Source organism: Zooshikella harenae (assembly GCF_018837975.1).
Lineage (GTDB): Bacteria > Pseudomonadota > Gammaproteobacteria > Pseudomonadales > Zooshikellaceae > Zooshikella > Zooshikella harenae.
Genome location: NZ_JAGSOY010000002.1, coordinates 1 through 57,671 on the forward strand (window position 1 = coordinate 1; position 57,671 = coordinate 57,671).

Consider the following 57,671-nt stretch of genomic DNA (forward strand, 5'->3'; position numbering starts at 1 on the left):
CTTTCTTCGGTTCTTCCCACTGAGACTAAAATGGTGTTTTTATGGTCAAGTCCCATTTTGTAGGCTCTAGCCCATGAAAATGTTAGCATTTTAAAATGAAAATCTGCATTTCCTATGACCTCACAAGCAATATCAGCAGCATATCCTTCTATAAAGTCACCTTTTTTTACCCAGTAAGGAGGATATTTTGTACTAACGACCGTTAAATAAAAGCTTACTTTGGGATGAGTGCTTGTTAAACGATGTCTGAAATTTTTATTGCAGGTTTGCCCGTGGCTAACCAAACTAATAAAGGATAGTGCTACTAAGAGTATTTTATAAAACACTAGTTTGTACATTGAATAACATTGCCAAAATGATCGAAATTCAATTGAGTTTTTAATGAGTAATAGTTAACTATTTTATATTATGTTCCTTTAGTATCTTGTCAAAGGTACTATCTTCTTTAATAGTGTTTAAACCTTTATTAAATGCTTCAATAATCTCTTTGTGATTTTCGTTTTTTAAACCTGAAGTGACATGTACTTTTTTTGTGGAAAGCATGTTTTTGGTGAACTCTATTTGTTCCATTATTTTAGGAGCATTAGCCATTATTAGGGCTCGTGCAACAATTTCATCTTCTAGCGTTAGGTCTATGCGGTTAGCAATAAGTTTTTTAAATTTTTTATTAGGTTACTGGTTTCATGGTGGGTAAAATTAGTGGCATTCATAAAATCATCGCCATAACCATACCCTCTAACAATACCGACTTTTTTGCCATCTAAACTTGCCAAACCATTATATTCAAAATTATCACCTTTACGCTTAATAAACTTAATCTGATTTTCTAGGTAAGGATCACTATAAAGTAAAAATTTAGTCCGTTCTTCCGTCCACCATGTGCTGACTAATATATCGTAACTACCTTTTTTTACACCATCGATAGCCCTAGCCCAGGGTACAAAATTCATTGATAAGTCATACCCTTCTCGTTTGAATGCTTCTGTAACGATTGCTACAGATAGGCCCTGATCAGGTAAATCTGGTGAAAGAAAAGGAGGCCATGGATCACCAGCGGCGGTAATTTTTTCGTCAAAACAAACACTTGTTAGCAACGAAAGCTATAGCGTTAATATGAGTTTCATCATTATTATCCTTTCATTGAATGGGCGGTAACTAATGAGTAACAGTATAGACCACATGAAAGGCAGGTTCTTTGTATTAACTTGTAGATTTTAGGGGGAAAATGAAAAAATAACAGGAAAGATAAAGTTATACATTTATTAATTGAAATTTACTTATTATTTCTGGATCACTGCTTCCAAGATCGAAGTGGTAGTTCTAAATATTTAATTATTAGATCATCGATGAATTGATCTTTTTGGAGCTTTGCAATTGTGCTATTGATGGATTTTGTGAGTTGGGGATTTTGTTGGGCTAAGTTTTTATTCAAGGTTATAAAGCTATCTCGATCAGCTAATTCTTGAAGAAGAAATACTTGATCTGCTTTTTTCATTAATTTAGCTTGATAAATAAAAGAGATATCCTCAGCAATGACACAGTCAACTTGATCTTGTACAAGTAAATTAACTAATTGAGGGAGTCGTTGTACAAGTCGAACATCGAGGTAGTCAGATTGCGTCAGCCCAACAGATTTTGGGGATGTACTGCTTAAGAACCCAATACTCACACAAAACTTGCTATGTGAAAGCCGTTGATTGAGCGCTGGCTTATGCTGACGGTTAATAAAAATTGATACTGTTGCTGTATAGAGAGTATCTGATCGCCATAAACTCTCAGATAACTTGTCCGTCATATAAGGTGTTGTTGTTACCATACCATCAAGTGATTGTTTTTCTACTAAGTATTGAGCCCGTTGTACAGGATAAGGTTTTATTGAATAAGCTTTATTTATTTGCTTAAAAAGCTCGGTGATTATTTCAATATCAATACCTGAGAGGCCATTTTCTTTTGTGTTAAAACTATAGGGGGGGAATTCGTGTACAGTCGCGAGTCTTATCTCTTTGCCTAGTAATATAGTTGAACATATTATACTCAATAATGTGCTCAACCTTATTATTTGTTTAAAGAATAGCTGTTTATTATTTCGCTTAATAGTAGGCATAGAGTACTACGAGCTTGGTGTGTAAGTGAAACCTCGTTACAGAGTATAGCTGAAAATACTCGCTTTTTATTTTTGTGTTATAAAAGTGAGTTATAAAAATATACTATAAGCTTGTATTTTGTATAAGTTTTTTTGTATGGGTTTTTTTATGTTCTTTGGGATAAATAAAAAATAAATTCTTTTCGATATTTGAGCTTTTTGAAAATTGTTTTTAAGAGGTGCGTATGCAATAATCTACTTATGTTTATGAAGAAGGGATTTTAGGCATGGCTGTCAAGTGATGAACCTCTAAGGTAAGTCCACTAATGTATGACATCCATGTCATTATACATAAAATGGCGCTCCTAACATCCTTATTAATCAAGAATGTGAACAAATAAACGCTATTTTAATTAGTTATAGCACCTGTTGATGCTCGACGTCCTCCACGCTGTTTTGACCAATTAAATTCTAGCTTTCCTTCTAAGCTTTCATCAAAGTTGATGCCTGCTTTTGAATAAATTTCTGCAAGTTTTTTACGTAGCTGATCATCAGTCTTTAACTCATTTTTAGTTTTTTCAAATTTATCTAAAAATTGTTCTTTTATAATGTTTTCAATCAATCGAACTGAGTTTAGATTTGCTAAATGACTGATTATTCTATTATCTCTTTCCTGAGTATTCGACAATGGACTAGGCAAAGATGTAGCGTTATTCGCTGTATCAAAGACAAACCCCCTTATTTGTTGCAAAAGAGTAGCATATGGATCATTATTTTTTACTGAAATCGACTGCGATTGCAGTATTTTTTCCCGTAGTATTCCTTCGCTACTCGATCTTTTACCATCAAACACTGCATTAAACGCCTCAACTGCTCTTTTTTCGCTTGTAGTAAGTTCTTCTACTTCTGAAGGTTGTCCTTCAGCGACTTTTTTTGCATTTGATTTCATTTTATTTAAAGAGCTGATTATAAATTCGATTGAAAATTTTCTAGTGATTTGTGTTAGATAACTTTCAATAAATGGATGTCCTCTTTGGGCTCCAATAAGGTGAACATCAAGTATTAGCCCCTGGCTTAGTCTTTCACCAAAAAACACGCCAGGTAGTCCCTCAGAATTTCCTGATTGAGAGAAAAGTTTTGTATAATCGCCTTGATCTTTTGGCGTAACATCAAAGTCAGCATATATTCCACCATACCGATATAATGCACAAAAGCGCATGATATCAGCAGCCGTTGCATAACTTCGGTATGGACCATTTATCTCTCTTTGGATTGCTGACTCAAGCCGTGTAGCTGCATTATTACCAATATGTGTTTTCAACTCTGTGAAAAACTCACTTAAATCTATGACTCTTATATTTCTTACAATATCGTTAGAATAGCCCTTTTCTTCGGCTACCTGTTTGATTTTCGCTATGGACCTATTTTTGTTATTTGTATACAAAATAACTTTGATATCATTAGCAAGGGCTTGCCGCATGTGATTTGAATCATTTAAAAGTAATTCAGCTTGTTCGGATGATAAGGGTTTACCAAACCAAATGCGGTGAAGATTTCTGGGAATTGGTTTATTTCTAAGCTGACTGGGATACCCTTCAAAAATGGAATTGGTATCAATAGTGAGATTTTTTGTTTCTCCTGCAAGTACTGGACTATTTTCCAAAAGGTCATTTGTTCTATTCCAGTTAACTTGATTACCATCGTTTAAATTAAAGTGAGATGCTACTTTCTGATCAATAGTTTGTGCTACAAAGATATCTTTAATTCTCTGAGCACTGTAAAATAGCTGCCATTTATGATTAACATATTTGACAGGTAAACTTAGCCCTTGACCACCGTTTGCTACGATAATTTCCCACGCCCATTCACTACCTTCAGGACTTGCTTTTACTTCATAAAGTTTATTATTTACTTGGATTAGTTTTTTTGTCTCATATGAAATTATTCCATTTGCTTCCGGTTGATTTAGATTATCCGTATTTAACTTGACTTCATGATAAGAACGAAGTAAGGAAGAGGCTTCAATTGATAACGACGTATCATCGTTTCTTGAGTTATGATTGTTCACCGTTGTTTCTGGGTGAACCTGCTGTTTAGTTTTTGGCATATCGAACTTGAAATCAAACCAATATCCATTAGGGAAGCGACCATAAGCTTTGCCTTGGTAGAGTATGGTTTCCAATTGATTATTTTCTTTAGTAACATTAAGCTTTTTAGCGTTGTAAGTCGTTTCTACTTGAGGAGTGTCCCAAATTTGATTAAGCTCGCTTTGTAAGTTTTCTGATACTTTGCTTGGTAAAACAATAGGGATAGGCTGACTTAGATTTTTATTCATGCTAATGCGTTGACGGACTGTTGATGAAGTTCCCTTAAATAAATTACCTATAGCTGTAGTTTTACGGGATAATCGATCACCAACACTGGTTGCTTCTAAGGTATCAGCTGTTGCTTCAATGATAGCACCAATGCCTTCAAGTTTTTCACTTGGATTATCGGCATTAGCAATCGTAACGCCACCCACACCTACACCGCCTAAGATAACTGTAAAATCTAATACTTTCGCTAATTTACCTGAAGTACCAACGCCAATAATGCCTGTAAAAGAGGAAACAAAATCAAACCAATACCTTAAGTCTTCGGCAAACTGCTCATTACGTTGTTTAAACTGACTATCAATGTCAGCACGTGCGGCTTTAAAAAACTGGTCTGACATTTCACGGCCATATTTTTTACCATTACGAAGAGTATGCAACTTTAACTTTTGAACAGTTTCTGTAAGCTTTTGTTTTATCCACCCATTATTAGCTCCAGGAAAAGGCTCATTTGGATGCATAAAGTCTGAAACACTAAACACAAATGACTTATCAAAATTGGCGTCATAATAGTGGTAAACTTCCCCTTTATTATGAGCACTTTGTCTTATTCCCTTATTGATAACCCATTCTTTATACCAGGATAAGGCATCGTTTTTACTCGTAAAACCACCACGAACACCTTGTTTAGGGCCGTTGGCAAAGTGCCAAATATACACACCTGTTTGTTTATCCGTGATGAGTAAATGATTTTTTGAAGTTAAGGCTGGAACATTAGTTCGTGATGGCAAATGAGGAATGAAGGCTTCAATAGCTTTATCACCATTAAGAAAACGTTCTATAGTTGATACGTCTCTTTGTGTTAATTCACCTTGTTCATAATTCACATGGGTTGAACGGTAAGCAAGTTGTGCCGAATAAAGTAATTGATCGCTAAAATACTGACTAAACGTTTGAGTATTTTCCCCTCGAATTTGAGCCGTAATCATGTGCGCCCAATCTGAGGCATCCAGCTTCTTATTTTTTAAAGCCCTGAGAAAGGCGTTTGTGGCTTCTGTACTAAAAATAACGGAGGGATTAGCAATATGCCATACTTTAAAGTCGCTGGTATCACCAACAAGCTTTCCATTCCCTTTTCTTTTTTGACGTCGCTCTTCTTCAACAGAACCATTAACAGTCTTCCAATCGATATATGTATTTGGTGGTAAGCCTTTTGGTAACCCGTAGCGTTGCAGCCACTGTATCTTTGAAAAGTCGATAAGGTTGTGATCTTCAATCTTAATGTCCATTGTACTTTTTACGGCTTGTTCAATGAGATGGATATCAGGCCACTCAGGATGGCCAACGATCCGTTTACCCTGCTTATCTAACAGTACTGAGGTGGGTCCACCAGAAGGGGTAGGGAATACTGGCTGTCCTATTCGATGTACGCCCGCAAGGTAAGAGCGATTTGCGGGCGCAGAGCTACCAAATGCCTGAACTTTAGCAAAGCTAAGCAATGGCATTTGAGTCCATTCAAAAGTTGTTGGCCGTGTCTGTCGGCTCAGCCAGTCAGCGCTTAACAGTGCTGCATTTGATGGAACATCAATATTAGCTTCCTTCATTATACCCACGGTTACAATAATATTTTCTGGCTCTGTTATGCCGGCAGATTTGAAGTGATCAATGAGAATATGATCTATTTGAGCATTTAGATCTGGTAAAACTAGTGTGTCAGAAGTAGTGTTGTAAACTGAGGACGATAGCGATATAGCTTTTGTATTAACATCTGTTACTATATCCTGGTTTGAATTACTAAAAGCAGTACTGTTGTTTAGTGTTATTATAGAAATTGCCAATACTAATGACTTAATTTTCATGTTTTGCTTTCTCGTGTCTTTTAAAAAATATTAAAATTTAAGCAGTTATATAGAATCACGTAACTAATGTGTTCAGGTGATTATAAGGTTTATACCGTTAGTGAATGATTTATAGAGGCTCCGTCGAAAGATGAAGCGATAAGAGTTAATATCAATAAGTAGCTGTGGAACAGTTAAACGTTCTTATCAAACACCCTTGCGCTCCTCTAATACATGACATGCTAATTACATTTCCACCAGCATTAATGATAAAGAACACAGATAGCATGTCCTAATGATATAATTAAAATATATTTGCATGAATTTACAAAGTAATACAAAAAAAATGCTGTAAAATCAATAAAGAAGCTATATGGCTGAGTTTGAAATAAACTTTGGATAATACAAATTTTATATTTATTTGTGGCTGAATAAGACGTTAGTTTGTTTAGTTATTATGTTTTTGATATATTTTAATACGTTTGAGTAGGTTTAAGATGTTATCAGTAATAAATATTAATTGATGAAGTAAATGATATTTTATTTTTGGAGTTACGTTAAATTATGCTACAATTTGTAATTTTATTGATTGTGATGCAAAAGTTAAGCTAAATTTTTTGTTGCTCAAAAGCAACGTTTTGTTGAGAGTGAAGGAGTGGAAATATGTTTTCATATCATTTAGAGAGAAAGCTTGTTAATCAGTAAAGTTGTTATGAAAAACAACCACTAAAAACTAAAGTGCTAGAGTTTACGTTTTAGTAACCCTAAGTTACAGTTAAGTATAATTTATTTAAAATAAATTAGCTTTCGAGTAGGGTAAGAGGTTTTGTTAAATATTTGAAATATAAACGAATATTGACGTACATCATTATAATGTGAATGATTGTATATTGTGCAGTTAACATTATTAAGGCTTTGTTGTATTGTCTGACATAGAAAAAGAGGTTGTATTAGCTTTAATTGAATAGTTATACCATCCATGAATTATTTTTAGGGTTTGTTGTCGGCGTTCTTGAACTCCAAGGATAGAGTGAATGCAGGAACATTTAACTGCCACTCCAGTCACTTATTTAATATAAGCTCCTGAGGTTTCATCTCTTGACGGCCGTCCCCAAAAAACCTTCGTTATGGGTATATATGATGATTTATATTGTTTTACGAGTAATTTAAGATATATAGACTTCTAGAAAAGTAAGTTGGTAGTACAAGGTAGTTTAGTTCTATCCTAAAAGCATTTTAGTGAATGCTTTGCCAAGTTATTTATCTGGAAAAGTTTAGATATAATGAAAAATATAATTGTTGTTATTCTAGTTTGTTTTTATTGTGGTTTATCTTTTTCTAATGAAATAAGGTGAATGACTGGCTTGTCTGTAAGATAAGTGAAAGTTCAAAGAGAAGTAAAACGAGTCAAATTCAAGGAGGTTGCAAAAGTAATCATAAACTTACCAGTAATTTATATAGAAGGTACTCGTTTGACTGTTATAAAATAACATCAACTAGAATTTATTTAGATGCAATAGTTGAGCTTATTGGTAATGAGTATGCATGGTTGGTGGTGAACAGCTAAAGGGTTAAGAAATACATATACGATATATCTCTATCTTCCTTGTTTATATGTTTATCAATAAAAGTAAAAAAAATAGCCTAAAGCTTTAAAATGAATGTTACCCTTTTTCTTAATTGTTTTAAGAAAGGGTAATACCTTTTTATTGAGTTTTGTTATTTTTGTGTTTGCTGTATGACGGCTTATAGCCAGAGTTGATATTTATTGCAAATATCAACTCTGGTTGATTATTGAAACCCCTTATTTCCTCTGCTTTTTTACAGCTGTCAGTGATTATCTGTTTAGTAATGATTCTTGAAAATTCTATTTTTGATTAATGTGTAATTTATGATGTATTATTTTTAATATATACTTTTATTTTTTATTAAATATATGTATAGTTGTACGCAGTTGAGTGATGTCAACTATTTCCTTATATTCTGCATTACCCTATGTCTGATAGCCCATTTTTTATTGATAGGGTAGTGCATTTTTTTATCATTTAAATACCCTCTCTTTAATAAATCAAGCTATTCAAAAGTTTTGACCATTACGTGACTAATCTGTTCAAAACCATGTTTATGGTAAAGTGCTTGAGCAACTTTATTTTCGCGATATACTTGAAGAGTTATGTGATGATACCCTTGTTTTTTAAGAGATTCAGTAACTGTTTTTAATGTAGTATTCCCGTAACCATTTCCTCTATGAAGTGGATCAATCTCAATACAATCTAACCATACAGAATTATCACTTCTGTTGAATGAGTATACAACAGTACCAATTTTATTTTGTTGATCATTTTCAATAATATAGAATTTATGATCAGGCGTTTCTAAGCCTTGTTTATATTTATATAATGATAGTTGTTGGGTTGCGCTAGAGTGAGCATTTTGTTTTGAAAGGTTATAAGCACGTTGTATCCACTGTGCATACTCATTAATTTCATTTTCAAGAAATATCTCAAACTCATTAGGTGTCATTGTACGTAAAGTAATCATATATTATTCCAAAAAAAAACGGCACAAACGTACCGTATTAAGTGAGGTTAAGAAACGTTTTATTAGTATTGGATTAGTAGCTTGCTTCAACATTGATAATTTGGAAATCACCATAGACAGAAGAGAATACTGAAGCTCTATCACAAGAACCATCTAAGGTGACTTTAGTGATTTGATCAGCTTTTAATTCTACACCTTGCTTTGGATAAGTGCGTAGTTTTTTACCTAACTTTTTAGCATTGCGTTTGCTAAGAGTACATTCGAAGTCTACGGATTGGTAACTGTAAGCATCAGCAGCACGCAGCCAGAAAGTAAAGAGTGCTGGTTGGCTTTTGTGAGCACCTTCAACACGGTGGCTACGGAAAGTTACTTTGTTGCCATCATAACCAGAGCCACTTACTTGGTAATACTGCTTGCCAGTACACTCTGATGAAGTAGCAGGTGTTAGTTCAGACTGAGTGTAGTCACCGAAGAAGTCATATTCTGTAAGCATCCAGCCATTGAGCTTGCTGTTAGCATCTGCAAAAGCTGAACAGTCTGCGGCGTTATAAGCTGTTGAGGCCTTATCTTGTGTCTGAGACTTGTTCGTAGCTGATGTTAGCTCAGTAGTGGAAACAGATGTAGATGTAGAGCAACTACCAGAACCCTTACATGAAGATGTGCGAGTAATAGAGGTAGGTGTTTTAGTTTCAGTAAAGGTTTTAGTAGTTTTTGGTGTAGAAGTGTTTGATTCTTCAGTTTTATTATTAGTATTGCTATTTGACCAAGAATTCCATTGATTACTAAAGTTTGAATTTGTTTTTTCGGTAAAGCGTGTTCTAGTAGTCCATGAATTATTCTCGTTACCGTCATTAAACCAAGAACTCCACTTGGTATTTAAGTTTAAAGTATTATTTTCTGTAAAGCGAGTCCCAAAAGTACGTTTCTTAGCAGAAGATGTTGAATTTAGTTCTGTGGAAGAGACAGAAGTAGATGTTGAACAGCTTCCTGAGCCAGAACAGGATGAAGTGCGAGTGATAGAAGTTGGTGTTCTAGTCTCAGTTTCAACATTTTGAACTTTTTCTGCTGCAAGGACTATACTGGAACTTGCCATAGAAAATAAAAAAGCAGTGCTAGAAAAAAAAACTGTAGAAAGTTTCATGAGGGTTCCTTTTTAGTGTTGGTGACAATTATCCAATATCAGTTTTTTGTTAAATTTATTCTTGTGTTTGTTGTTGGTATGAATTTTATACAGCTGGGTAAAAAGCGGAAGTGAGCTAACAAAAAAAACAGACATGACTCACAATAAATAGTGTAACAGTGTTGATACAAATGTATTAAGGTGTCAGATACTCGTTTCTAAGCCATAAAAATAAAGGTTTGAGCATTAATAATGCTTTAAATTTTTGTAAAATATTTTGTTTTATTGCTTGTTGTTAAAATGTTACAAAATTAATAAAGGAAATATTTATTTTTGACGATAATATTGGCAGCATTTGGGAGGATGCGTGCTGTTTTAGTACTTTAGTGTAAAAAATATTTTTAGAGGTGCCCATAACGGCTTGTAAGCATGTCATTGCGGTGTGGATGTGTTTGTGAGTTTGAAGCCTTCATCAAATAACCGCCTAATCTGTTCTCCTCGAGCTCTTTGGGGGAAGAGAACATAATAATTAAACTGCTTAACTGGCTGATCTGAAATAGTAATCAAGGACTTTTGTTCAGAAGTTAAATATTGATCAATGGCTTTTTGACCAACAATTAAGTTAGCTTCAAATACATCTGCTCTGTTTGACAGTATCATATTGAGTGCTTGCTTTTCATTTTTGACATAATAAATTTTGATTCCCTCAGCTACTAAATAGTCATAGTTATAACCAATAAAACCTACAAAACGGTAAGCAATTAAGTCTTTAAGGTTTTTCCATTGAATAGGATTATCTTTTTTGTGGAATAGGTGAGCATATTGTCTAAGCACAATGCTCTCAGAGAACAAACTGTATTTAGCCCTCTCTACATTCTTAGACCAACCAGGAGTAGCGTCAATTTCACCTGTTTTAATCATATGAAATACTCTTTTCCAAGGTAACCAACGATATATAACTTTAATGCCTACGGCTGCAAAAGATTGGCTAACTTGTTGAGCGAGTGTTCCATGTTGTGGTAATGATTTGCTTATATAAGGAGGCCATTCACCTACGCCTACTGTGACCTCCATTATTTGATTAGCGTAAATATCACTTATTGTCAAAATAATCAGGTATAAATATGATTTTTTTAAAAAAATTTTAAAAATTAACATACAAGGTATGGTTGTCACTCTATGGAACATAAAAATAAGTATAGAAGTACTGAGAATTCATAGAATATAAATAATTCAACCTTAAAATTAGAGTATGAGGATTTACTAAAAAACGTTAGATGTGTGTATAGTAAACTTGAAATAGTTGTTGTTTAGTGAATTTACTAAGTACATTACTTAACAAAAATTTGTTTTAAATTTTTAAAACCTTTAAATTCAATAGGGTTGCCAGCAGGATCAGAGAAAAACATGGTATGTTGTTCACCTGGTTGACCTTTAAACCTAACCGAGGGTGGGATAATAAAGTCTATATTAGCCAGGCACAGACGCTTAGCGATTTTTTGCCATTCGTTTAGCTCTAAAATGAGTCCTATGTGTGGCATAGGGACTTGGTGTTCATCAACGAGTCCTGTTAAAGTTGTGGAAAACGGCTTGCCGAGGTGAAGTGATATTTGGTGATTAAAGAAGTTGAAATCAACCCATGTATCAGTGCTTCTACCTTCTTTACAACCTAAAATATTACCATAAAATGCTTTAGCTGCAGATAAGTCATTGACATGGTAGGCTAGATGAAAAAATGATTGCATAATGGTTTTTCCTTAGTTTTAAATTATCAATTTCATCCTAACTGATTCAATAGACATTAGAAACTGACAAAAGCTGAAAATTAATGTTGCTAACCACAGGGAAAACTTATGGATGTACGTTTTTTAAAAAGTTTACTGGCTGTAATAGATAAAGGTTCAATTGCTGATGCTGCCAGGCATGAAAATTTAACGTCTTCAGCTATCAGTCAGCGAATCCAAGCGCTGGAGAAAGAGTTAGGCGTAACACTATTCTCTCGTATTGGGCACTCTGCTAAACCAACAGAAAATTGCATGAGGTTAGTTCCCAGGGCCAGAAAAATTGTTCAAGAAATACAAGCGTTAAAAACGGATCTAGACCCATTAGGGTTGACAGGGGAGCTTCGTATTGGGGCAATATCAACGGTATTAACAGGGCTAATACCACCACTCATGAAAAAACTGATGGCTCAAGCACCTGATGTTAAACTAAGTATAATACCAGGTACATCGGCTTCGTTGTATGAGCGACTTATGGCTGAAGAGTTGGATGCTGTTGTCGTTGTTAATCCTCCTTTTGATGTACCAAAAATGGTCAAAAAAGTTACACTATATACTGAGCCTCTCGCGTTTATAAAGCCAAAGTCCGTATCTCTAACTATTAAAGAAGCCATGCAAGCTGTGCCCTATATTCAATATGATCCACACTCATGGGGTGGGCGATTAGTGACAGAATATTTACATGATGAAAAAATAACCATGGATCCTTTATGTGATTTAGATGGCCTTGAAGCTATTGCTATACTCGTATCTGAGGGTGTTGGTGTGAGTTTAGTTCCTTATTGGAAGGGGCTAGAAAAAATTGCAAATAATATCATGGTAAACTATGTGGATATTAAAAAATACCAAAGGGAGATTGTCCTTTTATATCCAGTACAAACGATCAACCATCGTTTAATAAATTTTTTGGTTAGTTTGGTCAATGGTGAGTAGGCTTAATTGACTTTTTTCCATAAATTATTTGAGCTAATAACTTTAAGGTGATATCCATCGTAAATATTAAGTATTGCATCATGGTGAGCTTTATTTCGGTCAGCACAACAGTCTTCGAGAATGTATACCTCATACCCTTTACAGAAAGCAGAGTTAGCCGAAAACATAACACAGGCTTTGGTCAGTACACCACACATAAATAACCGTTTGATATTATTATGTTTCAGATAGGCTTCAAATTCATCACCTACACTATGAAATAAATCATAGGTCCACTTGATAAATACTTTTTCATTATTCAGCTCTTTTGCATAAGGTTCTGGTGTTCCTTCACCTAGTGCAATGTTCCCTGGTGGGTGCAACATGTTCCACCAGGGAAGCCAAACACTTTTTTGGCAGTTATCTTTTTCCCGAACATGAATAACAGGTATTTTATTTTTTCGTGCATTAAACAGTAGTAAATTGACTTTCTCAGAGAATTCGGGAAATTGTTCAAATAGACTAGCCTGCTGCTGGTCTAATAAAGTTGTTGTATCACTAATATAATCAGACTGCACGTCGATAATAACAACGGCGCTATTTGCTAAATCAGGATATTTTTTGATCATGATAACTGTGTTTTCTGCTATTAGTGAAAATAAGATGCCCCATTAATATCAATGGTTGCACCTGTTGCATGATTAGACAAACCAGAAAGTAAAAAGGCTATGATATTAGCAACCTCTTCTGGTGGCGCGGGTCTACCCGTTGGTACCTCATTCAGTAATGCTTCATTACCAGGTTTAGCTATTTTTTTCTGGATACGATCGGTATTTACCCAGCCAGGGGCAATAATAAATGCAAAAATATTGTCTTTTGCATAGGCTTTAGCCACTGAGCGTGTCAGTGAAACAATAGCTCCCTTTGATGCAGCATAATGCATCATATCAGGCAAATCACCTTTAAATGCTGCTCTACTGGCTAAATTAATAATCATTCCGCCAGAATGTTGTTGATAGTGAGCTATGGCATAACGGCATAAATCGGCAACAGCGATAATATTGATATCAAGTGTAGCTTGCCAAACGTCTCTCCACTCTTGTAAGGGGGAGTCAATCGTTATAGAGCTTTCAAAGGCAGCATTATTGACTATTCCATCAATAGAACCTTGCCAGCCAACAGCATGTTGCCATAGGTGATCGACTTCCTGGGGGTTAGCTAAGTTGGCTTGAATTGTCTTGCAGCGATTTGAGCTGTATTCATTTTGTAGAGCATTAATATTTTCTGAAGTGCTATTGTAGTGCAGAATTAGCTTTGCACCTGCTTTTAATAAGCAGCGAGCGGTTGCTAAACCAATGCCTCCTGAGGCACCTGTGAGTAGGATCGTTTTATCTTTAAGCGATATCATGGATTTGGTCTCAATTTAAAGAACATTCATGAAGTATAGAACTGTAACTTAAGATGATTGATTGTTTTAGCTGGAAATACTGATGCTATACATAAGCGTTTCTGTTGAAGTATGAGTGATTAGTTCAAGCAGTATTCCTAACCGCCGTGTAAAATTGATAGCGCCATCCTACGGATATGAGCCGGTAGTTCTGTATTGTAGTTAGTCCAATGTTTATACTTAGGTAGCTTTAATGCTTGAGAGCATTCATTGATACTGTCAAATGCTTTACCAACGCCTTCCGTGGAAATGGTGTTGTTTATGTTAGTATTGACCAAGTTATAAAGATCAGTGACAAACTCAGTATTTTCATTGAGGGCTTTTACTGATGTGGTTGTAGCATGGCTATTTACAGCATGTTTTAGTTGCCAGGATTGCATTTTTTTAAGTGCATTTAAGATACCCAGATAATTATCGTTATCCATCCATATTCCAGGGATTAAATAGCGGTCTGCATATAAGTCTGCGCTAAAAGCAATTGCATTCTCCGGAAGATAAATCACCGTGCTGCTAAACCCATCAGCAGGGCCAAAATGATGTAAATTTATGGTGGTATTACCAAACTTGAAGGATAATTTTTTATCAAATGTAATATGTACTTTTTTAGGGGTTATGTTTCTCGTATCTAGCTGAAAAACTTCTTCGCAACTACTGTGGCAAATGACTTTAGCTTTACTAAATATTTCAGTACCCCCAACGTGATCATAGTGCTCATGAGATAGAACTATCTTTGTTACTGGCTGATCGGTTAAGGTCTTGATCTGCTTCTGTAGCTTTTCGGCTCTTAAGGTGTTTGCTGGGTCAGTAATTAATACACCATTGTTTGATAAGATAACTAAACTTGTGAATCCATCTTCTTCTATGGCATAAATATTTTTTTCTAGCTTAATGACTTCGCTAGCGTTAGTTAATGAGGTGAAAAAACAGCCTAGTATAGAAAGTACAAAGGGGTAAAATAGTGTTTTCAAAATAATATTCCTTATATGAAGTAAGGTAGTTACTGCAAATTTTACCGTTGTGGATTTGTTCTGGTATTTCACAATGGGTTTTAATTTGTGATTAAATACGTTGACCTAACATACGTTTTAGTACAGTGTCACCATCATAAAAATGATGTTTTAAAGCAGCTAAAATATGTAAGCTAATGCAAAACATAACTATATAGTTGGAGATAACATGTATGAAAGATGCTGTTTCTGCTAAAAATGTATTTAATGCAATCACTTTACCAGGTTCAGTGGGATTTATGTTTGATTCAATCAGTACAAAATTAAATAACTGAACGCCATGGCCAGAAAAAGTGGACATTGCAATTCCCGAAATGGGTATGAGTAAGGTCCCAATAATAAGAGAATAATGCACTATCTTTGAGAGAAGCAATTCTAGGGATGTGTATTGCCGTACTGGTTTGGGCAGTTTATTTACAAATCGCCAAACTGTACGAAAGAGTACAATAAATAGGAGGATTACACCAAATGATTTATGTATTGGGTATAAAGTGTATGCGTGATTTTCGGTCATATATATTCCAAGGATAATTAAGCTGATCATCCCAAAAGCTACAACCCAATGTAAAACAACGGTTGTTAATGTAAGTTTTTCTTTAGTATCACGCATTTTTACTACCTTTAACGTGTGGCTTTATGGTGAATAATTTGAACTAACGTAAGACATAAAATTGATACTATGAACCTAATCTTTTAGATTTTTCCTATAAAATAATGACCCCTGATAATATATACGCATTACTAGATAGGTAAGTTTATGTCTTTTTTATTGAAAACAAATATAATGATGAAATCTGACGAGAACCTGACTGTGCTCCAAAAAACATTCTGTCGTTAATGATTAAGTAAATCAGCTAATCATCAGTTTTATACTCGATAATGCTAACTTCATGATTTTATTATGTGATTACAGTGGTTATAACAATGAAAATATTGTTAGTTGAAGATGACTTAATGATTGCTGATGGCATCGTTCGAAGTCTATGTGATGCTGCGTTGCAAGTTGAGCATATAATCTGTCTTAGCGACGCAAGAAAGGCACTAAGTGATAAAGCTATTGGGTTAATTGTACTAGATCTAGGTTTGCCTGATGGCGATGGCTTAACTCTTTTACATGAGGTTCGCCGTCAAGGTTTATCGCTTCCTGTTTTAGTCTTAACCGCTAGAGATGAACCTCGAGATAGAGTGCTTGGGTTGGACAGTGGCGCAGACGACTACTTAATTAAACCTTTTAATATGGATGAGTTGATTGCTCGGGTCAGGGCATTACTTAGACGAAGTATGGGTAGAGCGGCTGCGCTCATTGAATATGAAAATTTGATCTTAGATCCTGGTCAAATGCAAATCTTGTTGAATCAGCAACAAGTCATCATACCCTTACGCCAGTTCCGTTTACTTCAGTATCTTTTAGAGTCACAAGGACGTGTGAAAACAAAGCAGCAGATTATTGATGCTCTTTATCGCTGGGATCAAGATATTGAAGAAAATACTATTGAAGTTTATGTTTCACAGTTGAGAAAACACCTATGGCCCGAACTCATCAAGACAATTCGAGGAATTGGTTATCTGATCCCCAAACGGGAGCAATGTCATTAAAACAGCGGCTCATACTTAGAGTGGGTCTCGTACTTACTATAACCTGGCTTGTTGAGGTTGTTTATTCCAATAGTGTTGTTTGGCATAAAACCCAAGATTTGATTGAGCATCAAACTCAGTTAATGGCTAAAAGTTGGATTACCGTAGTTGAGCAGGGTGGGATTGACGGCTTAACTTTAATAGAAGAACCAAACTTTATGTTATTGGGTTGGCTAAATGATCAACTTGTGATTAAGCAAGGCCATGGTGACTTTGATAAGCCAAATAATAAAAAAACTTATGACACAAAAATAGGACAGGATAAGTGGATTATAAGCTCACTATGTCAGAATAATGCGTGCTTATTGGTAGGTCTTAAGGATACAGAAAGGCGGTGTACGGTTAAAGTTTTAGTTATTTTAATATTTTTACCCTTGCTCATTATTTTTATTTTAACCATGCTTGCGATGAACATTGCAGTTAAATCCGGATTGCGACCTCTTAATACATTAGCTGAAAAAGTATCATGTGCTTCAGTTGATAAACTAACGCCATTTCAGGATGAGTCGAATACAAAAGAGTTGCTTCCTCTCATTCAAGCGCTTAATCAACTAATGTTGAATATGAAAGCACAACTCATAAAAGAGAGGCAATTTTTAGATACATGTACTCATGAGTTAAGAACGCCAGTAACGGCATTTATTGCTCAAATACAAAGCTTGCATATGCCCGATAAGAATTCAGATAGTTTTTTAATGAACATTAATAATGCAGCACTGCGTGTTGTACGCGTAGCAAATCAGTTTTTAAGCTTGGCTAAAAGTCATAATCGTGAGTTACTTAAAGAGCAGCATGAAAGGTTTGACCTCTGTGAACTACTACGTCAGATGGTGATTGAACTTGTGCATGATCACGAACAGTGTGATTGCCAAATGCAAGGTTTAATCACGCTTGAAGTAGAAGCAGACCCTCTTGCGATGGAAATGGTTATTAAAAACTTAATAGAAAATGCATTACGTTACGGTCAATCAACTGAAGACGGCAAAGTGAAGCTAATATTAAGTTGTCATAGATATGATGAAATGGTGATAATTTCTATAGAAGATGGCGGCTCTGGCATTGATGAGCAGTATCGACATAAAGTGCTTCAGCGTTTTTATCGGGTACCAGGGCAGGGCGTAGAAGGGGCTGGCCTTGGTTTAAGTATTGTTAGTGACGTTACCGCTGGGTATGGTGGGGATGTTGTTTTAGCGAAAAGTCAGGAATTAGGCGGGTTACAGGTAACGGTTTCTCTTAAAGGCATTGCCGTTTGAATTTATCTAAACGAGTAAGTAAGAAAAAAATGCCTCTATGAAAGAGGCTATAGAGATCTTAATTATGCTTGCATTAATTTATTAATAGGTATTACTTTTTAGTCATTGCAGGTACTAAGTCTAAAGAAGCATTACAGTCCATTTTATGAACATAAGCATCACTGTCCACAGCTTTTTTAATGTAATTGCCTCCATGCTGTAAATATATTTTTACATCGGCAGGAGATAAGGTTGGATTTTTTTCCAACATTCTTGCAACGCAAGCAGTTACGGCTGGTGTAGCTTGTGATGTGCCAGACATAATGGTTGTATCATTTGATAAATGATTCAGTGAAATAATATCATGACCTGGTGCTGCAATATCTGTAGTTTTACTCACATTAGAAAAGCAAATTATTTCATCTTCAGATAAAGACTCATGTCCGCAATTTTCAATAAGCTTAAAATCAGGAGTAGGGTGAGTGCTATGCGCTGCAACTGAAATGGTTTTATCTAAACAACTAGGTACACCTTCTCCCCCAGTTAACCCGTTATTACCTGCGGCAGCTATAATTATTTTACCTTGAGAGGTTAGTTTTTCTATTACTTTGGGTAAATCACCTTTAACATATTTATCACATGTTCCAGGTAAATTATAAGATGCCCCAAGGCTTAGGTTGACTATTTTTATATCTTGAAGATTAGGATCATTTGCTATGAGTTTTAAAGCATCAATTAAGTCTTCCCCTAAATAAGAATTTTTACTATTGATTACTTTTATACTTACTATCTCAGCTTGAGATGCACCACCTTCTGGAGCAGCATTTGGATCACTTGATTTATTTGCAGCAATAATACCTGTTACATGAGTACCATGACCAAGATCATCCGTAGCAGAATCTTTACCTTGTTGAAATTTTAAGCCATTACTGCAAGCTCCATAATCTTTTCCAAATTTCTTTTCTAGTGCGATGGCTTGACTTAGTGTTATATTATTTGGGTTGATTCTTTGAAAGCAATACTCCTCTACTATTCTGCTTTGAATTTGAGGGTGAGTATTGTAAATGCCGCTATCTAATACCGCAATTTTTACCCCTTTACCCTTATAATCTTCAGGAGGTAAACTGGTGGTAGGTTCATATGCATTCATTGTGTTTGTAGAAAAACCTTTTCCAGTTCCACTTTTTATTGTTTTGGTAAGGTTATTCCTAGAAATTTCTAGCAGCCCTTTAAGTGTTGTAACAACATAAAAACTACTTCCATCGCTATTAATATGCTGATTAAGGATGGGCGCTTTTAAACTGCTAATAACTGATTGAGCATCATCTATACTATTGCTGGACAGTTGTACTTCAAGTGAAAGTAGCCCTTCATTTATATCATTGATAGATTGTGCTGATTCAAATACAGCATTAGATACTTTGCTAGTGTTTTGAATGCCATTAAGAATTTCATCTTTTTCACTGTTGGCAGAAACATAAAAAGAAGACAGCATTCCGATTGTAAAGCATAGTATTTGCTTTCTCATAATTCCTCCAGAGTTTTTGTGAGTAAATATTTAAACATGAAAAGAAATATATATTCTATAAGGAGAGTTGTTATGGTCGGAATTTGAGAGGTGATTTGTATTTATTATATTAAGTGGGGAGGCGTTGTTACGCTGCTGCGAGCTGTATTAATGGTGTGTTTTTTTTGTATTTTATTAAAATGAATAGCGTATCAAAATGTATTATGTTTGATTTTAGGTTTGGTGTGGGGCTGTTTTTAGTTTGAATCTTTTCTTTAAATGGTTTTTTTGTGTTATTTAATTTGCTCTGAGTTGAAATTGTTAGCATCTTTTTTTGTTTGGTACGAATGTTTGTTTTGCCATTTTTGGCCATAATTCATCATTTTTCTTCCCTATACTTTTTTTGGACTCGCTCATAATATTGAATAATACCGATTCCAATAACTAGTTCATAAACTTTATTTGTGCTGTGACCAAAGTAGTTAAATTTATTAACATGTGAGGCATATAATGCGCTTTTTATCGATGTGTTTGATATCAATTTTAGTAGTACCACTGTTTTGCTTTGCAAATGATGATGTAACAATAAAACAACTATTTGAAAAGTACCATGTTAATGGTACGTTGGTTGTATCTTCTTTGGGTAGTGAAAAACAGTATATCTACAATGAACAAAGAAGCCTTCAAGGTTTTGTACCGGCGTCTACATTTAAAATTTTAAATACGTTGATAGCTCTTGATGAAGGTGTAATTACTAAAAAGTCTATTTTTAAATGGGATGGTAAAGATAAAGGTTGGGAGGCATGGAATAAAGATCAGACGCTGAAGTCAGCTTTTGGTTTTTCATGTGTATGGTGTTACCAGCAAGTTGCCAGTCAAGTGGGTAATGCCAAGTATCTTAATCACTTCAAGCGAGTTGGTTACGGTAATGAGAAGACTGGTCCTAATGTGCAACGTTTTTGGCTTGATGGAGACTTAAGAGTTTCTGCACAACAACAAATTGAGTTTATACGGAAAGTATACAAAGAAAATCTTCCTTACTCAGAGGAAGATATTACTACTCTTAAACATATAATGGTTCAGGATAGCAACGATAACTATACACTGTACGCGAAAACTGGTTGGTCTCAGAAAATTGGTTGGTTTGTCGGGTTTGTAGACTCTAAGTCTGGACCATGGTTATTTGCATTGAATATGGATATGCCAGATATCAAGCAAGCGCCTATTCGAAAGAAGATTGTAGTTGAAACACTTAAGTTAAAAGGATTGTTGTGATTTATAAATATAATTGTGAAAGTTTTTTAAACTATATTTAAATTGTTGCCTTTGAAAATAAGTGTTTTTATATTGAAGTTTAAAACGGATATGTTTAACATGTCCGTTTTTTTATGATCATAAATATGATAGTGAAATCTATCTGGTTTCTTCCACGATATCATGGGGGCTAGTTCTTTTAAGAAAAAGTTGGGCTGCAATAAAGCTCAAACACCAAGGGATTTCGGCTAAAACGACAAACAGTACTACGTAGAATAAATGGGTTTCAAAAAACTGTTTGGCAAGCACAATGCTTAAAGCTAAATTTGACCAAGTAGCTAAAATTGCTACCGTTGAACGGTCTTTTAAAGTGTTTTTTTTGAAGTTTAGATACCATCCAGTTAGAAAAGCTAGTAACATAAATCCAAAACTAATTAAGATAGCTTCTATTGTCGTTGATAAATGGTTAGCCATGAAGTCGGTTATCCCGTCAACTGCACCAGTAACTACCATGCAAAGCAATATTACGGAAAGACATTTACAATGATTCTCAATGTGAGGTTTTATTTTAGGTATAAATCGATTTGTTATTATTGCTGCAATAAGTGGTATGATAATTAGTTTTATAAGCGAAAGAGTCATGTTAGCGTAATTTAGATCAATGCTGGTGTTGGCGTATATATAAAATAAAAATGGAATAGTTACAGGTGCAAGAATGGAGGTTGTAACCACTGTGCATAATACTCGCTCAAAGTGGCCACTCAGTAGCATGGCAAGCGTTGGTGCTAAGGCTGGGGCAGGGCTCGCAAATAATAGCAAAATACCTAGTGCCCACTCTACTTTCCATTCAAAAATGTCTTCCAGTAATTTTGCCAGCCAAAAGAATGCGGTAGGTAATAAGATTAAAGTAAAAACAGTTAACCCAACAACAGCTTTCCAATTGAACATTTCTTGCAAAAGTATATGGTAGTTAACCGTTAAAAATGAAATATAGATAACTAACATAAGAATAAAAAAAAGATAGGGGGAAATAAAGGATGATAGAGGTTGGTAAACAATACCCAATATTAGAGAAGCTACCAAAATAATACTAAAGTAACTTGTAATAGTAGCTTCTATTTTAAGCATTAAACTTTTCACAATAAGGAATGATCAGTATGTTGGGTCAGGGCAGATCGTTTCCCTGAAAGTTTGTTTGGGTAGGGGACTGTATAGTAATTCATCACTCGAAAATTGCGATGGTTGATGATAGTTTAAACCAGCCATTTGCCAGCGACGAAGGATCTCATCAATAATGTCAGGATGGCTACCAAGATGTAGGCGGACAAAGGGGGCGGGTGCAGCTTGATTAAATAATGATGCACATATCATCGTTCCTGTAGCATAAAATAAATCATCACGAAATTTATCGATACCACTTGTAGTATTTTGGTAAATTTGGGGTACTTCAAACAACATGTAGGATGTAGAAGGACCAATACATACAGATGTTTTAGGCCAACCCATTTGATTGACTAACTTTTCCTTAACCCGTTCTTTTTGACGGGTATACATTAATCCTGTTTCAACAGTCCAATCGGCAGATTCAGGTTGGGCCAGCCATGAACACATGATTTCTGCATTATGTGTATTACAATGATATCGATTGATCCAGGACTCTCTGGCTAGTTGGCGTAGCAAAATAGGAGATGTAGTGATAGCCGCAACGCCCATCGTGTTACAACTAAATTGTTTACCAAAGGGTCTAGTAGCAACCCATCGATTAAACATACCAGACTGGGTTAAATGGTTAATACCATTATTCTTATTAAACAGGTTTAAAATCGCTTTTAGGGTATTAGTAATTGGAATCCTTGGATCATGAACGTTGTAGTAAGCATCATCAATCAATAGGTAGCTTTTCTCTGAAGCACATAGCTCAAGAAGATACTCGGTAACCTCAATCGGCCATTGCATGCCTGTTGGATTATGTTGAGGGTTGCTGACAGCAAGGGCTATATGTTGCTGGGGATCTTGCTTTATTTCATTAATAATCGCTGACCACTCAACAATGTTTGGTTGCCAGCTATTTTCAGGTCTTATTGGTAAGTAAACTATTTTATATCCTAGCTCTTTAAAAATGCCGCGGTAGTCCCAGGCTGGTGTAGGTACAACGGCGACTGGCGTATGGTTAGGAAAGTGCTCTCGTGAATATTTATAGGCCACTTTCGCCAAATCGTACATAGCCATCCGTGTTGTCATGGCGAGACAGCCAACATCAATATCTAATCTATGTGTAGTATTTTGTTGTTGTAACTGGTGTTCGTTGATGATTAAGTGTCTTAAAAAACTACGATGCCGCTGTATACCATAACCACATTCTGCATACCCCATATATTCTCGTTTAAGTTTAAAGTTATTGATAAAGTCCAAAAATGCAGGACAAATACCATTCCAGTGTTCACCTTTTACAGCATATAAAGCTGGACCATGGGGAGATCCTGCTTGTATATAGTTATGGTATAGCATTTGCTCTGGAGAACACTTTCGTAATTCTGCAGACTCATTATATAAATGTAATTCAGCTCCGCGTATATGGCTGCGCATATATGAGGAAAATTCGGGAATATCCGCAGGGGGCAGGAGTTCATCAGTAAGTAATGACATTGTGGTGTCTCCATTTTTTAAATAAACTGGAAAATAAATTATTTTTATTGTTGGGTGGGTGATTTTATATAATTGTAGGGGTAAACTGTTTGTGAAGAAGAACGAAAGATGTTTAATTATTTTTGATATTATGTTTTAAGGTATATTTCTTCTGTGATACATACTTATTAAGAAGTGTTATTATTATTTTATTCGTTATCAGAAACAGTCATATGCTGATTTTGATAACGTAACTCGCCTATAAAGTTACACGCTGCTGGACCCAGTTTATCTGCATCATTAAAGTTTAAAAAGAATCGAGCGGTACGCTTTAAACCTTGCTCTAGAATTGAGAGGACGTAATAGACCTTCTTCGAGTAATGGTCTAATGCTTGGCTCGGGTAACCAGGCAAAGCCAAAACCTTTGCTCACTAAGTCAATAGAGGTTCGTAAATGGCTGACGGTCCAGCGTTGCTCAGCACCTAACCAGCCTGAGTCGGTATTAGTATTCATGGCTGAGTCACGTATAACGATTTGGCGGTGTGACTTTAGATCTTCATACTTCAGTTTATGTCCAGTTGTATGCAAGGTGTGTTCAGGATAAGCAACAGCAATAAAATTTATCTGGCAAATTTCTTCATTGAGTCCATTGGTCATTGGAAATGTCGATAAGCCAATTTCAGCGAGTCCTTGTGCAATAAGTTCATTAGTGCCAGACAAAGTTGTTTCAATCAGCTCGATGCGAAGCAAAGGGTATTGAGTAGAAACCGTTTCAAGGACTTTATAAAGTTCTTCATGTGGGAACGCAGCATCAACTGCAATATTTATCTTGGTTTCAATTCCGCTACCAAGAGTGCCTGCGATTGCTTCTAATTTGGCGGCTTCTTCAAGTAGATAGTTAGCACGCCTTAGCATAAGTTCACCGGCTTCAGTTAGCGCTGTTTTACGACCTTTAGTGGTTAGTAATGAAACCCCAAGAACTTCCTCTAATTTATGAACGGCATGATGAATCGTCGATTGGCTTTTATGGATAATCACCGCTGCTTGGTTAAAACTGCCATGATCAACGACTGCTTTGAACATACGCCATTGCTCAAGTGTTGTTCTTAACATCGTATGCTATTGCCCTGAGGTAAGAGCCTATGTGGTTAATGGCTTCAGTGTGTCCAAATTCACTACTAAAAATAGTGATTAAGAATTTCTTGGTAGTCTTTTGAGTCTCGTATTTGTGCAATGGCTGTCCAAATCTGATTTGCAAGCGCTTTGTTATTGCTAACAAACTTGTATGAAAATAATAAATAATAATTTTTGCTGATAACAGGAGGGCTGATTTTTATCACTTTGTTAAACATTGACTGATAGCGTTGACGTTGATTCTCAATATTTGTGTCTAAGTCTACTATTGCATCAACGCGACCACTGATAAGCATGTTTAAACTACTCAGAGAACCTTTAGTTTCAGTGAGATTATCAGGCGGAATACCTTTTTGGTACAGTTCGGAGATGACTGAATACCCTAATGTTACACTTACTCTTTTATTATCAAGTAAATCGTCAAAGCGTGTAATATTTGAGTTAGGTGTTGTGAAAATTGAGTATTGTTGTGTGTTATTTCGCCTAGTTTGATCTAATTTATTGTTTTTCATTGGGTATACCCCAATCGTTAGGCGTTCTTCTTTGAAGCTGGCATCAATTGTGCCATCAGCTTTGTTGGTTTTTACTGCGTATAAGCAACGTTTCCAAGGCATTCGAATAAAATTTATTTTTAGGTTAAGTTTACTGGCTACTTTGTTTAATACTTCAAAGGTAGCGCCTGGTTTTTCTAATAAGTGATTGCCCATATTGAAAGGGGGGTTAGGTTCACTATTATAAACTAAAGTAACAGTCTGTGTAGCACTTGCAATGGATGGAAGGCTAATGAGTAACATGTGGGTGATAAGTGAAAATACCACCATAAAATTAACAGGCATAATTGTTTTCCCACATTTTTATACACTCTTACAGAATTAATTAGCCTTTTGTTTTAAAACCTTGAATGAGTTGAACGAGCAAATTATTAGCATTGGAAAGCATCTCTGTAGCCTGTTCATTTTTTGTGTCTTGACTGACAAGGGATTCGACCATTTCTTTAATACTCACCATGCTGTTGTCAATTTGACGGGAAACCATACTTTGTTCTTCAGCAGCCGTGGCTATTTGAGTACTTAAATCCAAGATTTGGTTGACTGCATTTGCCATCTCATCTAGTCCTTGATTCACTGAAGCAGTATGCTCCGCGGTTGTATTGGAACTTTCGCGAGTGTGATCGATAGAATTTACAACCAAGCCTACACTTTCAGTTAATTGGCTTAGGCGAGTACTGATTTCTTCTGTACTATTTTGGGTTCTGGCGGCTAAGGCACGAACTTCATCGGCCACTACGGCAAATCCTCGACCTTGCTCACCAGCTCTGGCAGCTTCAATTGCAGCATTAAGCGCAAGTAGATTAGTTTGTTCTGCAATACCTGCAATCGTTTCTAAAATAGGCGTAATTTGTTGTACGGCATCACGCATTTTGTCCACTTCAGCAGTGGCATTATCGACATTATTTAATAAGGTTTGGACGGCTTGAGCTGCTTTTTGAACGAGTGCTTTAGATTCCTCTGCTTGATCATTCACTTTGTGAATAAAATCAGCGGTACCATTTGCATTGTTTGCAACTTCATCTGATGAAGCACTCATTTCATTAACCGCAGTGACGACTTGATCTGTTTCTTGTACATGTGATTCCAAAATATTGCCACTGTGCTTAGCGCCTGTTTGTAACTGGGTAAGTGATTGGTTTATATCATCACTGGCATCAGTAATTTTTCTAATCATGTTTTGTAGATAGGCAATAAAATTATTGATTGAACCTGCAATATCATCAAGCTCATCGCCCTTACCGATATTTAAACGACGTGTAAGGTCCGCTTCACCTGCAGATAAATCATCAATACTTTTTTTCAAACGAATCAGTCTTGTCATTAACCGGTAAAGTGCAAAGGTGACTGTAGCCAATAACAATAACAATAAGGGAATTTGAAAAGAGAGTAACAAGGTTATGAGTGTGTTACTTTGTTGTTGTAGGGTAGAAGTAGGTACACTGGCGGCCATAATCCAAGGTGTACCACTGATGGGTTCTACTAATAATGTGAGGTTTTCCTGATCATTGCCTTCATATTCTACTTGTGTTGATTGGCTTTCATTAAGAGTAGGTAAACTAGCCAGTTTGGCTGTAATACTGGCTTGTTTGGCTTGGTCTTGAACTTTGGTTAGCACGATGTCATTGGAAATTGCAGAAGTGTTGCTCACTAGCGTGCCATCTTGTTCGAGAATAACAATATGACCGCCAATACGCTTTTCACTGCGTGCAACTAAATTATTAAAAAAACCAAGTGTGACATCGATGGTGGCTACGCCATAAAGTGAGCTTCCTTTGTAAATACCCATTGCGCAGTTTGTTCGTGGTTCTGTACTGGCATTGTCTTTATAAGCATGAGCCCAGGCGCATTCACCTTTTGGTGCATTTCGTCCATTAGTGTACCAGGGCTGTTCATAATAATTAGGGGCTCCTGCTGAGTTCCAGTAAGTATTGATGGTCATGTTGCCAGTCGCATTACGATGGTAAAATGTGCTGTGCTTTTGACGGCCAGGTGTTCTCATGTTCGGTAGTGGCCAAATACCGCCCCCAAAGACCTTTGCCTCACCATATTGATCCAATATACTAGGTAATAGTTGATCTATTTGCTCACTCTCAAGCACGGGGACCAATTGTGTAATTGAGCGCTGTTGCGATTGGACTTGAGATAACTCTCTGCGGATTTCTTCTCCAATTTGGGTGAGTTCATTCCTCACAAGTTTACTTTCGAGTGTAAGTAATTTAGGTGCGAGAAACATACGTAACCCGATAATTGTCAATAACAACATAATCACAATAAATGTGAATAACAAGACACTATAACGGGTTTTAAGTTTGGTTAGCATGTTGATTATCCATACTGCAGCATATATGCCCTTAACAGAGAGTATTATCGTTATTCTCTGAATACTTAAGAATTACGATTGGTATACCCCAGCGAAGGGTATATATTTTATTTTAGTCTAGATGTGAACGTGTTTTCTGTCAGTGATCAGTTTGCATAAGCCTTTAAAAGAAGAGGAATATTTTCAATAGGGAAAGGGGTTTATGAATAATCTGTCAAATTACTTTGTCGTATATTGCTGCAATTATAAATTTTACTATGATTTATTCTTGAATAAATAGAAGATAGCGCTATTGTTGAGGTCGAATAAACATTAAAAGTTGGGTACGAAATGACTGTGGTAAGAGAAGGCTGAAATTGGCTGCCCAGTTATAATGGACATTTAGCCAAAGCTCCCAATAGGTTACATCGGGCTTTGCTGTTTGGTATGAAATAGGCTGCAAGATTACTTCTGTGTTAATTGGGTCTTGTTCAATAATTGTTTTAAAGCGCTGTAAGTGAAGGGGGGTACTCACTAAAAAAACCGTTTTCCACCCTTGTTGAGTAATAATTGATTTGGCATTTTGCCAGTTAGTCTGGCTGTCGTAGGAGTGCGTTTCGGCCAAAATATTGTCTTCATCAATACCTTGACTTGCCAAATATTGCTTCATAAGGATGGCACCATAGATATTATTGGTTGGTCGCGAGCCACCAACACATAAAAAGTTTTTAATAGCCTTTTTTCTTGCTAACGTCAGAGCATAGTTGAGTCTGCGGAGTGTTTGCTTTCCTAGCGCAGTATAATTATTGTTAAAATCTCCCATAAGGATAATTAAGGCATCTGCGTTGGGAGAGTCTGTGAGTTCATTGTGATTAAACGGATAAAGCACGTAGTATAACCAGGCAATTGAACATAATAAGTCGATAATGAGTAAAAACATCAGGGGTTTTATAAGCTTTTTATGAAGTTGACGATACAGTATTAACATGAGAATGGTCTACTCAAAAATTAAGTAATGGTTAAATTTATTGTTAATCTGAACTAAAAACATGTATAAGAACAGGCAATTAATGCACTTGTTTTAGGTCTTCAATCGCTTGATGCTGACTGAGATATATATTGCCATTTAGTTGTTTGGTAAATGTCGTTTTTTGTAATGTATCCATCACTGGGCCTTTCACTTCAGATAAGTGAAAATGAATATTCAATTCTTGTAATCGTTGATTTATAACTTCCAGTGTTTCCAGTGCACTTAAATCAATTTCGTTAATCGCGGTACACATCAGGATAACATGTTGTGCTGATGTGTTTTGAGCAACCAGACTGTAAATTTTATCCTCTAAAAAGCTGGTGTTGGCAAAGTAAAGACTCTCATCCACGCGAATTGAAATAATATGTGGGTAAGTGATGACATTATGTCGTTGGATATTACGAAAGTGTTCAGTACCTGGTATTTCGCCAACCACGGCAATATGTGGGCGCGCTGTTTTAAATAAGTGCAGGCTTATTGAAATGGCAACACCACTTAAAACACCATATTCTACTCCTAAAAATAAGGTAATGATGAGGGTAGTTGTGATACCTGCAAACTCTGCTCGAGAGTATTGCCATGCTTTTCGAATTAAATCGATATCAATGAGAGAAAGGACAGCCATCACAATGGTAACGGCAAGGGCGGCTTTAGGTAGATAATATAACAATGGCGTTAGCCAGAGTGTGGCAATCGCTATACCCAAGGCTGCGAATATACCTGCGGCAGGTGTTGATGCACCTGCATCATAATTAACGACAGACCGTGAAAAACCACCAGTAACAGGAAGCCCCCCTGAAAATGCAGAGGCTAAGTTTGCAGTCCCTAAACCAATAAGCTCTTGATTTGGGTTGATGCGTTGGCGTTTTTTAGCGGCAAGGGTTTTGCCTATGGATACAGATTCAATAAACCCGATAATTGCAATCAATAGTGCAGAACTGGTTAATTGTTGACAGTGTTCAAGTGTGATGGTGGGCCAGGTTAATTGGGGAAAGCCTTTGGGTATTTCGCCTACAATTGCTACACCCGTTAAATCCAACCGAAAAAGATAGGTGGCTAATGTCGCAAGGCTGATAACAAGGACAGGTGCTGTTTTTGATAACAATTGAGCAAAATGTAAAGGTATGCCCCAATGCGGTAAGTAAGTAAAAAAATGGTGACGTAACCACCATAGGCAACCTAAACAACTTATCGCCATCAGGAAGGTGGCGATGTGTATTTGTGAGATAGATTGAGAAAGTGTAGTGCCTAGCGTTATTAAATTATCACCACTCATGGGTATTCCCAGTAAGTGCTTGAGTTGGCTAATGATGATGATAATGCCAGAAGCGCTGATAAAACCGGAAACCACCGGATGAGATAAAAAATTGGCAATAAACCCAAAGCGTAAAATGCCAAGCACAATAAGCATTAATCCAGAAATAAATGCAAGTAAAATAGCCAGAGTGACATAAGTGCCGGACTCTGCTGGGGCCAGCGGCATAATTGCACTGGCCGTCATTAACGAGATAATGGCCACAGGCCCTACAGATAAACTATAGCTGGAACCAAAAATACCGTATAAAACCAGTGGCAAAATACTGGCGTATAAACCCATTTCTGCAGGCAAGCCTGCTAATAGCGCATAAGCCAGTGACTGGGGAATCAGCATAATGGTGACAATAAGCGCTGCAATAAGATCACCATTAAAGTGTTCTGCTTTATAGTTTTTGAGCCATTGTCCAGCAGGGAGCAAACGGTTAATGACTGATAGGAGGCGAGAATTTGGCTGCATAAGTGGTTTCTTTTAATGATGATTTCAAAAGGTAACTATCAGTTAAAAACCATTAATGGGTAATTTAAGGTAAATCGCGCCGTTGTCCGCAGGAGGAGGGAGCTTACCAGCACGAATATTAACCTGTAAGGATGGAATAATAAGCTGCGGCATTGCTAAGGTCGCATCACGTTGTTGACGTAGCGTAATAAAATCCTGTTCAGAGATTTGTGAATTAATATGAATATTTTTTTCTCGCTCTTCTTTTACGGATGATTCGAACTGCAACTGTCGCCCATCGGGGCAGTAGTCGTGACACATAAAAAGACGCATGTTATTGGGTAAACTGAAAATTCGCTGTATCGATTGATAAAGCGTTTTGGCGTCTCCACCAGGAAAATCAGTACGTGCGGTACCGCTGTCAGGCATAAAGAGGGTATCGCCCACAAATGTCGCATTGCCAATGACATAGCTAACACATGCTGGGGTATGACCTGGTGTATGTAAAACATGGCCTGTTAGCTGGCCAATTTGAAAGCTGTCACCATCATTAAAGAGGGTATTAAATTGTGATCCATCACAGGGGAGTGAGTGAATATCATTAAAGAATTTGGCAAAGGTATATTGTACATCAGTGACTGTATTGGCAATAGCCAGCTTACCGCCTATGTGTTGTTGTAGGTAATTTGCGGAGGTAAGATGATCTGCATGAATGTGAGTTTCTAATATCCATTCTAATGATAAATTATGCTCTTCAATATAATGAATGAGCTGATCAGCTTGAGCAAAATGTAAGCTACCTGAGGCATAGTCAAAGTCTGCGACCGGATCAATGATTGCACATGCTGATGAGTCAGGGTCTCTGACAATATAAGACAGGGTTTGTGTATGTTGGTCATAAAAAGGGATGACTTCAGGTTGAACAGCTAAATTGGGGGTGATGGGTAAAACGCAGTCCATGCTTAATTCTCCATTACTCATATACCCTGTGGTTTGGGTATTTAAACATTAGAGGTGTTTATTAGCACGTTATCCTAAAATTCTAACAGAGCCAACACCTGCTGTGCATTCGCATTGGCTTGAACCAACACGGAAATTCCTGCTTGTTGTAGCACTTGGGTTCGGGAAAATGCAGCAGTTTCCGCCGCAAAATCGGCATCAACGATACGAGAATTAGCCGCAGATAAGTTTTCACTAAAAACACTTAAATTATTTACACTGGACTGAAAGCGATTTTGTAGTGCACCTAATGAAGCTTGCAGGCTACTAACTTGATCCAGTGCATTATCAATAGATGTTAATGCATCAGTTGCATTATCAGCTGTTGTGATATCGATATTTTCCAATAATTCTCCATCTTCGACATTGCCAAACTCCCCCACACGAAAGCCTGCCCGGTCAATCGCTGTAAAAGGGTTTTGGGTTGATATATCAATTTGTCCCGCACCTGTTAGCAGAATAGAAGAGCCTGTATCGGCACCAATGGAGGCGACATTAAAACCGGCCTCGGCCACATTAGCACTGTCATTGGCCAGGTTAATGTTCCGGCCATCTTCTGCAATTAAACGAAATGAAGTACCAAAGGTTTCAGCAGTAACCCCAGTTATTCCTTGCTTGTCATTAACGGCAGTAATGACGTTATTAATGATAGTACTTTCAGAGTCACTGGCGTCAAAGCTGATGTTGATGGTTTCACCATTAATATCAATACTTTCATTTCGTGTGTTACCTGTTGTTATACCTGTGCCATGGACTACTGTAGATAAAACAGTTGCCGTAACGCCAGTTTGATCTGAGACTTTATTAATTGCAGCCGCTTTAGCGATAGCACTCCCTTCTTTATTATTAAAAGAGGACGTATCATCGCTGCTAAGTGAGGGGCCAACGGCCACGCCATTAATGACTAAATCCCCAGATTCTAAAGCTTGTGTAACACCGACTCGACGTCCCACAACCCCACTGTTACCACCACTATAAGTACCTTTAAGTAGGCCAGTAAAACGGTCGATATCGGAACGACCAAAATCAATATCAATATCTGCACCGCTTCGAGAGATAAGGGTATAGCTTCCGACAAAGGTTTGAGCTGCACCACTAACGCCTACGGCGACAGCTGCGGATAAGCCTGAGCCATTATCATCATAGACAATATTTCGTCCATCATCGGCAATAAGGGTTATTCCCGTATTAATACTGCCAGTGTTTTCTGCCCGTACTCCCGTTTGTCCTTGAACACCATTAATGGCCGTTACCACAGATTCACGGTTAGCATCTGCGCTGAGCGCATCATTGGTTGCAACTGCGATAGTAGTGCCATTGATTATGATATTGCCGCTAACCGTTGCATTGGTCGCAGCTAAAAAGCCGGCATAGCCTACAACGTTGGTATTCGCTCGGGCAGTGACACCTGTTTGGTCACTTACACTGTTGATCGCTGCAGCAATGGCAATCCCACTTTTTTCATTATCGGCACTGGATAAACTGTCATTGGTGGAAGAGGGGGCTGGCACGGCAATACTGTTTATAACAATATCGCCTGCTAGCAATGAGGTGAGTGAACCAGGCCTGGTAGATGATATGCCGTCTGTGAGTGCACTACCCAGTCGGTCTGTGGTAATGGCACTGATAGATACAGGAATCGTTTCACCAATATTAGTACCCACCTGAAAGTTTGTTTTAGAGAGAGAGCCATTTAAAAGGGATTTTCCGTTAAAGGTCGTATTATTCGCAACGTCTTGAATTTCATCAATGAGTTGTTGCACTTCCTCATCCAGTGAGTCTCTATCCAGTTCGGTATTGCTGCCATTTGAAGACTGCAATGCTAGCTCTCGAATACGTTGTAAGTTCGTAGTAATCGAGGAAAGCGCTCCCTCTGCGGTTTGCGAGAGTGAAATACCATCGTTGGCATTACGTATTGCGGTAGCGGTTGAGCTGATTTGCGTACTAAATCGAATGGAAATGGCTAGTCCTGCCGCATCGTCACTGGCATTGTTAATACGTAGCCCAGAGGACAGCCGTTCAAGGGCTGTTGCTTGCGCTTGTTGAGTTTGATTTAAGTTACGCTGAGCGATCAGTGATAGCAGGTTAGTGTTAATAATTTGGGGCATGGCAAGCCTCCCCATTATGCAATCGATACTCTGTCGCCAGGGTCAGAAAAGGCTGTTGGTGAACAGTCTAGATAACTGATTGAAAGTTCATTTCATCACTCTCTCTCAGTATTGGTGGGATTTGATGAGATGTTAAAGATATTTCGGAATCATTACAATTAATTGTAATGAGTAATAGTTATGATGGTTGCATGAATAAAAAAAGGCGACATAAGTCGCCTAAAGTATAGTACTGCAATGGAACAATGGTTTCTCCAGTAATAGGTCTTCTAGCCGTTAACCATTTTGCTCTTGTGGTAGTAAAGCAGGTTTTTTATATTTCCAGAAGAAGCCAGCGGTAAACACGACTGTGGTAATTGCGCCAATAATAGTGGCAATATTCATGGGCAGGTTAAAACCAATCTCGGCATTAGCCAGGTAAGTGATGGTTACCGAGGTCATAAAAATTGCGGGTATGGTACAGATCCAATGCAGTTTACCTTCTTTAATTAGGTAAGCTGCTGCTGCCCATAGCATAATCATCGCTGTTGTTTGGTTGGCCCAGCCAAAGTAACGCCAGATAACACCAAACTCTGCTTTAGTAATCAGATAACCAATGACAAACATGGGAACCGCAATTAACAAGCGTTTTACCAGCGCTTTTTGTGGAAGTTTAAAGAAGTCAGCAACAATCAGGCGGGCACTACGGAATGCAGTATCACCAGAGGTTATTGGTAAAACAATGACACCTAATATCGCTAACACACCACCTACAGCACCAAGCAGAGAAGTTGAAACTTCATGAACGACAGCAGCAGGGCCTCCAGTCGCTAGGGTTGCATTGAGTGCTTCTGGGCTTTGATAGAAAGACAAGCCTAAGGTACACCAGATCAGGGCAATAACGCCTTCACCAATCATGGCACCGTAGAAAATAAAGCGACCAGATTTCTCATTTTGCATACAGCGCGCCATTAGCGGCGACTGAGTGGCATGAAAGCCAGATACAGCACCACAAGCAATAGTAATAAACAGTAATGGCCAAAGAGGGAGTTCTTTAGGGTGCAGATTGCTGAAGTCTAATCCTGCGGTATAAAAACCTTTATCACTGAATCCTAAACCAACAAGCAAGCCAATGGACATGAATAATAATAGGGCACCAAAAAAGGGGTAAAAACGGCCAATTATTTTATCGACGGGAACAATCGTAGCAATAATATAGTAGCCAAAAATGATGGCTACCCACCAGGCAACATTCATATCGGACAAATTGCCAAGCAGTTTTGCTGGGCCAAGCACAAATACCACGCCAACGAGTAACAACAGTAAAACGGCGAAGATATTCATAAAATGCTTAGCAGCAACGCCTAAGTGCTGGCCTACGACACTGGGTACACTGGCACCTTTAGCTCTTACGGAAAGCATACCAGAAAAATAATCGTGAACAGCTCCGGCAAATATGCAACCAAATACGATCCAGAGCATGGCGACAGGGCCATAAAGTGCTCCTAAGATAGGGCCAAAGATGGGTCCTAATCCGGCTATATTAAGTAGTTGAATAAGGTAGACTTTTTTATCTGACATGGGGACATAATCAACCCCATCGTTCATAGTCAGTGCGGGTGTTTTCTGTTCGGGGCGTGGACTGAAAATTTTCTCAACCAGTCCTCCGTAGACAAAATAGCCGGCAATCAGTGCGCCGACGCAAAGTAAAAACCACATCATGTTGATGGCCCTCCCAATTATAGTACTGTCTTTATCCTGCCATGCCAGTGTATTCCAACTGATATATAGAGAAGGACTCGCAAATAGGTGAGTGGCTGAATAACGATGGGAGTGGCTGGAAAACATGTGGGAGTGGTTGCAGTGGTGTTACTCTCTAATGTAAGTATCATAAATCTTTCAGGACGACTTTAAACTGTGAGTTGAAGGTATTCTCTCGGGTGCAGTACATCCTATGAACTGCATCTATAACAGCTATTTTTCTAAAGCCCTATGCCCACAAAGGCTGCATAACACCCTTCGAACACGCCGTGAATCCTTCCTTGGAGGCTTGATTGCCGCATCCTTGCGGCAAACAGTTCGATGTGCGTTATCCAGCCTTTGTTTGAAATTGGCACACATTGAAATACTACATGTGTAATGCTTAATTGGTGAGTAGTAGAGATCAAGGAGGGTTTTACTCTGCAGGATGAACAAATTAATTCATGTTTTGTTACCTATAACGCTCAAGAACTATTTTTATGGGTAGTCTATCAAGCTGATCCGGGGAATGATCATGACAGTATTTTTAAATAAAGGTGATTACATGCATATGAGCAATATACATTTAGAGATTTATTTAAAAAGATAGTTAAAAAAATACATTTTTACATTCTGTGATCTTATAAATATTAGCTAAAATTATAGTTAATCATATCTATTAAACCGACGAAAAGGACTTGTCGTTTATTGCTCGGTTTACTTGCCTTAACCAACTGGCAAAATTGAGCATTAAAAGTGTTTGCGTTACTTGTGATTGAAGCTGGTTGAGAGTTTCCGACTAAAGTATAGCGTATGTAGTAAATCTACTTGTTTATTAACTGGAGAGGTGAAAATAATATAATTGGTATATATGAGTAATACGTAAGTTATTTATGAACAGTTTATACAATTGGGTATTCTTTCTAAGCGCTCTAATAGTATGTATTAGTTTAGTAAAATAAATTATGAATAATATTAACTTCTTGAATCGTATTGGTAAAGAGTTAGAATGAAAAGAACTAAAATAAGGAAAGAAAAATTATCTATTTATCTTGCAAAAGAGATTGTAGGAGATGATGTTTCCAAGTTGATTTACCTTGAAAAAGCAAAATCTCCAATTGAAATGAATGTGCCTGGGTTAAAGGCAAAACTTTATGTCAAAAATGAGCTTATAAAGCCTCCTCCTCCCTGGACAAAGTTATTTAGCGAGTATCAAGAGCTTCCAAAAGATCTATTTGGTTGTAGAAAATGCGTAGGTGCTGCATTTGTTGTGGAGCTTGAAAAAAAATTATTTGTATTAACCTTTGGGACGGGTTTTCATCTTGTTAATAATCAAGCAATTGAGAGAGATTTTGGTCTCAGAGTAACACTTAATTCTGTTGACCCTGATAAGTTGAGAAGCCTTGATAAAGCCAGTTATGATCATAATCCGTTAAATTCAAGAACACAAAGTTCAATAGAGCTAGGAGTGTTTGATCTTGATGTTGATTCAGAGATGGATATGTTATATGCAGTTACAGGTGTATCCAAAGTTCCTGTCTTTGGGTCTCATGTGACGGGAAGAGATGCATTAACTCTTGTATTAGAAGTTAATCTAGATGGATTAAAAGACGTTCTGCTAGAAGCTTATTCAAGATATAATTATCAATTACCAACAGAGTTTGAGTGGACTGAAAACGTACAGCGAGTTAAAGATAAAGAGATTCTAGATGTTTTAGACCAAGATCTAGATGATGCTCTCAAAGATAATAATTTTAAAAATATGTGGCTAGGAGAACCAGAGATTATTGACTGGGAGTTTCAAATTGGTTACTCATTTGACCTTTACCAAAAAACGGTAAGACATGTTGTTTTAAAAATGGAAGACTTAGTTAATTATTTTAATGCTAATGATAAAGCATTAACTTCAGAAAATCTAAAATCGCAAATTATTCATATTAACGATAATGAGTATAATTCAATAAGAAAATGGCCTGCATACCGATGCTTATACGCCGAATTGGAAGATGGAAATGAGAGATATATCTTGAGAAATGGCCTGTGGTATATTGTTAATAAAGATTTTGTTGATACCATTGACAAATATCTCGAAGGTTTTGACCCATATGAGTTTGAACTTCCCATATACTCACATGAAAGGGAAGAAGACTACAATAAATCTGTAATTGAAAAACATGAAAATATTGAACTAATGGATAAAAAACTTGTAAGAATTGGTGGGCCCTACGATAAGCTTGAATTCTGTGATCTTGTTAAGGATTCATCTGAGTTTATTCATGTCAAGTACTATAGAAATTCATCTAGTTTGAGTCACTTATTTTCCCAAGGTTTTGTAGCGTCAGAAGCATTTATTAGCGATCCAAATTTTAGAGTCCGTTTAAATGAAAAACTACCAAATTCAGCTAAGCTTGATTGTACAAACAAAAGGCCTGATCCAGGCTCATATAGAGTAGTTTATGCTATTGCAACAAATAAGAATGTACCGCAAGAGCTTCCCTTTTTTTCAAAAATAACTTTAAAAAATGCCCTTAAAGCTCTTAAAACATTGAATTACAAAGTTTCAGTTTTGGCTATACAGGTTAGTAAAGAGATTGAGGTAATGAAGAAAATAAAACCAGAAAAAGAAAAAAAGCTTGCGTAAATAATAGTTTATAGCTAAGTCGGATTAATTGGCCATATCAACCTGTGTGAGTTTATTGATCTAAAACTGGTTTCAGTTCTTAACTAAGACATGTGATTTAACTTGTTTTTAGATATATATAGATGTAAGTTTTTGGTCTTCTAGCCAAAAAATGTGGAAATGTCTATTAATGAAGTGCAACCAAGTCCGTATAATCATATATTTGCGAGCTACACTGCTGGCATTCGTTGCTTTGTATTTCTTTTTAATACCAGCGGGAATATTAGTGTACGATCTTGGTGATCCAGGTTTGCAAGTAGACCAAGTTCCGAGATTTGCATATCGTTGGCACACTGCAATAGCCAACGATTTTGCACCATGGGCCAATGATCGTATCGATTCTCAAAAAGCATCCAAATTAACAACGGATAATGTATCTGGCACTGAGTGGCCCATGTTTAGTGCCGTGTTGTATTTATGGTCCACTGAGGCTCTGCAAGAAAACTGGGAAACTAATCCTCAGTTTTCGAAAAAAGCACCAAAAGATTATGCTAAGGAAGCCATTGACGCTGCAGCTAAATTGATAATTGACCCAAATAATGCTTCGTGGGTAAAGGCGCATTGGGGGAGTGGTTATCTGCATAAGGAGAATCTGTTTTATAGAATGTTACTTATTGCAGGGCTGACAAGTTATCAAAAATTGTCGGGCAATAATCAATATGAGGAAGTGTTGATAGGTCAAGTAACATCTTTGTCAAAAGAGTTAGACGAATCACCCTATGGTTTATTGGATGATTATCCAGGGGAGTGTTATCCCGTTGATATTTTGCCTGCTATCGCGGTGTTAAATCGAGCGGGGGAACTACTTGGTATGGATAAATCTGATTTCGTTGAGCGTTCTCTCCGAGCCTTTGAAGATGACCGTTTGGATAACAGGACTGGTTTGCCTGCCTATATTGCAAACTCAAAAACTGGACATGGTTATGGTCCCGCTAGAGGCGTAGGAATATCGTACATGCTTATATGGGCACCAGAGTTGTGGCCAGAGGTGGCTAGTGCATGGTATGGCAAATATGAAGAGCACTTTTGGAATGAAGGCAGTATTATTTCAGGTTTTTTTGAATTTCCACGAAATAGTGGTATTGATTCGTTCTTCTTTGATGTAGATGCTGGACCGGTGATTAGCCAGTATGGTGTGGCAGCCAGTGCATTTGGTATTGGGGCTGCAAAGGTAAACAACCAACAGCAACAATTTTACCCATTGGCAACTGAGGCATTAGTTGCATCTTGGCCACTACCTGATGGTACTTTGTTACTGCCGAGATTACTTTCAAATTTGGCAGATGCACCATATATAGGTGAATCTGCTTTGCTTTTTACGATGACACGTCAATCTTTATATCCTGGTTCAAATAATCAAGTTGAGCATAAATTACCCTATATTGTTTATTTAGCTTTAGTGTTTTATTGCTGCATAGGTTTAATCATTCTTAGAGGCTCAATTAAGTTAGTGCGGTCTTTGGGTTAATAAATGTACAGGTGATTTTCCTTCCATAACGAACACTTCCAGCTAGAAGGCTTGGCTGTTGCGTCCTATTTTAATTCTATCAATAAGTCAATGACGGCCTTACTTCTGCGCTTGCTTTGTTAATGCTTACTTACTTGTTACTTCAGTAAGTATATCTGATGGGTGAGCTTTGTTTCTTTGAAAGTGCTATCTAGAAGACAGGTGTTTCATATCATTAATAATACTGTTAATATATACAGTACTTATTGCAATGTTTGAAGTGATGGTCGTACTATGGGTGTATATTTTGGGGTAAAGCCTACAAAGTTTGTCATCAAAAAAGAAAATCTTGATCTTGCATTTCAACGTTATAAAGCATTTGAGTCAAAAAAAGAAAATGCAAATTATATTAATTCAGTCAATCGAGATAATTTACAAGCAGCAAAATCATTAATTGAAGTATTTGATATTTGGGGCTACTGGTGCAATATTGAAAATGGAGATATTACCGGGATAGAGTCTAATGGGAATGGTAAACCATTTGATGATAAGAATTTTTCAATAAATCTTACTTCGTTTGCTCAGTACATAGAGAATGGAAGTATTATAGAGTTAAGAAGTGGTCAGCAAGCGTTTTTTGATAGAATATTAGACTCAGGAAAATGGATAACGGTTGTGCCTGAATATGTAGGCCGACATATTGCTTATGATAGCAAGGTTGAATATGGCGTTTTTTATGAACTCATAACTAATGAAGATAATAGGTACTTAATTCCTCTACCTGACTTTAGTGATGAATGTTGTCAATGGGATGGGGTTTATGACTGGTGGGAAGATAAGATTGATGAAGCCATTGCTAAAGGACTTTTTTGATATGAATAGCTGAAGGGTATATATGGGAACTGATGAAAGTACAAGTGATTAAAACACATATATCTAACTATCCCAATCCAATTAAATTCAAGTGTAGTGAAAGTCTCTTATTGGGAGAAATTGATACTGAATATCCTAATTGGATTAAAGTGACGACAACAGAAGGTAATACTGGTTGGGCTCCCTTACAGTATATTTCAGTCAGCTCACAGCTGGAATCAGGTGTTTCTACAGCGGATTATGATGCGAATGAATTAAATACTCATTTAGGTGAAAAACTGGACGTAATTTATGAGCTGAATAAATGGTTTAGGGTGAAGAATTCACAGAATATTGTAGGTTGGGTGCCAGTTCATACGGTTGAAGCTGTATAATAGTGTAAACCCACTTTTTGTTATGCCCCAATCATGATAAAACTTCAATATACCTCAGGGGTAGACAAAGGCTGGATAATGCCCATCGAACTGTTTGCCGCAAGGATGCGGTAATCAAGCCTCCAGGGATGGATTCACGGCGTGTTCGAAGGGCGTTATCCAGCCTTTGGGCACAGCTATATGCAATTGCGCTAATGGATTGTCGATATACCTTAAAGTAAAAAAATGAAATTCTTTTATCCTGAACAATATCAAACGAAGTGTATACAACGCTTCCTTCATTTTCGAGAGAAGATACTAAATCTGCTTCCATTTTCTTCACGAGTAGAGCATATAGGTGCATCGTCTATTCCAGGGGCCATATCCAAAGGTGATCTTGATATTTTCGTAGGTGTAGAACCTTCAGTGATAGAAAACGCAATAATAATGTTGCAATCACTAGGGTTTGAGGAAAAGCTAGATACCTTAAGAACATCGGAACTGTGTATGTTGGAATCACCGTTTGAAAATGTGGCTATTCAAGTTGTGGCTAATGGTTCAAAGTTTGAGTTTTTCCTAACATTTAGAGATCTTCTCAGCTCGTCGCCACAGTTAGTAGAGGAATATAATAATCTTAAAATGTCGTGTGTTGGGCTAACTCATTCTGAATACCGTGAAAAAAAATCGGCTTTTGTAGAGCGAGTTTTAGCTCAGGCATAACAGGGTGTTTGAAAAGGTGTGTAGTCAAGTTAGGTTAAGGAAAAGCTTTTTACGGCATTATGCTAGACAGCGATTTTTGGAGATAACAAATGAAAAAGAAAGATGTATATCTTTTGGTATTTAACAGTTTGTCAGATTGGGAAGCCAGTTATGCTATAGCTGGGATAAACAATCCTCAGTTTCAAAAAAATCCTGGTAGTTATCAAGTACGTAGTGTGGCTTTAAAGAAATCGCCTATTGTGACTATTGGTGGAGTTCATATTCAGCCAGATATGACACTTGCAGAGATTTCTCCGGCAGATAGTGCAATGTTCATTATGTCAGGTGGCATGGCTTGGGATGAAGGTCAGAATATGGAAGCTGTTGACGTTGCACGTGTGTTTCTTGCGGCTGGAACACCGGTAGCAGCCATATGTGGTGCTACTGTAGGCCTTGCTCGTGGTGGGCTACTTGATGATCGTCGGCATACGAGCAATGCTCGAGATTATCTTGCTGCAACGCATTACGGTGGCGCTCAATTATATGAAGATGCACCTGCTGTCACCGACAGAAATCTTGTAACTGCACCTGGAATGGCTCCTGTGGATTTTGCATACCATATTTTCAAGTGTCTTGACATTTATTCTCCACCCGTATTAGAAGCCTGGTATGGTTTATTCAAGACTGGTCGAGCAGAGTATTATGGAGAGCTCATGAAGGCAATTAATGCCTAACAACCTCGTTATCTCTGATGGTCAATTCTGTTGTACTCAATTATGGGGTATTATTAGTGGAATGAGTAGATCAAAAATAAAGAAAAACCAGAAAATCAATTTAACTCTATGACTTCAGATGAAAAGGCACCTTTAATTAAAGATGTAGCAAAAAAGGTTGCTAAAAATACACGAGGTGCTCAGTAAGCCTTGCATTACTGCAAGCCAAAGCGATCTTTAAGCATTTTTAAGTAGCGGCGACTCACGGGTACTTTATGACCATGTTGAGTAATGATTTCTGCCAGGCCATTTTCTAATAGTTGAATTTCCCGTATAGCATTTATATTGATGAGATATTGGCGATGGCAGTGTAATAAAGGTGTTTTGCTTTCCAGGGTTTTAAGGGTGAGTTGGGTGTGACTTGTGCCTTCTTCACTCATTACATGGACACCCGATAGATCGGAAAAGGCAAATTCCACGTCATCAATTTTGATTAACCGTATTCTATTTTGCAGATAACACGGAATAAGTTGTAGATCTGCACTGGCAACAGGGGTGAGTGAAGGTGGATGGTGATAGTTTTTTTTGAGTCTTGCTAAGGTTTTTTGCAAACGAGGTGGCTCAACGGGTTTTAGCAGATAATCAAACGCATTGTCTTCGAAGGCGCGGATAGCATATTCATCATAGGCGGTAACAAACACAACATAGGGGGCGTCATCCATATTCAGCATACTGACTAACTCCAGACCGCTGACGCGAGGCATCTGAATATCCAGAAAGATCACATCTGGGTGCAGGCTGTTAATCATTTGTAAGGCTTCAACGGCATTGCTGGCTTGGCCTATGATAGATATTTCTGGGTCACTACTGAGCAGGTCTGCCAAAGCATCCCGAGCCAGTGGCTCATCATCAACCAGTAAAGCGTTAATCATCACCAGGCTCCTCAATGGGTAATGTTATTGTTATACGTGTCCATTGGTTTGGGTGGCATTGTACCTCAAGCCCATAGCGATTGCCGTAACGTGCTTTGATACGTTTATCAACAATGCCCATTCCGAGTCCATCACTCCTTGGTTTGTCTTCATAAAGTCCTGCGTTATCTTCAACTGTGAGCACTAATAACGATTTTTGTTGTGAAGCACTAATGGTTACTTTGCCCTGATCAAGAGACTGAGCGATACCGTGCTTGATGGCATTTTCGACGATGGGTTGCAGGGTAAATGTAGGTACTTGAATGGTTTTTAGCTGTTCAGGAATATCAATTATCACGGTTAAACGATCAGCAAAGCGGGCATGTTCAATTTTTAGATAAGAGTGGACATGGTCTATTTCGTCTTCTAGTGTGGCGGATTCACAGTCTCGTTTTAGGTTCTTGCGAAAAAAGCGAGAGAGGTGAAGTAGTAATTCTCTGGCGTCTTCTGGTTGCTTGCGAATAATCGCACTGATGGTATTGAGTGCATTAAATAGAAAGTGTGGGTTTATTTGCGCTTGGATTAATTTTAGCTCTGCCTGAATCAGTAAGCGTTTTTGCTGTTCGTGTAAACCGCTCAATATTTGATTCGATATCAAGCGAGCAATACCTTCACCCAGGGTTCGATTTATATTGACGAATAATTTATGTTTGGGTTCGTAAAGCTTAATGGTGCCGATGACTTGCTCATTATCACCTTGTAGGGGAATGACAACAACAGAGCCTAATCCACATTGAGATTGGATGGAGCAACGATAAGGTACTTCAACACCATCGGCAAAAATTACTTGATTATGTTGGATGGCTTTAAAGGTCATTGCTGATGAGATAGGCGTGCCTGGAAGATGGTGATCATCACCATGGCCTATAAATGCTAAAATCTTTTCACAGTCAGTAATCGCTACAGCACCGACACCGGTTTCTTCATAAATAATCTGGGCAATGCGGGCACTGTTTTCTTCGTTAAAACCTGTGGCCAGTATACCTACTGTTCGCTCAGCTATGGTGAGTGCCTTAGCAGAAAAGGCCTGGCTAAATTTTTCATACATAGTTTTTTGATCACGAATAATATTCATGAACAAGGCTGCCCCAGCAGAGTTGGCTAATATCATTGGGGGGGCGATTAACTTTACAAGGGTCCAGGCTTCGGCAAATGGTTTGGCAACAATCAAGATAATCAACATCTGTGCTATTTCAGCCACGAGTGTAGTAAGAAAGGCAATATGTGGTGTAAATAGCGTATCGATCTTACGGTGTTTATTGAGTAAATAAAAATGCACAAGGCCAGCAAACAGACCTTCAAATGTTGTTGAAATGGCACAAGCAATGTCCGTAAAGCCACCTAGAGAGTATCGGTGTAAGCCTCCAGTGAGCCCTACCAGAAAGCCAACCCAAGGTCCACCTAACAGACCACCTAGCACTGCACCTACGGCACGGGTGTTAGCAATAGCATCATGGATCTCTAAACCAAAATAGGTGCCCATAATGCAAAAGCCAGAGAAAACCAGATATATCACAACCTTGTGAGGAAACTGAATGGAAATATTGACTAATGGTTTAAAAATGGGTGTTTTGCTAAATAAATAAGCAATCACAAAAAAAACACTCATTTGTTGCAGTAAAGACAAAATTAACTGCATAGTTATCACACTACTTGATTGTTTAAATGTTGTTGATCGGTTATCGCAGAGACTATTGAGCATTCGTTATTTTAGGTTAGTCATACTACTTCCTAAAATGAGTTGTAAGCCTCAGAAGGAATTATAATGAGTTTTAATAAATGTTCATTGTCTGTTTGGTGCTGGCTAGCGTTCATTAATAGTTTAATAGCCTTTGCTCGCCCATTACCTGCAGAGACACTTATTATGGCTGTAGGCTTGGCAATCCCCCCTTATATTATCAAAGAAGGGGATAAAGGCATGGAATTAGATATTGTTAGAGAAATTTTAGAAAAAGAAGGGTATACCATTCATCTGGTTTACTTACCACTGGTGAGGGTGGTAAAGCATATAGCAGATGGGACAGTTGATGCCGCGATGACGCTTAATCAGAAGGCTGGTTTAAATAATGTATTTCTATCTGATAGTCATATCACTTATCAGAATGCTGCCATCAGCTTGGCTAAGCATAATTATCATATTGATTCGGTTGATGACTTGGCAGATAAATCAATTGTTGCCTTCCAAAATGCCACACTCTATTTAGGTGATGCTTTTGCCAAAATGGCTGTGAATAATAGTCGGTATTCTGAAAAGGCGAGGCAAGCGACCCAGGTAACGATGTTATTTGATAAGCGAGTCGATACGGTTGTGATGGATATTAATATTTTCAAGTATTATCGCGTGGTGGAAAAAAAATACGTTGATACTTCTCTTCCTGTCACTATTCATAAAATCTTTCCACCTAGTCACTATAGTGTCGCTTTTAAAAGTAAAACTGCACGGGATAAGTTTAATAGAGGCTTGAAAGCGTTAAAACGGAGTGGGCGTTATGATGAAATAATTCGTCAATATATACCGTTCGCAGTGAATAATCGCGACATACAGTGATGAATGATGATGGCTATATTAAGCCGTAGCTTGCTTGCTATGGGGATAATAATAGTGGTTAACTGTTGTTTTATGATAAAGATATCAAGCTGTTATGCCTAGAGAATGCTGTTCACGTTGTCACCGACCGGTTCAAGTATGTTTGTGCAAATATATAACCTGCTCCAAGTCTCCAATGAATCTTGTTGTCCTTCAGCATCCATCTGAACAAAAGAAAGCTATTGGTACAGCAAAACTCCTGGGTTTATGTATTAAGAACTGTTCACGAATAGTCGGGGAGTGTTTTAGCAACCATAAGACATTTGAGGAAATCCTCCAACAACCCTGTGTGGTCTTATTTCCAAATGATAGTGCAATAACCTTGCATGAATTTCAGCATGATTATTTGCAAGGTACTGATATTCAGTCATGGAACTTAATTGTTATCGATGGCACATGGAAAAAGGCCAAAAAAATTTGGTACTTGAATCCTCAACTACATACGTTGCCATCCATTGTTTTGAGCCAGAGTGAACCTTCAACTTATCGTATTAGAAAAGTACCCAATGATGCCTACCTTTCTACTGTTGAAGCTGCTGTGATGGCATTACGTGGCTTAGCAAATGATCAAACTATTTTGGAAAGCCCTCTGGTAGCATTTAAGGCAATGATTGACCAGCAAATTCAAATAATGGGGAATGAAACGTATCAAAATAACTATCAAAAGTAGTATTTTGATATGGCCATAAGCTCTGGAGAAAAGTATTGAATTAACGTTAAAGTTTTTATATTCCCTTAATTATGAGTCGCTTAATGAAGCTGAAATAGACCTGCATAATCTATTTCAGCTTTAGAGTGGAACGATTACTCTTCGTCAACGAACAAGTCATTCATTAATGTTTTGTCGGTGGTACGATCATATCGATAGTGTTCGAAATCACTGACACCCTGACTTTTTAGAAAAGGCTCATCTATTAGTGTTTGTCCGTTAAGCTCTTCGTGGGATAGGTTTAGTATTTTAAATGCTGCATCAGCCATGATGTCAGGTGTACGACAGTACTGGAATGTTTCTTCACTACCTACTTCATAGGCAACTGCAGCCGTTGCAATCACTGTTTTAGGCCATAAGGTGTTTACGGCAATATGGTATTTTTTAAACTCTTCAGCCATACCTAATGCTAAAATGGTCATACCATATTTAGAGAGTGTGTAGGGGGCAAAGTTTTTTAACCACTTTGGCTGCAAGCTGATGGGTGGAGAAAGGCTTAAAATATGGGGATTGGATGACTTTTTTAAATAAGGTAGCACGGCTTGAGCGCAAATAAATAGTGCACGGCTATTCACTTGCTGCATTAGGTCGAAGCGTTTGATGGGAAGTGTTTCAACAGGGAGTAGTTTAATGGCGCCTGCATTGTTGATGAGTGCATCAATACCACCAAACCGTTCAACAGTTTGTTCCACCATTTGCTGAACTTGTTGCTCATTGCGGACATCCATTTGTACGGCAAGTGCCTTGCCCCCCGCAGCCTCTACTTCTGCCGCTACACTATGAATAGTGCCGGGCAATTTATTATGGGGCTCGCTGGTTTTTCCTGTAACAACAATATTGGCACCAGCTAATGCACATTTAAGGGCAATAGCACGGCCAATACCTCGACTTGCTCCAGTTATGACAATCGTTTTGTTTTTCATGCTTGTCATATTATTACCTTATAGTCCTTTATTATTGGTTTCGATAATGACTGAAAGTGTACCCTTTTGAGGGTATAAGTATTTCAGCGTTTTGCTTTAATAACTATTTTGCCAGGTGATGACTATGTCAGTGTCACTCAAAGTTATCTCATTTTTATTCATTTTTTTGTTTTTTAGGAATGGTCTCTACGCTGACGATAGATTACACATCATTACCCTTAATAACCAATTGGAATATCCTTGGTCAATGGCTTGGGTTAATCAAGGGAGCCATGTATTAATAACACTTAAGCGTGGGCAGATAGTCATACTGGATAAACAAGGAAAAAAAATATTCCAGTTTCACTTAGATTTGCCAATTGCTTATGTGGGGCAAGGTGGACTACTCGATATCGTTTTGCACCCTCATTACCCACAAAATCACTGGGTTTATTTTTCGTATAGTCGCGAGTTATCGAGTGGTTATACAACCGCTGTAGCACGAGCCAAAATTACCGTTAATCCACCGAAATTAACACAGCTTGAAACAATTTATAGTGCAAAAGCCGTGTCAGATAATACACATCACTTTGGCTCTCGGCTTGCTTTTGATGCGAAGCAGCGATTGTATGTGACGGTGGGGGATCGCGGTGAACGGAGTAATGCTCAGCATCTCACAAATGATTTTGGCAAGGTGTTGCGGCTAACGGATAAAGGTCAACCTGCCATGGGTAATCCATTTAGTGACTCATCAGATAAACGCCATGAAATATTCAGTTATGGTCATCGGAATCCGCAGGGGCTCGTTTATGATAGTAAAACGAATACTATGTGGCTGCATGAACATGGACCTTTAGGTGGAGATGAAGTCAATTTAGTGAAGGCTGGGAATAATTATGGTTGGCCAATGGCGACTTATGGTCGAGAGTATAGCGGTTTATTAATTTCTGAGTTTACATCCCTACCAGGGATGATTGCTCCTGTATGGTATTGGATCCCCTCAATTGCTCCATCAGGAATGAGTATTTATTACGGAAAGCTATTTAAAGATTGGCAAGGCCAATTATTAGTTGGGGCATTAAAAGCAAAACTACTGGTGCGCTTACCTGTTGCCAATAAGCGTATTCAACAAGAGCAACGGTTTGCAATGACTGCACGTATTCGTGATGTTGACGTGGGGGTTGATGGCGCAATTTATGCGTTAACGGATGAGTCTAGTGGAAAACTGCTCAAAATAATGCCGCGATAATGAGTGTTGAAAAAGGAATAGTCATTTAAGGGAAGCTAAAATATTTATAAATGGATCGTTTTCTCAAAAAAGGTCATAAATGATAGCGATATAACTATGTGTCTTAATGTCTAATGGTTGCTTTTAGCATTTGGCACATAATTCAGTCATTGCTAGATTTAAACTCTAAAGTCGTATGATAGGCAAATCCCTTCAAGTTGCAGGACTATTCAATGACTACGTTTACTTGCGAGACGTTTACCGATTTAGATCAAGATATCCTGACTGACTTTTATACCTGTTTTCAGGAAGCACAAGAAGAAATTGAGTTGTGCTGTCACCGATTAGAAAAGTCTCCCAGTCCTGAAGATGTCCATGACTTGTTTCGTTCTATGCACTCTTTGAAAGGGAATTGCCGGATGGTGTTTTTGGACCCTCTGGTGGATGTAAGCCATAAACTGGAGGAAATCGTTTCTGACATTCGGGATGATAAATATTCCTATGAGCCTGTCTATGGGGAGTTCATGCTGGCGGTCATTAGTCGTATAGATGAACTTATTTCACAATTATTACATACAGGTGAAGCTGATCAAGATTTATTGGATATATTAGAAAACTATATTTTACAGGTTAGAGAAGCTGATGATAGCGGTCGAGTTGACATTGTTAATCGGCTATTAGATCAACTTGTGGGAGGAGAAGAGTCTGAGTTAGCGCCTAAAAAACCGCGTGTGGTAGAACAACCTGAAGAAGTTGAAGATGCTAAAACTTCTGATTTAGATTTTTTTCATACATTGGCCGTTAAACTGGATAGATTATTTTTATTTAAGCAGGGAACTGCTTTTAATGAACAACTTAAAATGGCTGCTGAGATTAATAAAGAGTTAGGTGATGTTGTATCTCATGAAGAGTTAAGTGCAGCTGTTTATTTACATGATATTGGTATGGCTTTTGTGCCTTGGCAGGTACTGAACAAGCATACGACACTCACTCCAGAAGAGCAGCTTTTGTATCAGGATCATGTTCGCATAGGTGCTGGACTTGTACGAAGAATGACGGGTTGGCAGGGAGCTGCTGATATGATTGAACACCATCATGAACATTTTGATGGTACGGGCTTCCCTGGTGGGTTAAAGGCGGATCAAATTAATATTGGGGGAATGATTTTAGCAGTTATTGACACCTATCAGAAAGTGCTACATCAACACAGTGATGTGAGTTTTCGTAAAACATTGTTGCGGGCTGTGACTGAAATAAACAGTAACAGTAATTCCAAGTTTGACCCTACAGTGGTTGATGCTTTTAACCTTGTCGTTAGAAGACATTATGTAGCCCAACGCTAAGTTTTTTTCTTATAAACTTTTCTGATTAAGCAATTTTCCCCTGAGTTGTTTTACTGTCTTGAGAGCCTGTTAGGGCTACATTGTTCTTTTTATCATTTAGACACTTTTAATAGACAACAAATGTATTATGTAAAAAATATTAATAGTGATAAGAAGCATTATTTGTTTAAACGTTAATAATAAACGTATTTAAAATGGAGTGGGTATGTACAAGCTTTGTGTCTATGTTCCTGTGGAAGCATTAGAGCAAGTAAAATCCTCATTATTTGCGGCGGGAGCTGGTCGTATTGGTTGTTATGACAGCTGCTGTTGGCAGGTTAAAGGTATGGGGCAGTTTCGGCCGCTTGATGGTAGTGCACCTTATCTTGGTCAGCAAGGTATGGTTGAGCAGGTTGAAGAATACCGTGTTGAACTGGTGTGTGATAATGAGCATATTCATGCTGCCGTTGAAGCGTTACGTGCTAGCCACCCTTATGAGGAGCCAGCATTTGATGTTTGGCAGCTGTGTGATATTGCATAAAACGTTAGTTAAGTTGTTACTTAACTTCTTTGTATGAGGCATGAGGGGCTATATCAATAGAACGAAAGGTAAAACTTTCCTGCTTTAAATCTCTAAAGTAGTACTCTAGTGTTTTCGTTATCGTTGGAAAGGCTAAATTATTCCAAGGAATAGTGTCTTCAGTGAATAGCTCCGTGGATAGGCTTTCTTCTCCTGGCGAAAATGTCGGTTGGGTTAACTGAGCAAGAAATATCAGATAAACCTGGTTGATATGGGGTAAGTTAAATAGGGTATAAAGCTCACCAATTTCTACTTTTGCACAGGCCTCTTCCCAGGTTTCTCGCTCTGCGGCTTGCTGTGTGGTTTCATCAAGCTCCATAAAACCAGCAGGTAGTGTCCAGTAACCTGCGCGAGGATGAATTGCCCGTTGGCACAGTAAGATCTGGTTTTGGTAAATAGGTAGACAACCTGCAACTATTTTAGGGTTTTGATAATGCACCATGCCACAGTGAGTACAAACGTGTCGCGGTCGATTGTCACCTTGGGGAATTGTTGTTGTTATTTCACCACTGCAGTGGCTGCAATAATTCATAGCCTCAGCTCCTAATATGAGGCTATGAGTATAAACTGCTATTAATGTAAACTGAAAGGAAAGGGATAGATATGAAGCACAAGCGTTATAGCTTAATTTGTTTTAAGTTGCGCTTTTCACTCATACAGATTACATCAGCAGGTGCACAAGTTGGCTTAGCAGTTTTAAGGCGTTCGTTGATTGTTTCAGGGTCATTTAGCGATAATTGAAGCTCTTGCAAAGATTTGTACATGAGTTCTGATACAGCAACGCAAGCAGCCATAGGATTATTTGACTTACGAATTTGCATGTCAACTTGGAACTGTATCCCTCTCAGCCTGCGTTGAGAACTTTTTGGAGCAGACTGGATAGTATTCTCAATTAGTTGATTTCTTAGCTTTTCCAGATCTTCTGGTTTATTCCTTGCCAAGTTCATTAAGTGATCAAAGTCTGGAAGTGTTAATTTCATGTGTTCACCTGAAACATCCAAAAATACTGTTATCTATCCCTAGGTTTTGCCCTAGTCCGTCAGATAATCCGTGCTGGTTAATATTTATACTACTGACGGCGAAACCAACATGATATTGATTAGTTCTCACTCAATATGTGTGCCAGTTCTGACTAAAGGGCCTATAAAATGGTTAGGTATTATAAAAAAGTTGGTAAATCAGTTGGTTAGAAAATAATAGAAATAGGATGGGTTTTATAAGAAATGTGATTTAGTTAACTAAAAAAAGAGCGCACTATAGAACTGTTAATAAGTGCGACAATTAAATAGCTAAATGCGATAACAATACTAAGGCTGATGAAGCTTAATATTAAGGGTACTGATAAGGATTAATGAATAGAATCAATGAAATTTAAGTTGAGTATGAAGAAAACGGTAAGCCTTGTGGATTAAGAAAGAATGTAAACTGGACTAACAACCATGATGACAGATTTACTTGAGCAGCTTAAGTATCAACTAGCAGGGTATAGCCCGCCTTCTAGCCTGGTAAATTTACCTCAAGCGAGTGTTCTTATAGCCATTACCAAGTGCATAGAGTTGCCTGAGTTGATTTTAATTCAGCGTGCTCATCACTTATCTTCTCATAGTGGTGAGGTGGCCTTTCCTGGTGGGAAGCGTGAACCACAGGATACAAACCTTTGGCAAACTGCGCTTCGTGAAAGTCATGAAGAGGTTTGCATTATTCCAGAGTCGGTTGAGTATCTTGGCCAACTTCGATCTATTGTCTCTCGCTTTGGTATTTCAGTAACCCCCTTTGTTGGGTTGATTCCCCCTAAGACACATCTTATACCTTGTCCTGATGAGTTGGAGTGCTGTTTTCGAGTACCACTAGCATTTTTTCTAAAGGAGCAAAACTTAGGCTGGGATCGGCTTAACTACGGGGGACATGACTTTGTACTACCCAGCTATCAGTATCAGGACCATAAAATATGGGGGCTAACAGCAATTGTGCTGGCTGATTTACTGAATACAGTGTTTGAGGCCAACATTGATTTAAACTTACCACACTATAAACGTTTTAGTCTTAATCACTAAGAAAACCATTAATACTCTTTCTTTGATAAGTGAGCATGAATGGGTTGATTTTGAGTTAAATTGTAATAAAGCTTAACTAGTGACTTCGGACATCAGTCAGTCGTGCTCTTTTTATAATATTGTCTTGAATTTGCAGAATTTCGATTCTATGTGAGCCGATTTTAAGGCATACATTGGTTTCAGGAATCACTTCAAGCAATTCAATGATAAGGCCATTAAGTGTTTTTGGTCCTTGGCTTGGGAGTTTCCACGCGAGTGTTCGGTTAATATCTCGGATGGTTGTCAGGCCACCAACAATATATGAGCCGTCTTCTTGAGGGATAATGTCAAGATTACTATCTGGTAGGCCAGTGGTAAACTCGCCTACAATTTCTTCTAATATGTCCTCTAGGGTGGCTAATCCCTGTATATCACCATACTCATCAACGACAAGGCCGATTCGCTCTTTGTCTTGCTGAAAGTTAAACAGTTGTGTATGTAAGGGGGTGTTTTCAGGAATAAATAATACTTCCTTTGACTCTTGAAGCAGCGCATCTTTGCTCGGTTCGGTAAGACTTAAAAAACGTAAGGCATCACGCATGTGCAGCATGCCGACAACATTATTAATGTCACCTTTGTAGACAGGCATACGTGTATGTTGGCTTGTCCGGAGTTGCTGCAGAATAGTTGCTAGGTCATTGCTTAGATCAATTCCAATAATATCCTGACGGGGAATCATGATGTCATTAACGGTGACTTTTTCCAGATCCAAAATACCTAGCAACATACCTTTACGTCGTCGTGGTAGCCTGCCTGCTGACTCATGAACAATAGTTCGCAACTCTTCTGTGGTTAAATGGTCTTCTGGGATATCTGAAGTATCAACACCAAACAAACGCAGTAGTCCGTTACTTATACTATTGATTAACCACACCGCAGGGTAAAGCAGCCACAATAGTGGTTTAAGAATCCAGGATGCAGGAAACGCGATTCGCTCAGGGCTGAGTGCAGCAAGTGTTTTTGGTGTAACCTCTGCAAAAATCAAAATAACCAGCGTCAGAATTGCTGTGGCAATAGCGATGCCCGCTTCCCCCCAAAGCTGAATAGCAATCACTGTTGCAATTGCAGAGGCAAGAATATTGACGAAGTTATTGCCGATGAGAATGACACCAATTAAACGGTCTGGTCGCTCAAGTAGCTCTTGGACTCGTATGGCTGAGCGGTTTTTTTGCTTTACCAAGTGTCTGAGCCGATAGCGATTAAGTGCCATCATACCTGTTTCAGAGCTGGAGAAAAAAGCAGAAAGAAGGATAAGAATAACTAAACAACTCAGTAAAAAACTAAGGGGTACGTCGTCCAAGAAACAATAACCTCATGTAATACAGAACGTGCTTCACCTGTCGTCAGATTAGCCGACGACTGTGGTGAAGTTTATCCAGCTTGTTTGATTAGGTCCAGTAGGAGTTTGCTACCAAAATAAGCGAGTACAAGCAGAGTGAAACCACAAATAGTCCAGCGTATGGCTGTGATACCTCGCCAACCAAGTGCATGCCTTCCCCACAGTAAAATAGCAAATACTAACCAAGCAATAATAGAAAGGCTTGCTTTATGTGACTGAACAAAGTTGTTGTCTAATGCTATAAATCCGCTTAAGAGTGAGCAACTTAACAGGAGCAGTCCTGCCCATAGAAACTCAAATAACAGGCTTTCCATTGTTTGCAGTGGGGGAAATAGCCTGATCATTCCAGTAGGATGGCGATGTTTTAGCCGATAATCCTGATAGGCTAAAAGTAAAGCCTGACAAAATGCAATGGTTAAAATGCTATATGCTAAAACTGAAAATAGCACATGTAAGATCATGCCTGCTGATAAGTTGGTTTTAATGTCTGTTGGTGAAAGATGAAAAGCAGACAGTAGAACAGTTGTTGCAGCAATGGGAAATAAAATGACAAATAAGTTTTCGACAGGCTTGCGCAAACTGCTGAGTAGTACAACATTGATGATTAGCCATGAAATTAAAGAGCCAACGTTGACATAACTTAAATCAATACCTTGTTGAGTATGAAGTACAAAATAAATACTTAACATTTGCAGTATAGATGCACTTAAAGCGATGCCTTGAATAAGAGGCTTACATATGGTGTGGCCCTGAACTAAGGCTCGTCCCTGATAGACAGATCCTGCCGCATAGAGCAATACTGCAATAAGACTTGGCAAAATGATGTTCATATAATCCTGTGCTAACGTGGTTTATCCTATCTGGACAGCTTATGGTACTTAGATTAAACGTAAAAGATCAGTACATATCATAAGCATGATGTCCCAGCATATTATGTTGAGAAAGTAGATGAAAGTATTGTTTAGTGACTTAATTGGATAACACTGATAAATGAAGTTGCCATGAAACTGGACAGCCGCTACAGATAATACGGTATAATCGCTTAAACTTAAGCCTATATTCAGCAGAAAGCATTCAAAACTCCCTCCAGAGTCACTATTGTTGCATATCAGACTGATTTGTCTGTGACATGGCAGGGAGGATTATCGTTTAAGGTAGCCTTCATGTTTGAAAATCTGACCGACCGCTTATCGCAGACTCTAAAGAATGTTACTGGCAAAGCCAAGTTAACAGAAGACAATATTAAAGATACCCTGCGTGAAGTACGCATGGCTTTGCTCGAAGCTGATGTGGCCTTACCTGTAGTTAAGGATTTTGTTGAAAAAATCAAACAGCGGGCGGTTGGGCAAGAGGTCCAGAAGAGCCTCAGTCCTGGGCAGATGTTTGTCAAAATTGTGCAATCTGAACTTATCGAAATTATGGGTTCAGCCTGTGATGAGTTGAACTTATCTGTTCAGCCTCCTGCAGTGGTACTGATGGCTGGTCTGCAAGGGGCAGGTAAAACCACTACCGTTGCAAAACTAGCCAAGCACTTAAGAGAGCGTAAAAAGAAAAAGGTGCTGGTCACTAGTGCTGACATCTACCGTCCTGCCGCCATAAAACAGCTAGAAACACTTGCAGAACAAGTGGCTGTTGAGTTCTTTCCTTCAACTTCGGAGCAAAAGCCTGTAGCAATTGCAGAAGGTGCTATTCAGTTTGCCAGGCAGAAACAGTTTGATGTAGTGATTGTGGATACCGCGGGTCGTCTGCATATTGATGAAAATATGATGGATGAGATTCGTGAATTGCACACAGCTATTAATCCTATAGAGACCTTGTTTGTAGTGGATGCTATGACGGGTCAGGATGCAGCAAACACAGCAAAAGCATTTAATGATGCGTTGCCACTCACTGGGGTTGTATTGACCAAAGCTGACGGTGATGCTCGAGGTGGTGCTGCACTATCTGTTAGACATATTACGGGCAAACCAATCAAATTCTTGGGGGTTGGTGAAAAAATTGAAGCGTTGGAACCTTTTCACCCTGACCGGGTTGCTTCCCGAATTCTGGGGATGGGTGATGTTCTCTCGCTGATTGAAGAGGCAGAACAAAAGCTTGATAAGCAGAAAGCAGATCGTCTTGCGAAAAAGCTGAAGAAAGGTAAAGGGTTTGACCTGGAAGATTTTCGTGATCAGCTCCAGCAAATGAAGAATATGGGTGGTATCAGCAGTATGCTGGATAAGCTACCAGGTATGGGACAAATGCCACAGATGGCTAATCAAAATATTAATGAAAAGCCGCTGATCCAGATGGAGGCGATCATTAATTCTATGACGCCTGCAGAGCGTAGAAATCCTGACCTTATTAATGGCTCACGTAAGCGCCGTATTGCTTCAGGCTCTGGAACACAGATCCAAGATGTTAACCGGCTACTCAAGCAGCATAAGCAAATGCAAAAGATGATGAAAAAAGTGTCAGGAAAGGGTGGCATGACGAAGCTTATGCGTGGCTTATCCTCTATGAAAGGCGGAATGGGGGGCGGTGGTATGCCTCCTGGTGGTGGTCGATTCCCAGGTATGTAACTATTTCTCAAACAGGTAACAATTAAGTCAGCAGCTACTTTAATCGTACATAGCTATGTGGTCTAACCTGTATGAATAAGTTGCTAGCTTAAAAAATTTCTGATTCTATTCCTTTGGTTTAGTTGATGAAAAAACTGCTGATTCATCAGTAGTGAATGGGATAGGAAGAAATAAGTAGAATAGCTCTTCCCATCCCTCTTGATATTCCGTAGAATATGCGCCCTTTCGGGCACTGTGCTCGAATTGGATTGTTGAATCAACCAGTGGTGTTCTACGCCATTGATCTAGGAAGCGAAGTCCAATGGTAACGATTCGTTTAGCCCGTGGCGGTTCTAAGAAACGCCCTTTTTACCATTTAACAGTGACTGACTCTCGTAAGTCTCGCGAAGGTCGGTTTATTGAACGTATTGGTATTTTTAACCCAATTGCTCGTGGTCAAGCAGAGCGTCTAAGGGTTGACCAGGAGCGTGCTAGTTACTGGTTAAGCCAAGGTGCACAGGCTTCTGAGCGTGTAGCTCAATTGCTGAAAGAGGCTGCAAAGGCGTAATCTGGCCATTAAGTGAGGTTTAGGCGGAGTTGTTAGTGAGTCAATCCAGTACATCGTCACCTTCTATCGTAATCGGTAAAGTGACCTCAGTATTTGGTGTTAAAGGTTGGTTAAAGATTTATTCTCATACTGATCCGATCATCAATATTTTGAATTATCCGGAATGGACACTGAAGCTCAAAGGTCAGCAACTTTCTGTTCGTGTTGACCGTGGCCAGAGACAAGGCAAAGGCCTAGTTGCCCACTTTGTAGGCTGTGATGACCGGGAGCAAGCGCATCAGTATTGTGGTGCAGAAATCCTGGTACCTAAGACAGTGTTACCAGAGCTTGGTGAAGGTGAGTTTTACTGGCATCAACTCGAAGGCTTAAATGTAGTCACTGGCCTCAGTGACAGTAGTACTGAGCCACTGTTATTAGGAAAAGTTGATCATTTGTTAAGTACAGGTTCTAACGATGTACTTGTTGTTAAGCCTTGCGAAGGCAGTATTGATCAGCGTGAACGCTTAATTCCATATTTGGAAAAGCAGGTTGTGTGCGGTGTTGACCTCACACAAGGTATAATGCGGATCGATTGGGATCCGGAGTTTTAAAGGTGTGGTTTGGTGTTGTTAGTCTTTTCCCTGAAATGTTTTCTGCTGTTACAGCACATGGCGTTACAGGAAGAGCGGTAAAAAATGGTGGAATAGAAGTTAACTTCTGGAATCCAAGAGATTTTACCCATGATAAACATCAAACTGTGGATGACCGACCATATGGCGGTGGTCCCGGCATGTTGATGAAAGTTCAACCTCTGCGTGATGCTATCCATGCAGCAAAAAGTGCTGCAGGACCTGGCGCTAAAGTCGTTTATCTTTCGCCTCAAGGGCGAAAGCTGGATCAAGATGGTGTTCGCTATTTAGCGGATAGCCAAAAACTGATTTTGGTTGCTGGGCGCTATGAAGGTATTGATGAGCGCATAATTGCTACTGAAGTCGATGAAGAATGGTCGATTGGTGATTATGTGATGAGTGGTGGCGAGTTAGCTGCTATGGTCTTAATTGATACCATTTCACGCTTTGTACCGGGCACCCTAGGTCACAAGGATTCCGCCCTTGAAGACTCATTCAGCAATGGTTTGTTGGACTGTCCACATTATACGCGTCCGGAAGAAATTGCCGGTTTAAGCGTACCTGGTGTGTTA

Annotated in this window: 52 protein-coding genes (1 of these 52 running past the window's edge); 20 read left to right on the forward strand and 32 right to left on the reverse strand. The window is 38.1% G+C overall.

Going from position 1 to position 57,671, the window contains the following annotated elements; genetic code table 11:
• From KCG35_RS00960 to KCG35_RS00995, 9 genes are all read right to left on the reverse strand, one after another.
• The coding region (locus tag KCG35_RS00960) for a hypothetical protein (protein WP_215817791.1) at nt 1-338 on the reverse strand (338 nt) is incomplete at its 3' end.
• A 58-nt stretch (nt 339-396) separates the two neighbouring features.
• Nucleotides 397-591 (reverse strand): type 2 periplasmic-binding domain-containing protein, encoded by a 195-nt coding sequence (locus KCG35_RS26620; protein WP_373687346.1) that lies wholly within the window; start codon nt 589-591, stop codon nt 397-399.
• 41 nt (nt 592-632) lie between these two features.
• The gene (locus KCG35_RS26625; protein ID WP_255561854.1) at nt 633-1,094 is read right to left on the reverse strand and encodes a transporter substrate-binding domain-containing protein; all 462 of its coding nucleotides are present in this window, start codon (nt 1,092-1,094) and stop codon (nt 633-635) included.
• 197 nt (nt 1,095-1,291) lie between these two features.
• Entirely contained in the window at nt 1,292-2,038 is a 747-nt protein-coding gene (locus tag KCG35_RS00970) for a substrate-binding periplasmic protein (protein WP_215817792.1), read from the reverse strand.
• A gap of 454 nt (nt 2,039-2,492) precedes the next feature.
• A complete protein-coding gene (locus tag KCG35_RS00975; protein ID WP_215817793.1) occupies nt 2,493-5,684 on the reverse strand; it encodes a glycosyltransferase in 3,192 nt (1,063 codons plus the stop codon).
• A 2,622-nt stretch (nt 5,685-8,306) separates the two neighbouring features.
• Nucleotides 8,307-8,774: a GNAT family N-acetyltransferase gene (locus KCG35_RS00980; RefSeq protein WP_215817794.1), complete on the reverse strand. Its 468-nt coding sequence runs from the start codon at nt 8,772-8,774 to the stop codon at nt 8,307-8,309.
• A 73-nt stretch (nt 8,775-8,847) separates the two neighbouring features.
• Nucleotides 8,848-9,915, reverse strand: coding sequence for a hypothetical protein (locus KCG35_RS00985; protein WP_215817795.1), 1,068 nt, complete (start codon nt 9,913-9,915; stop codon nt 8,848-8,850).
• Nucleotides 9,916-10,326: 411 nt separating this feature from the next.
• Nucleotides 10,327-11,052 carry a substrate-binding periplasmic protein gene (locus KCG35_RS00990; protein WP_215817796.1) on the reverse strand — a complete coding sequence of 242 codons (726 nt, stop codon included), beginning with the start codon at nt 11,050-11,052 and terminating at the stop codon, nt 10,327-10,329.
• 173 nt (nt 11,053-11,225) lie between these two features.
• Nucleotides 11,226-11,639, reverse strand: a complete 414-nt coding sequence (locus tag KCG35_RS00995; protein WP_215817797.1) for a VOC family protein — start codon at nt 11,637-11,639, stop codon at nt 11,226-11,228.
• Between the two features lie 108 nt (nt 11,640-11,747).
• Between KCG35_RS00995 and KCG35_RS01000 the strand changes: the two genes are divergently transcribed.
• Nucleotides 11,748-12,608: a LysR family transcriptional regulator gene (locus tag KCG35_RS01000; RefSeq protein ID WP_215817798.1), complete on the forward strand. Its 861-nt coding sequence runs from the start codon at nt 11,748-11,750 to the stop codon at nt 12,606-12,608.
• Between the two features lie 2 nt (nt 12,609-12,610).
• On the opposite strand, the gene KCG35_RS01005 is transcribed toward KCG35_RS01000, so the two are convergent.
• The 4 genes from KCG35_RS01005 to KCG35_RS01020 form a co-directional block, all read right to left on the reverse strand.
• Nucleotides 12,611-13,216 carry a cysteine hydrolase family protein gene (locus KCG35_RS01005; protein ID WP_215817799.1) on the reverse strand — a complete coding sequence of 202 codons (606 nt, stop codon included), beginning with the start codon at nt 13,214-13,216 and terminating at the stop codon, nt 12,611-12,613.
• Between the two features lie 20 nt (nt 13,217-13,236).
• On the reverse strand, nt 13,237-13,995 hold the full coding sequence (locus KCG35_RS01010) for an SDR family NAD(P)-dependent oxidoreductase (protein ID WP_215817800.1): 759 nt from the start codon (nt 13,993-13,995) through the stop codon (nt 13,237-13,239).
• Between the two features lie 137 nt (nt 13,996-14,132).
• Nucleotides 14,133-15,002 (reverse strand): MBL fold metallo-hydrolase, encoded by an 870-nt coding sequence (locus KCG35_RS01015; protein ID WP_215817801.1) that lies wholly within the window; start codon nt 15,000-15,002, stop codon nt 14,133-14,135.
• 91 nt (nt 15,003-15,093) lie between these two features.
• Nucleotides 15,094-15,651, reverse strand: a complete 558-nt coding sequence (locus tag KCG35_RS01020) for a cytochrome b (protein WP_215817802.1) — start codon at nt 15,649-15,651, stop codon at nt 15,094-15,096.
• A gap of 314 nt (nt 15,652-15,965) precedes the next feature.
• Here KCG35_RS01020 and KCG35_RS01025 point away from each other — a divergent pair, with 314 nt between their 5' ends.
• Entirely contained in the window at nt 15,966-16,637 is a 672-nt protein-coding gene (locus KCG35_RS01025; protein WP_215817803.1) for a response regulator, read from the forward strand.
• The gene (locus KCG35_RS01030) at nt 16,568-17,929 is read left to right on the forward strand and encodes a sensor histidine kinase (RefSeq protein WP_215817804.1); all 1,362 of its coding nucleotides are present in this window, start codon (nt 16,568-16,570) and stop codon (nt 17,927-17,929) included. The genes KCG35_RS01025 and KCG35_RS01030 overlap by 70 nt, the downstream gene beginning before the upstream one ends.
• Before the next feature lie 91 nt (nt 17,930-18,020).
• Here KCG35_RS01030 and KCG35_RS01035 read toward each other — a convergent pair whose 3' ends face one another.
• Entirely contained in the window at nt 18,021-19,436 is a 1,416-nt protein-coding gene (locus KCG35_RS01035; RefSeq protein WP_215817805.1) for a S8 family peptidase, read from the reverse strand.
• 127 nt (nt 19,437-19,563) lie between these two features.
• Entirely contained in the window at nt 19,564-19,788 is a 225-nt protein-coding gene (locus KCG35_RS01040; protein WP_215817806.1) for a hypothetical protein, read from the reverse strand.
• Between the two features lie 137 nt (nt 19,789-19,925).
• Here KCG35_RS01040 and blaOXA point away from each other — a divergent pair, with 137 nt between their 5' ends.
• Nucleotides 19,926-20,690 (forward strand): class D beta-lactamase, encoded by a 765-nt coding sequence (gene blaOXA, locus KCG35_RS01045; RefSeq protein ID WP_215817807.1) that lies wholly within the window; start codon nt 19,926-19,928, stop codon nt 20,688-20,690.
• A gap of 138 nt (nt 20,691-20,828) precedes the next feature.
• Here blaOXA and KCG35_RS01050 read toward each other — a convergent pair whose 3' ends face one another.
• The 10 genes from KCG35_RS01050 to KCG35_RS01095 form a co-directional block, all read right to left on the reverse strand.
• A complete protein-coding gene (locus KCG35_RS01050) occupies nt 20,829-21,797 on the reverse strand; it encodes a bile acid:sodium symporter family protein (protein WP_215817808.1) in 969 nt (322 codons plus the stop codon).
• 24 nt (nt 21,798-21,821) lie between these two features.
• Nucleotides 21,822-23,315 (reverse strand): aminotransferase class I/II-fold pyridoxal phosphate-dependent enzyme, encoded by a 1,494-nt coding sequence (locus KCG35_RS01055; RefSeq protein ID WP_215817809.1) that lies wholly within the window; start codon nt 23,313-23,315, stop codon nt 21,822-21,824.
• Nucleotides 23,316-23,594: 279 nt separating this feature from the next.
• Nucleotides 23,595-24,407: a LysR family transcriptional regulator gene (locus KCG35_RS01060; protein WP_215817810.1), complete on the reverse strand. Its 813-nt coding sequence runs from the start codon at nt 24,405-24,407 to the stop codon at nt 23,595-23,597.
• A 65-nt stretch (nt 24,408-24,472) separates the two neighbouring features.
• A complete protein-coding gene (locus tag KCG35_RS01065) occupies nt 24,473-25,264 on the reverse strand; it encodes a substrate-binding periplasmic protein (protein WP_215817811.1) in 792 nt (263 codons plus the stop codon).
• A gap of 40 nt (nt 25,265-25,304) precedes the next feature.
• The gene (locus tag KCG35_RS01070; RefSeq protein WP_215817812.1) at nt 25,305-27,299 is read right to left on the reverse strand and encodes a methyl-accepting chemotaxis protein; all 1,995 of its coding nucleotides are present in this window, start codon (nt 27,297-27,299) and stop codon (nt 25,305-25,307) included.
• A 289-nt stretch (nt 27,300-27,588) separates the two neighbouring features.
• Nucleotides 27,589-28,266, reverse strand: coding sequence for a YdcF family protein (locus KCG35_RS01075; protein WP_215817813.1), 678 nt, complete (start codon nt 28,264-28,266; stop codon nt 27,589-27,591).
• Between the two features lie 79 nt (nt 28,267-28,345).
• Nucleotides 28,346-30,082 carry a SulP family inorganic anion transporter gene (locus tag KCG35_RS01080; protein ID WP_215817814.1) on the reverse strand — a complete coding sequence of 579 codons (1,737 nt, stop codon included), beginning with the start codon at nt 30,080-30,082 and terminating at the stop codon, nt 28,346-28,348.
• 42 nt (nt 30,083-30,124) lie between these two features.
• Nucleotides 30,125-31,021: an MBL fold metallo-hydrolase gene (locus tag KCG35_RS01085; protein ID WP_215817815.1), complete on the reverse strand. Its 897-nt coding sequence runs from the start codon at nt 31,019-31,021 to the stop codon at nt 30,125-30,127.
• A 74-nt stretch (nt 31,022-31,095) separates the two neighbouring features.
• Nucleotides 31,096-33,168 carry a flagellin N-terminal helical domain-containing protein gene (locus KCG35_RS01090; RefSeq protein WP_215817816.1) on the reverse strand — a complete coding sequence of 691 codons (2,073 nt, stop codon included), beginning with the start codon at nt 33,166-33,168 and terminating at the stop codon, nt 31,096-31,098.
• A gap of 276 nt (nt 33,169-33,444) precedes the next feature.
• On the reverse strand, nt 33,445-34,869 hold the full coding sequence (locus KCG35_RS01095) for a carbon starvation CstA family protein (protein ID WP_215817817.1): 1,425 nt from the start codon (nt 34,867-34,869) through the stop codon (nt 33,445-33,447).
• A 1,027-nt stretch (nt 34,870-35,896) separates the two neighbouring features.
• On the opposite strand from KCG35_RS01095, the gene KCG35_RS01100 reads away from it, so the two are divergent.
• The 6 genes from KCG35_RS01100 to KCG35_RS01125 all read left to right on the forward strand — a co-directional run bounded on the left by KCG35_RS01100 (nt 35,897) and on the right by KCG35_RS01125 (nt 41,673).
• Complete coding sequence (locus KCG35_RS01100; protein WP_215817818.1) at nt 35,897-37,528, forward strand: TIGR04141 family sporadically distributed protein; 1,632 nt, start codon at nt 35,897-35,899, stop codon at nt 37,526-37,528.
• A 265-nt stretch (nt 37,529-37,793) separates the two neighbouring features.
• On the forward strand, nt 37,794-39,035 hold the full coding sequence (locus KCG35_RS01105) for a hypothetical protein (protein WP_215817819.1): 1,242 nt from the start codon (nt 37,794-37,796) through the stop codon (nt 39,033-39,035).
• Between the two features lie 273 nt (nt 39,036-39,308).
• Nucleotides 39,309-39,887, forward strand: coding sequence for a hypothetical protein (locus KCG35_RS01110; protein WP_215817820.1), 579 nt, complete (start codon nt 39,309-39,311; stop codon nt 39,885-39,887).
• Between the two features lie 32 nt (nt 39,888-39,919).
• A complete protein-coding gene (locus tag KCG35_RS01115; protein ID WP_215817821.1) occupies nt 39,920-40,261 on the forward strand; it encodes an SH3 domain-containing protein in 342 nt (113 codons plus the stop codon).
• Between the two features lie 225 nt (nt 40,262-40,486).
• A complete protein-coding gene (locus tag KCG35_RS01120; protein WP_215817822.1) occupies nt 40,487-40,960 on the forward strand; it encodes a GrpB family protein in 474 nt (157 codons plus the stop codon).
• 89 nt (nt 40,961-41,049) lie between these two features.
• Nucleotides 41,050-41,673 (forward strand): DJ-1/PfpI family protein, encoded by a 624-nt coding sequence (locus KCG35_RS01125; RefSeq protein ID WP_215817823.1) that lies wholly within the window; start codon nt 41,050-41,052, stop codon nt 41,671-41,673.
• 194 nt (nt 41,674-41,867) lie between these two features.
• On the opposite strand, the gene btsR is transcribed toward KCG35_RS01125, so the two are convergent.
• Nucleotides 41,868-42,584 (reverse strand): two-component system response regulator BtsR, encoded by a 717-nt coding sequence (btsR, locus tag KCG35_RS01130; protein WP_215817824.1) that lies wholly within the window; start codon nt 42,582-42,584, stop codon nt 41,868-41,870.
• Entirely contained in the window at nt 42,577-44,262 is a 1,686-nt protein-coding gene (locus tag KCG35_RS01135; protein ID WP_215817825.1) for a sensor histidine kinase, read from the reverse strand. The genes btsR and KCG35_RS01135 overlap by 8 nt, the downstream gene beginning before the upstream one ends.
• Nucleotides 44,263-44,388: 126 nt before the next feature.
• Here KCG35_RS01135 and KCG35_RS01140 point away from each other — a divergent pair, with 126 nt between their 5' ends.
• Nucleotides 44,389-45,171 (forward strand): substrate-binding periplasmic protein, encoded by a 783-nt coding sequence (locus KCG35_RS01140; RefSeq protein WP_215817826.1) that lies wholly within the window; start codon nt 44,389-44,391, stop codon nt 45,169-45,171.
• 94 nt (nt 45,172-45,265) lie between these two features.
• Complete coding sequence (locus tag KCG35_RS01145; protein WP_215817827.1) at nt 45,266-45,880, forward strand: tRNA-uridine aminocarboxypropyltransferase; 615 nt, start codon at nt 45,266-45,268, stop codon at nt 45,878-45,880.
• A gap of 134 nt (nt 45,881-46,014) precedes the next feature.
• Here the strand turns inward: KCG35_RS01145 and KCG35_RS01150 are convergent, their stop codons facing one another.
• The gene (locus tag KCG35_RS01150) at nt 46,015-46,851 is read right to left on the reverse strand and encodes an SDR family oxidoreductase (RefSeq protein WP_215817828.1); all 837 of its coding nucleotides are present in this window, start codon (nt 46,849-46,851) and stop codon (nt 46,015-46,017) included.
• 115 nt (nt 46,852-46,966) lie between these two features.
• On the opposite strand from KCG35_RS01150, the gene KCG35_RS01155 reads away from it, so the two are divergent.
• From KCG35_RS01155 to KCG35_RS01165, 3 genes are all read left to right on the forward strand, one after another.
• Entirely contained in the window at nt 46,967-48,070 is a 1,104-nt protein-coding gene (locus tag KCG35_RS01155) for a PQQ-dependent sugar dehydrogenase (protein ID WP_215817829.1), read from the forward strand.
• Between the two features lie 212 nt (nt 48,071-48,282).
• Entirely contained in the window at nt 48,283-49,392 is a 1,110-nt protein-coding gene (locus KCG35_RS01160; RefSeq protein WP_215817830.1) for an HD domain-containing phosphohydrolase, read from the forward strand.
• Between the two features lie 205 nt (nt 49,393-49,597).
• Complete coding sequence (locus KCG35_RS01165) at nt 49,598-49,912, forward strand: YqfO family protein (RefSeq protein WP_215817831.1); 315 nt, start codon at nt 49,598-49,600, stop codon at nt 49,910-49,912.
• A gap of 16 nt (nt 49,913-49,928) precedes the next feature.
• On the opposite strand, the gene KCG35_RS01170 is transcribed toward KCG35_RS01165, so the two are convergent.
• On the reverse strand, nt 49,929-50,483 hold the full coding sequence (locus KCG35_RS01170; protein WP_215817832.1) for an NUDIX hydrolase: 555 nt from the start codon (nt 50,481-50,483) through the stop codon (nt 49,929-49,931).
• A gap of 85 nt (nt 50,484-50,568) precedes the next feature.
• Nucleotides 50,569-50,931: a DUF3135 domain-containing protein gene (locus tag KCG35_RS01175; RefSeq protein WP_215817833.1), complete on the reverse strand. Its 363-nt coding sequence runs from the start codon at nt 50,929-50,931 to the stop codon at nt 50,569-50,571.
• A gap of 459 nt (nt 50,932-51,390) precedes the next feature.
• On the opposite strand from KCG35_RS01175, the gene KCG35_RS01180 reads away from it, so the two are divergent.
• Nucleotides 51,391-52,005, forward strand: a complete 615-nt coding sequence (locus tag KCG35_RS01180) for an NUDIX hydrolase (protein WP_215817834.1) — start codon at nt 51,391-51,393, stop codon at nt 52,003-52,005.
• Nucleotides 52,006-52,081: 76 nt separating this feature from the next.
• Here KCG35_RS01180 and KCG35_RS01185 read toward each other — a convergent pair whose 3' ends face one another.
• Nucleotides 52,082-53,344: an HlyC/CorC family transporter gene (locus tag KCG35_RS01185; protein WP_215817835.1), complete on the reverse strand. Its 1,263-nt coding sequence runs from the start codon at nt 53,342-53,344 to the stop codon at nt 52,082-52,084.
• Nucleotides 53,345-53,415: 71 nt separating this feature from the next.
• A complete protein-coding gene (locus KCG35_RS01190; protein WP_215817836.1) occupies nt 53,416-54,213 on the reverse strand; it encodes a cytochrome C assembly family protein in 798 nt (265 codons plus the stop codon).
• Between the two features lie 333 nt (nt 54,214-54,546).
• Between KCG35_RS01190 and ffh the strand changes: the two genes are divergently transcribed.
• From ffh to trmD, 4 genes are all read left to right on the forward strand, one after another.
• Nucleotides 54,547-55,944, forward strand: a complete 1,398-nt coding sequence (ffh, locus tag KCG35_RS01195; RefSeq protein WP_215817837.1) for a signal recognition particle protein — start codon at nt 54,547-54,549, stop codon at nt 55,942-55,944.
• Nucleotides 55,945-56,245: 301 nt separating this feature from the next.
• Complete coding sequence (gene rpsP / locus KCG35_RS01200; RefSeq protein WP_215817838.1) at nt 56,246-56,491, forward strand: 30S ribosomal protein S16; 246 nt, start codon at nt 56,246-56,248, stop codon at nt 56,489-56,491.
• Nucleotides 56,492-56,526: 35 nt separating this feature from the next.
• Complete coding sequence (gene rimM / locus KCG35_RS01205) at nt 56,527-57,081, forward strand: ribosome maturation factor RimM (protein WP_215817839.1); 555 nt, start codon at nt 56,527-56,529, stop codon at nt 57,079-57,081.
• Between the two features lie 2 nt (nt 57,082-57,083).
• Nucleotides 57,084-57,671, forward strand: the 5' portion of a protein-coding gene (trmD, locus tag KCG35_RS01210) for a tRNA (guanosine(37)-N1)-methyltransferase TrmD (RefSeq protein ID WP_215817840.1). The gene runs 171 nt beyond the window's last position; 588 of the gene's 759 nt are visible here — the first part of the coding sequence; it begins with the start codon at nt 57,084-57,086; its stop codon lies beyond the right edge, outside the window.

Bases quoted from the DNA above. Each gene is read 5' to 3' on its own strand.
- KCG35_RS00980 (WP_215817794.1), bottom strand. From the start codon at position 8,774: ATGATTACTTTACGTACAATGACACCTAATGAGTTTGAGATATTTCTT.
- KCG35_RS01125 (WP_215817823.1), top strand. From the start codon at position 41,050: ATGAAAAAGAAAGATGTATATCTTTTGGTATTTAACAGTTTGTCAGAT.
- KCG35_RS00995 (WP_215817797.1), bottom strand. From the start codon at position 11,639: ATGCAATCATTTTTTCATCTAGCCTACCATGTCAATGACTTATCTGCA.
- ffh (WP_215817837.1), top strand. From the start codon at position 54,547: ATGTTTGAAAATCTGACCGACCGCTTATCGCAGACTCTAAAGAATGTT.
- KCG35_RS01115 (WP_215817821.1), top strand. From the start codon at position 39,920: ATGAAAGTACAAGTGATTAAAACACATATATCTAACTATCCCAATCCA.
- KCG35_RS01055 (WP_215817809.1), bottom strand. From the start codon at position 23,315: ATGTCATTACTTACTGATGAACTCCTGCCCCCTGCGGATATTCCCGAA.
- KCG35_RS01080 (WP_215817814.1), bottom strand. From the start codon at position 30,082: ATGCAGCCAAATTCTCGCCTCCTATCAGTCATTAACCGTTTGCTCCCT.
- KCG35_RS00990 (WP_215817796.1), bottom strand. From the start codon at position 11,052: ATGTTAATTTTTAAAATTTTTTTAAAAAAATCATATTTATACCTGATT.
- KCG35_RS01050 (WP_215817808.1), bottom strand. From the start codon at position 21,797: ATGCTTAAAATAGAAGCTACTATTACAAGTTACTTTAGTATTATTTTG.
- KCG35_RS01005 (WP_215817799.1), bottom strand. From the start codon at position 13,216: ATGATCAAAAAATATCCTGATTTAGCAAATAGCGCCGTTGTTATTATC.
- KCG35_RS01030 (WP_215817804.1), top strand. From the start codon at position 16,568: ATGGCCCGAACTCATCAAGACAATTCGAGGAATTGGTTATCTGATCCC.
- KCG35_RS01170 (WP_215817832.1), bottom strand. From the start codon at position 50,483: ATGAATTATTGCAGCCACTGCAGTGGTGAAATAACAACAACAATTCCC.
- KCG35_RS01175 (WP_215817833.1), bottom strand. From the start codon at position 50,931: ATGAAATTAACACTTCCAGACTTTGATCACTTAATGAACTTGGCAAGG.
- KCG35_RS00985 (WP_215817795.1), bottom strand. From the start codon at position 9,915: ATGAAACTTTCTACAGTTTTTTTTTCTAGCACTGCTTTTTTATTTTCT.
- btsR (WP_215817824.1), bottom strand. From the start codon at position 42,584: ATGATTAACGCTTTACTGGTTGATGATGAGCCACTGGCTCGGGATGCT.
- KCG35_RS01110 (WP_215817820.1), top strand. From the start codon at position 39,309: ATGGGTGTATATTTTGGGGTAAAGCCTACAAAGTTTGTCATCAAAAAA.
- KCG35_RS01100 (WP_215817818.1), top strand. From the start codon at position 35,897: ATGAAAAGAACTAAAATAAGGAAAGAAAAATTATCTATTTATCTTGCA.
- KCG35_RS01000 (WP_215817798.1), top strand. From the start codon at position 11,748: ATGGATGTACGTTTTTTAAAAAGTTTACTGGCTGTAATAGATAAAGGT.
- KCG35_RS01070 (WP_215817812.1), bottom strand. From the start codon at position 27,299: ATGCTAACCAAACTTAAAACCCGTTATAGTGTCTTGTTATTCACATTT.
- KCG35_RS00975 (WP_215817793.1), bottom strand. From the start codon at position 5,684: ATGGACATTAAGATTGAAGATCACAACCTTATCGACTTTTCAAAGATA.
- KCG35_RS01140 (WP_215817826.1), top strand. From the start codon at position 44,389: ATGAGTTTTAATAAATGTTCATTGTCTGTTTGGTGCTGGCTAGCGTTC.
- KCG35_RS01145 (WP_215817827.1), top strand. From the start codon at position 45,266: ATGCCTAGAGAATGCTGTTCACGTTGTCACCGACCGGTTCAAGTATGT.
- KCG35_RS01150 (WP_215817828.1), bottom strand. From the start codon at position 46,851: ATGACAAGCATGAAAAACAAAACGATTGTCATAACTGGAGCAAGTCGA.
- KCG35_RS01040 (WP_215817806.1), bottom strand. From the start codon at position 19,788: ATGGCCAAAAATGGCAAAACAAACATTCGTACCAAACAAAAAAAGATG.
- KCG35_RS26620 (WP_373687346.1), bottom strand. From the start codon at position 591: ATGGCTAATGCTCCTAAAATAATGGAACAAATAGAGTTCACCAAAAAC.
- KCG35_RS01090 (WP_215817816.1), bottom strand. From the start codon at position 33,168: ATGCCCCAAATTATTAACACTAACCTGCTATCACTGATCGCTCAGCGT.
- KCG35_RS01165 (WP_215817831.1), top strand. From the start codon at position 49,598: ATGTACAAGCTTTGTGTCTATGTTCCTGTGGAAGCATTAGAGCAAGTA.
- KCG35_RS01135 (WP_215817825.1), bottom strand. From the start codon at position 44,262: ATGCAGTTAATTTTGTCTTTACTGCAACAAATGAGTGTTTTTTTTGTG.
- KCG35_RS01190 (WP_215817836.1), bottom strand. From the start codon at position 54,213: ATGAACATCATTTTGCCAAGTCTTATTGCAGTATTGCTCTATGCGGCA.
- KCG35_RS01035 (WP_215817805.1), bottom strand. From the start codon at position 19,436: ATGAGAAAGCAAATACTATGCTTTACAATCGGAATGCTGTCTTCTTTT.
- KCG35_RS01095 (WP_215817817.1), bottom strand. From the start codon at position 34,869: ATGATGTGGTTTTTACTTTGCGTCGGCGCACTGATTGCCGGCTATTTT.
- rpsP (WP_215817838.1), top strand. From the start codon at position 56,246: ATGGTAACGATTCGTTTAGCCCGTGGCGGTTCTAAGAAACGCCCTTTT.
- KCG35_RS01065 (WP_215817811.1), bottom strand. From the start codon at position 25,264: ATGCCTGTTAATTTTATGGTGGTATTTTCACTTATCACCCACATGTTA.
- KCG35_RS01155 (WP_215817829.1), top strand. From the start codon at position 46,967: ATGTCAGTGTCACTCAAAGTTATCTCATTTTTATTCATTTTTTTGTTT.
- KCG35_RS01060 (WP_215817810.1), bottom strand. From the start codon at position 24,407: ATGTTAAGAACAACACTTGAGCAATGGCGTATGTTCAAAGCAGTCGTT.
- KCG35_RS01085 (WP_215817815.1), bottom strand. From the start codon at position 31,021: ATGGACTGCGTTTTACCCATCACCCCCAATTTAGCTGTTCAACCTGAA.
- KCG35_RS01025 (WP_215817803.1), top strand. From the start codon at position 15,966: ATGAAAATATTGTTAGTTGAAGATGACTTAATGATTGCTGATGGCATC.
- KCG35_RS01180 (WP_215817834.1), top strand. From the start codon at position 51,391: ATGATGACAGATTTACTTGAGCAGCTTAAGTATCAACTAGCAGGGTAT.
- KCG35_RS01020 (WP_215817802.1), bottom strand. From the start codon at position 15,651: ATGCGTGATACTAAAGAAAAACTTACATTAACAACCGTTGTTTTACAT.
- KCG35_RS01160 (WP_215817830.1), top strand. From the start codon at position 48,283: ATGACTACGTTTACTTGCGAGACGTTTACCGATTTAGATCAAGATATC.
- KCG35_RS01120 (WP_215817822.1), top strand. From the start codon at position 40,487: ATGAAATTCTTTTATCCTGAACAATATCAAACGAAGTGTATACAACGC.
- KCG35_RS01075 (WP_215817813.1), bottom strand. From the start codon at position 28,266: ATGTTAATACTGTATCGTCAACTTCATAAAAAGCTTATAAAACCCCTG.
- blaOXA (WP_215817807.1), top strand. From the start codon at position 19,926: ATGCGCTTTTTATCGATGTGTTTGATATCAATTTTAGTAGTACCACTG.
- KCG35_RS01010 (WP_215817800.1), bottom strand. From the start codon at position 13,995: ATGATATCGCTTAAAGATAAAACGATCCTACTCACAGGTGCCTCAGGA.